Below are 57671 nucleotides of genomic sequence, written 5' to 3'. Positions count from 1 at the left end.
AATCCGAGAATCTTTCCGCCGCTGGTGCTGGTGGTCTTGAACCATGCCTCTGCCGTGAACGTATCCGGCCCGGGGATGGCACCCCGGGTGGCAGCGAATCCGGCGCCGGAGCCGTCGAAAGCCGACGCGGCATCGTTGGGTATGGCGCCGCTGGCGCCACGGGTGACTCCGAATCCGGCGTCGGCATCCGCAAACGAGGCGTTGTCGAAAAGCACGGAACCGCCCGGCTCGTTGAGGGGCCAGTAGTTCACAGCCCCGTCAGCAATAATCCTCTGCGCGTAGGCGCCGGGCGTGGCGGAGGAGATAACGACCGCATCCGACCGGCTGCCCGTGTAGTTGTTTCCCGATGGATCCTTTACCCGAACACGGTAGGTATGGCTCGAGCCGGGGACCATTCCGGTATCCGTGAACCCCAGCTGCGGCAAGGCCCACCATGGCGACTTGGCATCGATACTAAATATCGGCGTCGTGCCGTTGTCCCGCAGGACTTCATAGGTGAGCGTGCCGTCATCGATGTCCGAGGTGCCGGTCCAGGCGACGCGTGCTGTCCCCGAATTCAGTGAGAGAACGCCTGGCTTCATGGGGCTGTAGGCCGGTGCAACCTTGTTGGGAGCCACTGACCGCTTCGCAAACGTCGCCAGCCCCTGCTGTGCCCTTCCGTTGACGGTGGTGAATTCCCCGCCCATCACGAGATAGGTTCCGTTGTTCGCCAGCGCCCATCCGCCCTGGAAGCTGCCCGTGTAATTGCCCGTGTTGACCTCCGGGTACCACGGCAGCTGCGTCGGAACGGGCTGGTAAGCGTAATTCATGTTTGAGCCGGGCGGTCCTTGGTCGGTTCCTGTGGCAAACGTTGTTTCGGCCAGGGCCCGCTTCCAGATTTGCGGATTGTGATCGCCAAAGGTGCCCACCGAGATGCAGTCATGCGCGTGATTCACGGAGTACACCACCTGGTCCATCACGGAGACGCCATATGACGCGCCGTAGCAGTTGGCCAGCCAAACCAGATCTCCGGTGTCAAAATTTGCGGCGAACCGCCCGTCGAACCAGTGTCCGCCTTCGCCGTTGGCACTTGCATATACAACGCCGCCAACGAGGCTTAGATCCGTGACCCATGATCTTTGGGCACCCTGCCTTGTCGGAATGGGCCGGCTTGTCCACGGCTGCAAGGCACCCGAGGCCCCGTCCACCGCTCCTATCCCGACAATAGGCGCGCCGTCGAGCTGTTGGAAGCGACCGCCGATGACGATCCTGCTCCCATCGGGGGCCGCCACCAGGGTCTCGACCATGTCGTCAGTAGTCGGACTCCACGGCAAGATTGCCCCCGTGGCACGGGTGAACGACGCGAGGTTCCGCCGCACCGCTGCTCCGGCATTGCCAAAGGAGCCACCCACGAACACGGCCGAGTTGGTGACAGTAAGGTCGCGCACCGGGCCGTTGACAACCGGCTTGAAATTGGGGTCCAGGGCTCCGCTGGCCACATCGAAGGCAGCAACTTTTGCCCGGGCGGCGCCTGATACGGCAGTGAAATCCCCGCCCAGGTAGAGCTTTGTTGAATCCGGCGAAAGCCGCACGCTCCGCGCCTGGGCGTTGAGGTTTGGATTCCACGGCAGGATGGCCCCGGTGGCAACGTTGAAAGCCATGGCATTGTTGCGGATAACTTCGTTGCTGCCCGCTGCCGAGCCGGAAGGCCGGGCCTTGGTGAAGCTGCCAACCGCATAGGCGGTGTTGCCGACGACGGCCGTCTTCCACACCACGCCATTGATCTGTGGTGTGGGCAGCACATCGCCGCTCACAGTCTGTGGAAGTGGTGTCGGTGGGGGGTCGGCAGCACTTGCCGCCCCTCCGCTGAAGGCGGCGGCAACGACGGCGACGACGGCGGCCGCCGCGACACAGCGGATGGAGCGTCCAAAATTGCCTGCGCGTGCTTTCATGACGGATGCCCCCCTGGACAGATGATGACGTGACGGATTGCTGGTGCTATTCACGATGTGCCAACCTTCGAGACCATGGATCCTAGATGAACTGCAATGGGCTGAACTTCGGACCTCAACAGTGGACGGATTAGCCGCCGCCGTATCAGGGGCCCGCCAAGCAAGGAACCAATCGCCATTAGCACCGGCGCCAGGATGAAGCCCCCTGTGAGAGTGACGAAAGTGCCGACCAGTAAGAGCGAAACAGCAGAATCTGTCAGCCGTATGCCAAGGACGCCGGCCTGTTTTCCCCGCACTGCGGCAAGGGCGCCGTAGGGCGTCACCGCGGCGACTGAAGTGGCATAGACGATCCAGCCAAGAACCGCTATGACGTCGGGTTTCTGTCCCCCCACCAGTTGACCAACCGCGGGCAGCAACACCATCGCGATGATTCCCGAACCCAGAGCGACAAGGGTCAGCGCAGCCACCCCCCGGTCAGCCGCCCGCAGCATTTGTTTGATGGGGACGCCCTTCTCCCGCGCGAAAGCCGCAAAGAGGTACGAGGATGCCCCACTGACGATCAGCATGATGGGTGCGACGTAGATCCGGGCGACTTCCAACTGGCCGGTGGCGGCCAATCCGGCCATGAGTGTGACAGCTACCCGCACGGCTGTGAGCAGGGCGGGCCGAACCGCCTGCTGCAGCGACCTCCAGATCCCAAACCTGGCCACGGCCGGCGACAGTGCCTGTGCCCGCAGAATTAGGAAACGCTCATCTTTGGGGAGGATCAGGATGCCGATGGCAAGTGCCACCAGCTGCCCGCAGATTATTGCCGCGAAGCAGGTGGCCAGGCTCAGCGGTCCGGCAACTGCTGCCAGACCAAGCGCGGCCAGGGCGCCCCCCAGCCCGGCCAGATCCACCACCACAACCTTCCAGAACAGGAGGTCCGCCATCAGCAGCCGTCTTACCGTGTCCTCCAGGGCGAAGAAGGTGATGGCTCCGCCGAAGATCAACGCACCGGGTGGCGCCAGAAACCCGGTTGCAAGGGCCACCGCGGCACCGCACAGCCCTGCTCCCACACTGAGACCGAGGCACCAGAGCTGAAGGGTGAACCGGACTGAGGGATTCCGGCGGTCGAGCACCGTCAGGGTGTCACCCACGAAGCCGCTGACGATTGCTGTCACCAGAAGAATTACCCCGTACAGGATGGCAAACTGTCCCAGTCCGTCGAGGCCCAGTGTCATGGCCGCGACCAGCTGCAGGGCAAAGCTCGCCAGTGCCTGGCTTCCCTGTGCCGCGATACCGCCGAGAGCGCTGCGGCTCACCACTGCGGCAGGTGACTTTTTCCCTTGCGAACGGCTGGACATTAGCTGGGCAGCTTCCCGCTGAGGACGGCCGGAATGTGGGCGCCGTCGATGTCCACAAAGATGGTGCCTCCATCCGTGCCTTCCGGGACCAGGAATGCATACGCCCGCACTTGGCGTTCGCCGGCTTTGATGGTGCCCGCGAAATCGAGCGCAGTGACACCGTCGTACAGCGGGGCCGCCGCGGCCTTGCTCTCCCCGTACCGCAGAGTGACCACGACGTTCGATACTTCCAGGTCCGTGCCGGAGCCATTGTCAATTTCGAGGTTCATGGACACGAATGGAGCGCCGGAAATCGAACCGGCACCCGTGGCAGTGACTACACCGCTGCGCAGATCGCCCACCGAGACGGCGACTCCATCGCTGTACTTGGCCGGTGTGGAGTGGAAATTGCCGGCAACTGCATCGGCTTTGTCCGCAGCGGGTTTCTCATTGTCCCTCGTTACCACCGGCGCCCCGGTGGAATCGTCCACGAACGCCGGGCCGCCCGGGGGTGCGGATTCGGTTCCCTCCGCGGTGGGCTTTGGATCGTCCGGAAGGCCGGTCTCGCTGCCGTAGGAAATGGATTTGGATTGGTCCGTGCCGGCGGCGGATGGTGAGGTGCAGCCCGACAAGAGGGCGATGGTCAAGGCGGCACCGATGACGGAGGCCAGGGCCTTCCGGGTCATCGCGCAGCCCCCCGAAGAGCCAACCCGTGAACTAAGACCAAAGAACTGTTGCTTTTGATGCATTGAGGCCTCCATGAAACCGTGAGAAGAAAACCCGGACTGCGCCAGGCCGATGCTCACGACGCCACGCGGCTTGGGCTGCGGGGGCGCCTTGGCTGCAGTGAAAACAATCGTGGCGGCAGCCCGGCGAGCCAGCGGATGAGCCACCGAGCGTCCGGTGCGGCCCGATGTTTCGAGCGGGCGCCGGCGAAGAGCGGGCAGATGCACGCAGGTTTGAAAACCGCCGAACGGTGCGGGTGCCCCGCGTTTGCCGATCAAGGCAATACGCAAAACGGCACCAGGTATTCTTTCGTTCACTTTTTACCCCCAGGCATATTTACTTCTAAAGAGACCGCATTGAGACCTTGCTTTACCGGAAGGACCGGCAGGACGGGACGATTCACTCAGTGAAGACTTTGAACGGACACCAACTCCCCGGATTCTGAATTCAGCAGCTCCAGGGTCCGGCTCAAAGCGGTGCTGGAGGTATGGACTGTGTAGGGAAAATAAACGACTTTGACGCCCACGGCCGAGAACTCTTGTTCCAGTGCGAGGCCCTTGGGCGTCCCTCTCCGGTCACCACCCTTAAAAAGAATGTCGAAGGGTGCGGCGTGCCAAGCGTCGATCTTGCGGGGAAGAGACTCGGCAATTGCCTCGTCTACGTACCGGACATGCCTGACGATTTCCAGGCGTTCCGGCAGTGGAATGACGGGAGCCCGGCCCCTGGTCGCCACCAGGAGCTCATCCGCAAAAACACCGGCGATCAAGTAATCACATTCTGCTTTGGCGCGCCGGAGCAAATTCAGATGGCCGACGTGAAACAGATCAAAGGCTCCGGCTGCGTAACCGATTCGAGCGGTCATGACATCCAACCCGGAAGCGCCTGTTGACGCGTGCCTCGGCGCCGGAGCCCACCCGTTGGCAACAAAGACGGATGGACCGCCCGCAATTGCTGGACATTCATGGGGGGGAGACCTTCCCTTGACTCAGTCGACTTCGGTCCCCTTAGTAAATTGGATGGCCCCGGCATGGACACGAGTGTGAGCTACCCCTTTTTGCTTTGGTCGACCACTTGCCCAGTCCCGCAGGATTCGATCACTACTTGGGGCGGTTACGCGCATCCGAGACTTGACTACGTATTGAAGTCATGTGCATGTCCCGATATTTGGTCCACTCGGGCGCTCTTGCGCCACTCGACCATCCACTCGAGGATTCAGTCAAAGAACCAGTCGAGGGTCCGGAGTGCGCGCCCGGAAAGGACTCCGTTGTTCCCCGGTGAGGCATCGGCGACGTCCCGGGCCGTACGGGCTGGCGTGACGACGCCGGGCGATCGATCAGCACGCTCCCGCCGGCGTGACTTGTTCAGAGAAGTGCCCCGGCTGGGGTAAGGTAAATCTCGGTGTTTACCGGGCACCGGGTCCAGCAATTTGGACAGTCCCACTGCGGCTGTAGCTCAATGGTAGAGCGCTAGCTTCCCAAGCTTGATACGCGGGTTCGATTCCCGTCAGCCGCTCCAATCCGCCGCGCATACACGGCCTAAAACCCTGGCCACCACGCCCGGGGGCCGTTAGGCCGTTACCTGTATGGTTCGAAGTCAGGAACCTCTTCGGTTCCGCTACAGGAGCGATCATGGCTGACAAATCCCCCCGGCAGGCAGCATCCAAGAAATCCGGCAAGTCCATCAAGGAAAAGCGGGCCGACAAAAAGTCCGTTGCGGCACCGCCCAGCTCCATGGACAAAGCCACCGGCGCCAAGCCGACTAGCCCCAAAAAGAAGTGAGCGGCAGCTTGGGCCATCTCACCCTCGGAGTCCTTGCCAGCACGCGAAAGCCTCACGAGCAGCGCCTGCCGATCCATCCCCTCCATCTGGACCGGATCGCACCCGAACTCCGGCAGCAGCTGATCCTCGAGGAGGGCTACGGCGAGCGTTTCGGGGTTTCGGACACCCATCTTGCACCACTCGTGGGGCGCGTCGTCCCGCGCGCGCAGCTCCTGGCGGAGGCCGACGTCGTCCTCCTGCCCAAGCCGCAGCCCGAAGACCTGGCCGAACTCCGTGACGGGCAGATCCTGTGGGGCTGGCCGCACTGCGTCCAGGACCGGGCCATCACCCAGCTCGCGATCGACAAGAAACTCACACTGATCGCGTTCGAGGCCATGAACCACTGGGCCAGCGACGGCGGCTACGGGCTGCACGTGTTCCACAAGAACAATGAGATGGCCGGCTACTGCTCCGTGCTGCATGCCCTGGCCCTCGCGGGGTGCACCGGGGACTACGGCCGCCGGCTGAGCGCCGTCGTCATTGGTTTCGGGGCAACGGCGCGCGGCGCGGTCACGGCCCTGAACGCCCACGGCGTCCACGACGTCCAGGTGCTGACCAGCCGCGGCGTCGCCGCGGTGGGCTCGCCGATCCACTCGGTGCGGATCGCGCAGTTCGATCACGATGACACGGCGCCATACCTCAGCCAGGTCATCACTGAGCGCGGGCGTGTGCCGCTGGCCCCGTTCCTTGCCGAAAGCGACATTGTGGTCAATTGCACGCTGCAGGACCCCAACGCGCCGCTGACGTACCTGCGCACGGAGGACCTCGACGCGTTCCGGCCCGGCAGTCTGATTGTGGACGTGTCCTGCGACGAGGGTATGGGCTTCAGCTGGGCGACGAGCACCACCTTTGCCGAGCCCATGTTCACGGTAGGCGACCACATCGACTACTACGCGGTGGACCACAGCCCGTCCTACCTCTGGAACTCCGCCAGCTGGGAGATCAGCGAGGCGCTGCTGCCGTTCCTGGAAACCGTAATGTCCGGCCCCGGGGCCTGGACCGGGAACGAGACGATCCGCCGCGCAATCGAAATCCGCGACGGCGTGGTCCTCAACCCGGATGTGCTGCAGTTCCAGCAGCGCGAGCCGGACTACCCCCACCTGCCGCTGGGGGCCTGAGCGCCGGGGGCCCCAATCACATAAGGTGCCCGGGCTCGTGGCGCGCAGGAGCCCGGGCGTTTAGGCCGCGCCCGGGACCTGGGGGATGGCGGCTGTCTGCCCGCCCGGGTGCTGCCCGCGCCCTTGGCCGGCCCGCTTCCGGACGATCGTGACGAGCCGGCGCCGGTCCCTCAGGTCCACCTTGAGCATCAGCTGATCCCGGCGCGCCAGTACGACGGCGACAGCGGCCGCGGCGAGCGCCGGCACCCCGCCGGAGACCAGGATGGCGGTGTGCGGGCTGACGTGCTCGGCCAGCCAGCCGATCATCGGGCCGCCGATCGCCTGGCCGCCGATCAGCACCATGATGTACAGGCTCATCACGCGTCCGCGGATGGCCATGTTGGAGCTGATCTGGACCAGCTGGTTGGCCGCGGTCAGGAACATCAGGCACCAGAACCCGGCCAGGACCATCGCTGCCCCGAACCACAGCATGGACGGCGCCAGCGACGCGAGGCAGAGCATGAGCCCGTACATGCCGGCCCCCAGCATCACCGAACGCAGCCGCAGCTCACGCCGCCGCGCCGAGGTGATCGCCCCGGCCAGCGCTCCCAGTGCCACCAGCGCGTTCAGCAGTCCGTAGCCGCCGGCGCCGACGTCGTACACCTGATCCGCGAACGCGGCCAGCAGCACCGGCAGGCTCATCGCGAACACGGCGATGAACCCTGCCATCAGCCAGGGCCAGTAGATTGTGGGCTTGCTCAGCGCGTAGTTGAGCCCCTCCTTCAGCATGCCTTTGCGCTTGGCCGCCGGGGTGCTGATGAACAGCTGGTCCTTCCGCAGCGTGAGCAACATGGCCACGGTGAAGCAGCAGGCCACGGCGTTACCGGCAAAGGCCCAGCCCGCCCCCACTGCGGTGAGCAGCAACCCGGCGACCGCCGGGCCGATCAGGCCGCCCAGCTGGAAGATCGTGGAGTTCACACTGATGGCATTCCGCAGGTAGGCCGGCCCCACCAGTTCATTGACGAAGACCTGCCGCGCCGGCTGGTCCAGCACCGTGACCAGGCCCAGCGACAGGGCGATGGCGTAGACGTGCCAGACTTCGATCCGTTGGGTCAGGGCCAGCACTGCGAGGATCGCCGCGAGCACCGCGGCCACCGACTGGCAGAGCATCATGATCTTCCGCTTCGCGAAGCGGTCCGCCATCATCCCCGCCCAGGGACCGAGGAACAGTGAGGGCAGGAACTGCAGCGCCACGGTGACGCCGACGGCGGTGACCGAACCGGAGAGCTGAAGCACCAGCCAGTCCTGGGCGATCCGCTGCATCCACAGGGCGATGACAGCGACGAAATGGCCGATTGCGAAGATGCGGAAATTGCGGACCTTCAGCGAGATGAAGGTGTGGCGCCACGGCAGGCGCTCATGAACGACGGCGATCGGGGCGGTGTTGGTATCAGGCAGCGAAGCGACATGTGCCTGTGACGGCGGAGGGGGTGCCACGGAAAGTCCTCAAGCGAGCGGGTGTGCGGGGAGTACTCAACGCTAAGCTGGCCCGGATAGATTATGGAAGCTTATTCTCCGCATAACTAGCATTACAAAACGCAATACGGCACGCGCGTGCCGCCGGTCAGGAGTCCGCATGTTTGAACCCGCCCAGCTCCGCTCTTTCCTGGCCGTCGCCGAAACTCTGAGTTTCACCAAGGCCGCCGAACGGCTGGGCCTCGCGCAGCCCACTGTCAGCCAGCATGTCCGCAAGCTGGAGACGGCCGCGAAGCGGGTCCTGGTTGCCCGCGACACCCGCGATGTGCGCCTGACCGACAACGGTGACGCCATGGCCGGATTCGCCCGCAGCATCCTGTCCGCGCACGATTCCGCCTCCCGCTACTTCTCCGGATCAGCCATGCGCGGACGGCTCCGGTTCGGCACCGCCGACGACCTGGCCATCACGGGACTCCCCCGGATCCTGCGGGAGTTCCGCCAGGTCTACCCCCAGATCAACCTAGAACTGACAGTGGGCCAAAGCGACCAGCTGTACAAGCGCCTCAACGCCGGGCAGTTGGACCTCGTCTTCGTCAAATGGGTGGCCGGGGCCAAGGACGGCACCGTGGTCCAGCAGGACTCCTTCGCCTGGGTGGGCCTGGAGCAGACCGTCCTGGATCCGGCCGAGACCGTGCCCCTGATCGCCTACCCGTCCCCCAGCCTGAGCCGGAAGCTCGCCATCGACGCGCTCGAAGCCACCGGCCGGACCTGGCGCATCACCTGCACCACCCGGCAGATCAGCGGCGTGCTGGCCGCCGTGCGGGCGGGCATCGGTGTTGCGGTGATGCCGTCCTCGCTGGTCCCGGAGGACCTGCTGATCATCACCCGGCGCTTCGATCTCCCGCCGGTGGGCGATGTGGACTTCACACTGATCCGCAATCCGCTGGCCAACACAGAGGTGATCGAGGCCCTCACCCAGGCGATCATGGGCCGCACCCTGAAACGCTCCGGCTGAGCCTGCGGCGCCGCTGCCTGCAACGTGATGAGTACGTGCACGCGTGGTGTACCTACTTGGACGATGTACTTACGCGGCGCCATTGATCGCCGGTGATCCGTGACATATCCTGAAAGTGTTGAAGGTCAAGCAGAGGCTAATGACAACGATTCATAGAAACGAACGCTGTCCTGTGCTTCTGCCTTTGGGGGCGGCACAAAAGCGTTCGGGATAGGCCGACAATGACGCCAGCCACAAACCGACCACAGATTCCCACAGCACCGGCAGTCCATTCGCTGCAGGCGGTGCGCCCGCCGGCTCCCATGGTGAACCGCGGCTCCGCCGCGCAGCACACTGTCCAAGGACGCCGGGATCCGCATCCCGCCACGCTGGTGGCAGCAGGGTTCGTCGGCAGCCCATACTGCGAACGCTGCGGAACCGACGAGTTCGTCTACCTAGAGACTTTCGTACCGGCCACCCATCACAGCGACGGCTCCGTCAACAAACTGGGCGAAGTCACCTACTTCTGCTCCGGCTGCGACGACTTCGCCGCGCACGCCGTCCCCGCGTCCTGGGTGCCGCCCGGCTGGTACTTCGGCTGAGTCCCGAAACCAACCAGTCCCTCGAACCAATTAACCGGATGAGCCGGGCGGCCATCATTGGAGGGCGGCCGCCCGGCTCGTTTGTTGTGCCTCTTCCGGAGCGGAAGCCTGCTAGATGAGGCCGTCCGAGATGTGGTTGGGTGTGCCGAAGCGGTGCGCCGTGATGCTGATGGCCTGCTCGTGCAGGAACGGCAACAACTCGACGCGGCCGGCTTCGGTCACCGGGTGGAAGTACATCGCCAGGTCCGGGCGCCCGCCTGTGGCCGCCGCGAGTGCTTTAGGATCCCCGCCGAGGATCCGGATCCGTCCGCCGGCGAGCGTGCCGGCCGCGGCCAGCCACCCGGCGTCGCTCTCCACCGAGACGGCCACGCCGAGACCGGACAGGACGGCGCGCAGCCGGGCGGGCAGTTCGACGGCGGCGGTCACCGTCAGGGCGGAGCCGGCCAGGACACCGGCCGCCACGGTCCGGACGAGCGCACCGAGGGGTTCGCCGTCGGAGAGTCGGATGGTGACCGGCAGCGGGCGGTAGCGGAAGATGTTGCGTTCGGCGCTCAAGCCGGAGACGTCCTTCGCTGTGCCGAACTCCTCAGCCCAGGCAAGGGCGTCGGAGGCCAGGGCCCGGTGCAGCATCTGCAGTTCCTCGGCGGGCAGGAAGTCCTTGGCGGCAGCCTCGATCCGGCGGACGCCGGGGTGCGCGGGTGCCGCCGCCCCGAGGGTGCCCGCGGCTGCTGCGGTGCTGGCTTTACTGGTCCATCCGCCGAGGCCGACGAGGTAGTTGGGTCCGCCGGCCTTGGTGCCGGCGCCGACGGCGGATTTCTTCCAGCCCCCGAAGGGCTGGCGCTGCACGATGGCCCCGGTGATGCCGCGGTTGACGTAGAGGTTGCCGGCCTGGACGGTGTCCAGCCAGATCCCCAGTTCCTCGGTGTCCAGCGAGTGCAGGCCCGAGGTGAGACCGTAGTCGATCTGGTTCTGGATGGCGATGGCGTCCTCCAGCGTGTCCGCGGTCATAACGCCCAGCACGGGGCCGAAGAATTCGGTGAGGTGGAAGTAGGATCCGCGGCGGACGCCATAGCGGATACCCGGGCTCCACAGCCTGCCGGTACCATCGAGCTGCTGCGGCTCCACGGCCCAGTTTTCGCCTTCGCCGAGGGTGGTGAGGGCGTTGAGCAGCTTGCCGCTGGCGGGCTCGATGATCGGGCCCATCTGGCTGGTCGGATCCTCTGGGTAGCCCACCTTGAGTGAGGTGACGGCATCGATCAGCTGGTTGTGGAAGCGCTTTGACTTGGCCACTGATCCCACGAGGATCACCAGGGAGGCCGCGGAGCATTTCTGCCCGGCGTGGCCGAAGGCGGAGTACGCGACGTCCTTGGCCGCAAGGTCAAGATCGGCACTCGGCGTGACGATGATGGCGTTCTTGCCGCTGGTCTCGGCCAGCAGCGGCAGGTCCTTGCGGAAGGTGCGGAACAGTTCGGCGGTCTCGTAGCCGCCGGTCAGGATGACCCGGTCCACGGCGGGGTGGGAGATCAGCTGCCGGCCAAGCTCACGCTCGCCCAGCTGGACCATCGTGAGTACGTCGCGGGGCACACCGGCGTCCCAGAGGGCCTCGATCATCACGGCACCGCTGCGGCAGGCCTGCCTGGCAGGCTTGATTACGACGGCGGAGCCGGCGGCGAGGGCCGCGAGGGCGGAGCCGGCGGGGATGGCCACCGGGAAGTTCCACGGCGGGGTCACCAGGGTGAGCTTCGCCGGAACGAAAGTGGCGCCGTCGACGTCGTCCAGCCTGCGGGCCGATTCGGCGTAGAAGTGCGCGAAGTCAACGGCCTCGCTGACCTCCGGGTCGCCCTGGTCGAGGGTCTTGCCGGTCTCGCTGGCCATGACCTCGAGCAGTTCGGCGCGCCGGGCTTCGAGGACGTCGCCGGCTCGGTGCAGGATCGCGGCACGCTCGGCGCCGGAGAGGGCACCCCAGGCCTTTCCCTTTTCCACTGCGGTCCCGATCACGGCGTTGAGCGTGCCGGCGTCGTTGATGGTGGCGGCTTCGACGGCGGCGTTGCCCAGGGTGGAAGTCGCCACGCGGCCCAGGATGGCGCGGCCCCAGTCGCGGTTGGCGGGCAGCGACGGATCGGTGTCCGGGGTGGTCTCGAAGCTGCGTTGTGCCTGCTCGGCGTCCGACGGCGGCGCGGCCGGGAGGTTGCGGTTCTGCCGGCGGTTGGGCGGCGGGACCTCGTCGTCGAGCCCGGCGAGGGAGGCGAGGAAGCGCTGCTTCTCACGCTCGAACAGCGCCCTGCTTTCCGGGGAGTTCCCCCCGAGTTCAAAGACGGCGGACATGAAGTTGTCCTGGCTGGCGCCCTCTTCGAGCCGGCGGATCAGGTAGGCGATCGCGACGTCGAACTCGGCCGGGTGGACCACCGGGGTGTAGAGCAGCAGCGAGCCGACATCGTGCCTGACGGCTTCGGCCTGGCCCTGGGCCATGCCGAGCAGCATCTCGAATTCGATACTCTGCTCTGCGGTATCCGCGATGCCGCGCTGCTTGGCCAGCAGCCAGGCGAAGGCGATGTCGAAGAGGTTGTGGCCGGCCACGCCGATCCGGATGTTGCGGATCCGGTCCGGGTGCAGCGAGTAGTTGATGACGCGCTTGTAATTGGTGTCCGAGTCCTGCTTGGTGCCCCAGGTGGCGAGCGGCCAGTCATGCAGGGAGGCTTCGACCTGCTCCATGGGCAGGTTGGCGCCCTTGACGACGCGGACCTTGATCGCGGCACCGCCGTTGGTGCGGCGGGCGGCGGCCCAGTCCTGCAGGCGGATCATCGCGGCGAGGGCGTCCGGGAGGTAGGCCTGGAGAACAATGCCGGCCTCGAGGTTTTTGAATTCCGGTTTGTCCAGGATCCGGGTGAAGACCGCGATGGTCATGTCCAGGTCCTTGTACTCCTCCATGTCCAGGTTGATGAACTTGGCTTTTTTTCCGCCGACGGCAAAGGACGCTGCGCGGGTGAAGAGCGGCGTGAGCTTCTCAACGACGTGCTCCACGGCCTCGTCGAAAGCCCAGGCGGAGTGCGGGGCGACGGTGGAGGAGACCTTGATGGAGACGTAGTCGACGTCGGGGCGGGACAGCAGGGTGTGGGTGCCCTCCAGACGGCGGGACGCCTCGTGCCCGCCGAGCACAGCCTCGCCGAGGAGGTTGACATTGAGGTTGATGCCGTCCCTGCGGATCTTGGCGATGGCCCGGCCCAGCTTGGCGTCGGTCGCGTCGACGATGAGGTGGCCGACCATTTCGCGGAGCACGCGGCGGGCGATCGGGATGACCACCCGCGGCAGGATTGGTGCCATGGTGCCGCCGAGGCGGACGGCGCTGCGCATGTACCAGGGCAGGAACGCCGGGACCTTCGGTGCCAGGGCGGCAAGGTTGCGGGCGGCGACCTGGAAGTCTTCGGGTCGGACGACGCCGTCGACGAACCCCACTGTAAAGTCCAGGCCGTTCGGGTCCTTGAGGACCCCGGCGAGCTGCTGGGCGGAGGCATCGACCGGGATCTGGGCGGCTTCCGTGAGCCAGTGGCGTACCAGCCCGATGGTTTCCTCGGCGAGGGCGGCGGCCTCAAGGACCGGGGAGCCTTCCGAGACGGGTGCGTGCCCGGCCGCATTGCCTGTTTTCACGCCGGACTCCGTTGAAATCTTGGTCATGGCTGGTACTCGTTCTTTCTCAAAATTTGGACCTTTCTAGGCTTCAGTATGAGACCGGATTTTCATAAGATAAAGCGAAGTTTTCCGAGCAGTACTGGTTAGAAAAATCGAACATTCCCAGACCGGGCGCAACCGTCCCCGAACACACGGATGCGCTATCACTTTTGGCTCCCAAAAGGCGTGGATGGGAGCCAAAAGTGATAGCGCAACCGGGATCGTCCCGGGGGTTAGCCGATGTGGCGGTGCATCTCCACGGCTTCTGCGTGGCGCGGGCTGTCCGGGTTCATCAGCGAATGCTTCCTGCCGTAGAAGAAGTAGATTCCCAGGCCGATGACCAGCCAGACCCCGAAGCGTGCCCAGGTCTCCCAGTGCAGCTGGAACATCAGGAACGCCGAGGCCAGGACGCCGAAGGCCGGAATCACCGGCATCAGTGGCAGGCGGAAGGTCCGCGGGGCATCGGGCTTCTTGTAGCGGAAGACGATCACCGAGAAGCAGACGACGACGAAGGCGGCCAGAATTCCGATGTTGGTGAGGTCCGCAACGGCCTTGATCGGGAAGACACCGGCCAGCAGCGCCGATCCGATCCCGGCAATCCAGGTAACGCGCTGCGGGGTCCCGTGGCGGTCCGTCTTGGCGAACCAGCCGGGCAGCAGCCCGTCGCGGCTCATCGAGAACCAGACCCGGGTGACACCAAGGAGGAAGGTGAGCATAACCGTCATGATGGACAGCACGGCGAAGACCGAGATGATGGTGGCGATGACCGGCAGGCCCACGCCGTTGAACGCGGAGGCGAACCCGGCCTTGGGGTCGATGTCCTGGTAGTTCTGCATGCCGGTGAGCACCAGGGTGGCTGCGACGTACAACAGCATGGCGATGATCAGGGAGAGGATGATGGCCTTCGGCATGTGCTTCTTACCGTCGGTGGCTTCCTCCGCGGCGGTGCTCATGGCGTCATAGCCGAAGACCGCGAAGAACACGGTGGCGGACCCCGCCAGCACCGGACCGAAGCCGCTGGGCATAAACGGATTGTAGTTGTTGGTGTCGATATAGAAGACGCCCAGGCCAATGATAAAGAGGATCAGGACCACCTTGATGGCCACCGCCACGAGCTCAAAGCGGCCGAAGGCGCGAGTGCCGCGGGAGAGGATCCAGGTGACCAGCAGGCAGACCAGAATCGCCGGAATGTTGACGATGCCGCCCGTGCCTTCATCCGGCGTCGAGGTCATCCAGACTGGCATGTTGATGCCGATGCCCGAGAGGAACGCGTCAAAGTAGCCGGAAATGCCGATGGCCACCACAGCCACGATCGCGATGTACTCGAGCAGCAGATCCCAGCCGATGAACCAGCCGATCACCTCGCCCAGCGCCACGTACCCGTAAGTGTAGGCAGAACCCGCGCGCGGGATCATGCCGGCGAACTCGGCGTAGGACAGGGCCGCAGCCGCGGACGCCAGACCCGCAATCAGGAAGGAAAAAAGCACTGCCGGGCCGACTCCGGGTTCAGTTTCGCTGCCGTGGGCCACGAGGCCGGCGAGGGAGAAAATGCCGACGCCGATAATGCCGCCGACGCCGATGGCAGTCAGCTGCCACAGCCCGAGGCTCTTGATCAAGCCGCTGTGCTTGTTCTCTTCCTCGATATCGTCAATCGGCTTGCGCCGCATGATCGATCTGGTCTGGTCTTTGGTACTCATCAGGGACTCCTGCTTAGGTGTGGGGCCCATCAATCCGCCCTGTGATGGGGGTTACTCAGTGAGTAACAGTATGCAAGCCCGCTTGCATTAGATAAAGTGACTTCTCCTAATCAATAACCATTAGAATTCACAAAGGAATAGCGATGCTCGACGTTCGGCGTTTGCGCCTGCTCCGCGAACTGAAGATCCGGGGCACCCTGGCGGAAGTCGCCGAGGCACTCCAGTACAGCCCGTCGTCGGTCTCGCAGCAGCTGGCCCTGCTGGAAAAGGAAGCCGGCGTTGAGCTGCTTCGTAAGACCGGGCGCCGGGTGCAGCTCACGCCGCAGGCCGAAGTCCTCGTGGCTCATACGGCCCAGCTGCTGGAAACCCTCGAGCAGGCAGAGGCCGATCTCGCGGCCTCCCTGACCACGGTGACCGGGACGGTGCGGATGGCCGTATTCCAGTCCGCTGCGCTGGCGCTGATGCCCGATGCCCTGACCCGGATGTCCGCCAGCTACCCCGAGGTCAGGGTGGAAATGACGCAGCGGGAACCGGAAACAGCCCTGCATGAGACCTGGGCGCGGGACTTCGACCTGGTGATCGCCGAGCAGTACCCCGGCCACACTGCCCCCCGCTACGCGGAACTGGACAGGGTCCGGCTCACGGGCGATGCGATCCGCCTCGCGGTTCCGCCCGCCTCCCCGGACCGGCCGGCGATCACCTCCCTTGCCGACACCGCGGAGCTGGCGTGGGTGATGGAACCCCGCGGGGCTGCTTCCAGGCACTGGGCCGAGCAAACGTGCCGGAGCGCCGGTTTCGAGCCCGACATCAGATTCGAAACCGCTGACCTGCAGGCGCAGATCCGGCTGATCGAGTCCGGAAACGCCGTGGCCCTGATGCCGGACCTCGTCTGGACCGGACGGGCAACAACAGCCCGGCTGATTAATCTCCCGGGCGATCCGCACCGGACGGTCTTCACTTCGGTGCGGCACTCGAGTGCCAAGCGGCCCGCCATCCTGGCAGCCCGGGAAATCCTAGCCGAGACGGCCGCGTCCATCACCCCCGCCGCCGGGGCGCCGTCGGACTGACCGCCGAGGGGCTGACCGCCGAGGGGACGACGGACGTGCCGGACGCCGTCGACCTCCTGTCTGTAACCTGAAGGCGGTGTCCGCTGCCTCACAGCGCGACGGTTCGCCCGGAGCTAGACTGGTCACGTTATGAATCGCACAATATTTAAGTCCAAGATCCACCGCGCCACGATCACCCACGCGGACCTTCACTACGTGGGTTCCGTCACCGTGGACCTGGATCTGCTCGAGGCCGCCGACATTCTTTCGGGAGAGCTCGTGGCAATCGTCGACGTCACCAACGGCGCCCGGCTGGAGACATACACGATTGCCGGCGAACGCGGCACAGGGGTGATCGGGATCAACGGAGCCGCCGCACATCTCATGCATGAGAATGACATCGTCATCCTCATCACCTACGCCCAGATGACCACGGACGAAGCGAGGGCGTACATCCCCAAGGTGGTCCATGTGGACAAGGACAACAGGATCGTCGGAATCGGCAACGACCCCGCGGAGGGGCATACCCCCGGGATCATGCGCCCGCCGCACGCGCTGAACAACGCCTCGCTGAACTAGCGTCCGCGCACTAAAGCAACGCGGGGTCACTTCGCGCCCATCCCGGGCCTCATCATGGGCGCGATGTGACCCCGCGTTGTCCTTGCCGCCGGTAGGCTTAGCCGGTCGGGATTCGACCCGCACGCACGTACGGGGGAGACACTTGAAGATCGACCGACCACGCAGCGTCCGACCGCCTACGGCACGCCGCACGGGGGCGGTCGACTGGATCGCAGCCGGCCTGACCGGACTGCTGCTCGTCTCCGCCACCGCGTGCGCGAGCCCTGCCACCGCACCCGCCGCAGCCACCGCCACCGGGAGCTCCCCGAGCGCTTCCGCGCCGCCGGCAGCAACGCCGCCATCCACGCCGGCCACCGACGGCACCCCGCTGGACTCTGACGCCGCCCCCGGCGTCACCGCGGCCGGTGTCGGAGCCCCCAACCCGCAGCCCGCCTTCGCCAGCAAGGCCCTCGATGTGCTGGCCACCATCCCGATCAAGGGCCGTGCGCCCAAGACCGGATACTCACGTGACCAATTCGGCCAAGCGTGGGCCGACGTCGACCGCAACGGCTGCGACACGCGAAACGACATGCTCCGCCGGGACCTGACCGCCCCGGCCTTCAAGCCCGGCACCCGCGACTGCGTGGTACTTTCCGGCGTCCTGAACGACCCCTATACGGCAACCCTGATCAACTTCCTCCGCGGCAACGCCACCAGCACCGCGGTGCAGATCGACCATGTGGTGGCGCTCAGCGATGCCTGGCAAAAGGGCGCCCAGCAGCTTACCCCGGCGCAACGGCTCTCCTTCGCCAACGATCCGCTGAACCTGCTGGCGGTGGATGGCCCTGCCAACATGAAAAAGAGCGACGGCGACGCCGCCACGTGGCTGCCGCCGAACAAGTCCTACCGCTGCACGTATGTGGCCCGCCAGATCTCGGTCAAGGCCAGCTACACACTCTGGGTCACCCAGGCCGAACACGATGCGATGGCACGGACCCTCGGTGACTGCCCTGACGCACCGGCACCGACCAACCAGGAAGCCCCGCCTCCCCCGATGCAGGCGCCGGCCCCCGCGCAGCAAGCCGTCCCGGCCCCGGCCCAGCCCTATGTGGCTCCGGCCCCGGCCTACGTGGCTCCGGTTCCTGTCCCGGCTGCCCTGGCCTCTGCTTACTACGCGAACTGCGCGGCCGTCCGCGCCGCTGGCGCAGCTCCCCTCCACGCGGGGCAGCCCGGCTACAGAGACAAGCTGGACGGCGACCGGGACGGTACCGCCTGCGAATAGGACCGGAGCGGCACCAATCGTGCCGGTCCCCAGGCGGGGCTCGTCGGCATTTTCGTTAGTTCTCCGGTGCCCGGGATTGGTGGCGGGGGCGCGGTGGCCGGGCTCAGGGACATGCCCCGCGCCGGGGCCAGCGGATGGACATGGTGCCATTATGCCCAGTCCCGGGTGCGAAGAATGGGCATGTCCCCCGTTACCAGCTGTGCAGCCCGACTCCCCGCCGCCGGACCCACCCGGCGCTTGACCGGACATGCCCCGCTCCGGGGCCAGCGGATGGACATGGTGCCATTATGCCCAGTCCCGGGTGCGAAGAATGGGCATGTCCCCCTGGCGCGAACAGGTCCAGGCTCCGTCCACCCCGTTACCCCGAGGAACCGGCGAAAATGACCACTAGTTCCGGGAAAGTGCGTCCAGCAGCCGCGCGCAGCGGATAAAGCCCAGGTGCGAATACGCCTGCGGATGGTTGCCCAAATGAGTTTCGGTGCCCGGGTCGTACTCCTCGGGCAGCAGGCCGGTGGGCCCGAACAGGTTCACCAGCTGGTCGAACAGGTCCCAGGCCTCCTCGATCCGGCCAACCGCCACATAGGCCTCGATCAGCCACGTCGTGCAGATGTGGAAGCCGCCCTCCAGACCCGGCAGACCGTCGTCGTACCGGTACCGGTACCGGAACACCGTGGGACCCACCCGCAATTCCCGTTCCACCGCCGTGACGGTGTCCAGAAAGCGCTGGTCGCTGACATCCAGCACGCCGGAGAGCCCGATGTGCAGCACCGCGGCGTCGAGGTCCGGGCTGTCGTAGGCGACCGCGTACGACGACGCCCCGGCGTCCCAGCCCTCGCGCAGGACCTCGAGGGCACGGGCTATCGCGGCGCTGGCCAGCGGGAGGGATTCGCTGGAACTGCCTTCAGCGGAGCACAGTGTTCCGCCGTCGTTGCAGGCCACGAGCAGCGCTGGCGTCCGGACCAGGATTTTGAGTTCGGCCAGCAGCTGCGGGGTCAGCCCGTCGTCGGCCGCATTGGTTTGCACGAAAGCGCGGCCAACGGCATAAAATGTTCTTTTTTGCCCTTTACGGTTCTATATTGTTCGTATATGGTTGATTATCATGTGAGTTGACTCACAGCACCCGTTGATTTCAAAGGAGAAACCATGACCATGCATGAAGACGCGCTGCGGAGGGCTTCCAGCCATGGCGGATGGGACCGCCGGACGCTGCTGAAGACCCTGGGTGTGGGCGCCGTCGCGATGGCGGGAGTTCCGCTGCTGGCAGCCTGCACCGGCGGCAGCGCACCGGCCGCCAGCGGCGCCGCCAAGACACTGACCTTCGGTTCCGGTTCCTCGGATGAAGTTCCCAAGAACGCCTACAAGGCCCTCACGGACGCCTTTGAGAAGAAGTCCGGCGTCAAGACCACCACCAATGTTGTGCCGCACAACGACTTCCAGAACAAGATCAACACCTACCTTCAGGGCAGCCCCGACGACACCTTCACCTGGTTCGCCGGGTACCGGATGCAGTACTACGCAGACAAGGGACTGCTCGCCCCGATCGACGATGTCTGGGAGAAGATCGGCGGCAACTACTCCGATGCCCTGAAGAAGGCGTCCAAGGGTTCAGACGGGAAGATGTACCTGGTCCCGAACTACAACTACCCCTGGGGCTTCTTCTACCGCAAGAGCCTCTGGGCCGAGAAGGGCTACCAGGTCCCGAAGACCTTCGATGAGCTCACTACGCTGTCGAAGAAAATGCAGGGCGACGGCCTGATCCCCATCGAATTCGCGGACAAAGACGGCTGGCCCGCCATGGGCACCTTCGACTACCTGAACATGCGGCTCAACGGCTACCAGTTCCACATGGACCTCACCGCCCACAAGGAAAGCTGGGACCAGAAGAAGGTCAGCGACGTCTTCGACACCTGGAAGGAACTGCTGCCGTACCAGAACCCCAATGCGCTCGGCATGACGTGGCAGGACTCGGCCAAAAACCTGGGCGACAAGAAGTCCGGCATGTACCTGCTCGGATCCTTCCTTACCCAGCAGTACACGGACAAGACGGTCGCGGACGACATTGACTTCTTCCCGTTCCCGGAGATCGCGATGGAAGGCCAGGACGCAATCGAAGCCCCCATCGACGGGCTGCTGCTGTCCAAGAAGGGCGGCCAGAACCCGGCCGCCAAGGACTTCCTCGCCTACCTCGGCACCCCGGAGGGACAGGACGTCTACGCATCCGTCGACTCGGCGAATATCGCCACCGCCAAAGGCTCAGACACCTCCAAGTTCTCGCCGTTGAACAAGAAGATGGCTGACGCCATCAGCAACGCCAAGAGCATCAGCCAGTTCTTTGACCGCGACGCACTCCCGGCCATGGCCAACAACGTGATGATTCCGGCCCTGCAGTCCTTCATCAAGGACGGCACCGTGGATGTCAAGAACCTGGAAGCCCAGGCCAAATCGCTCTACGCCGCCCAGTAGCAGCAAGCGATATCGAGCAAGGAATCTCTAGTGAGCACAACAAGTGATACAACCGCTGCCGGGGCACGACGCACCACACGCGCCCCGGCAGGGCGGGTCCGGCGGATGACCCGCCGGGACAAATGGGTACTCAGTTTTATGGTGGGGATTCCCACCCTGATCCAGCTGGTCCTGGTCTGGATCCCCACGCTGCTCTCGGCAGCCTTGTCCTTCACCCGGTGGAACGGGCTCAGCCTGAGCGACATCAAGGGCGCAGGGGTGGACAACTACCAGTTCATCGCCAACGACTACCCGCCGTTCTGGCCCGCCGTCCAGAACAATGTGCTGTGGCTGGTCTTCCTGGCGCTCATCGCTACACCCCTTGGCCTGCTGCTCGCCATCCTGCTCGATCAGAACATCCGCGGCAGCAAGATCTACCAGAGCATCTTCTTTACCCCCGTCATGCTGTCGCTGGCCTTGATCGGCGTCATCTGGCAACTGTTCTACAACCGGGACAGCGGGCTGCTGAACTTCCTGCTTGGCACCGCCGGCACCCCGCAGGCGGTCGACTGGTTCGGTGACTCCAGCGTTAACATCTGGGCGGCGCTCATCGCGGCCACGTGGCGCCATGCCGGCTACGTTATGATCCTGTACCTGGCCGGGCTCAAGGGCGTTGACCCCACCCTGCGGGAGGCGGCCCAGATCGACGGCGCCAACGCGGTCCAGACTTTCTTCCGCGTCATCTTCCCGGCCATGCGGCCCGTCAACGTGATCATCATCGTCATCACGGTGATCGAATCACTGCGCGCGTTCGACATTGTCTACGTCATCAACCGCGGCACCAACGGCCTGGAACTTATCAGCGCCCTCGTCATCCAGAACCTCGTCGGCGAAGGCCAGGTGATCGGCGTCGGCTCCGCCCTCGCCGTTGTCCTACTGATCATTTCGCTGGTCCCCATCACCTTCTACCTGTCCCGGGCCTTCGGAAAGGACAAAGAGGCATGAGCATCATCAAGCCAGCCCCTGCCGCGGCGGCGGGCAAAAACGCCGCCGCCAGGCAGCGGACCGGGACCGGCTCCGGCTCCGGCGGCAAGGCCCGGGGTCCGGCGAAGCGGCACTTCGGCATCCATATCTTCCTGATCGTGATGGCAGCCATGTGGCTGGTGCCGCTGGGCTGGACGATCTTTACGTCGTTGCGGCCCAAGGCCGACACGGACAAGTACGGGTACTTCAGCTTTGGCGGCTCCTTCAACTTCGACAACTTCGTCGGGGCCTGGACCCGGGGCGGGTTCGCACAATATGCCTGGAACTCGGTGCTGATCACCGTCCCTTCGGTCATCCTGATTTTGTTCTTCGCCTCGATGATGGCCTTCGCCGTAAGCCGGGTCGCCTGGAAGTTCAACGTCACCCTGCTGATCATGTTTACCGCCGGCAACCTCCTCCCGCCCCAGGTCCTCGCGGCTCCCCTGTTCCAGATGTTCAAGCAGCTTGAACTCCCGTACAGCATCAGCGATTCCGGAAACCTCCTCAATACCTATATCAGCGTCATCGCCGTGGACACGGCCTTCCAGATCGGTTTCGTCACGTTCGTCCTCTCCAACTACATGAAGGCGCTCTCCTCCGAACTGACGGAGGCCGCACTGGTGGACGGCGCCGGCATCTGGCGGCAGTACTGGGAGATCATTCTCCCGCTCTGCAGGCCCGCACTGGCCGCAATGGGCACGCTCGAGGTCATTTTCATCTACAACGATTTCTTCTGGCCGCTGCTCTTCATCCAGAGCGGTGACCGGCTCCCGCTCACCACCGCGGTGAACAACCTTCAGGGCCAGTTCCTCTCGGATTACAACTTGATCGCCGCAGGCGCCATGATCACGGCCATCCCTGCCCTCATCATTTACCTGCTCCTGCAGCGGCACTTCGTGGCCGGCCTGACGCTCGGCTCCAGCAAAGGATAAACGTGGACTTCAACTCCAACCAGAACCACAACTTCATGGACTACATCACCGCCCGCCTGGGATCCGAGGGCTCCCCCATGCTGGCGTTCGGCGGGGATTACAACCCGGAGCAGTGGCCGGAAGAAACCTGGGATGAGGACGTCCGGCTCATGCGCGAGGCCGGCGTCAACCTGGTCAGCGTCGGCATCTTCAGCTGGTCCCTGCTGGAACCATCCGAGGGCGTCTACGAGTTCGGCTGGCTGGACCGCGTGCTGGACCTGCTGCACGCCAACGGGATCCGGGTTGACCTGGCCAACGCCACTGCCTCGCCGCCGCCGTGGTTCAGCCACAAGTACCCCGGGTCCCTCCCGGTGACGGCCGACGGCGTGCGCCACAGCTATGGCTCACGGCAGGCCTTTGCCGCCTCCAGCCCGGACTACCGCCGGGCTGCGGCCGCCCTGACAGAGCAGATTGCGATGCGGTACAAGGACCACCCCGCCGTGGTCATGTGGCATGTGCACAACGAGTACGGCTGCCACAACCAGCCGGACTTTTCCGACGGCGCCGCAGCCGGCTTCCGGACGTGGCTGGAAAACCGCTACGGGACGATCGAGGCCCTGAACGACGCCTGGGGCACCGCGTTCTGGTCCCAGCGCTACTATGCGTGGGAGGAGATCCTGCCGCCGCGGACCTCGGGCACCTGGGTCAATCCCACCCAGCAGCTGGATTTCGCCCGGTACTCCTCGGACGAACTGCTGGAGTGCTACAAGGCCGAGGCTGCAATCATCCGCGCCCACTCCGGGCATCCGGTCACCACAAACTTCATGGGCTTCAACATGGGCCTGCACCAGCCCGTGGACTACTGGCGCTGGGCCGAACAGATGGACGTGGTGTCCAACGACCACTATCTGATCGCGGAAGACCCCCGGAACTTCCAGGAGCTCGCAGCAACGGCGGACCTCACCCGCGGCTGGGCGCAGGGCCGGCCCTGGCTGCTGATGGAGCACTCCACGTCTGCGGTTAACTGGCAGCCTCGCAACATCGCCAAGGCACCCGGGGAAATGCTGCGCAATTCGATGCAGCATGTTGCCCGCGGCGCGGACGGCGCACTCTTTTTCCAGTGGCGGGCCTCCCGGGCCGGCGCGGAGAAGTTCCACTCCGGGATGCTGCCGCACGGTGGCACCGATACCAAGGTGTGGCGGGAAGTCGTCCAGCTGGGTCAGGCGCTGCGCAGCCTGGCCGGGGTAGCCGGCTCCGTAGTGACCGGCGCGTCCGGCAGCGTCGACGTCGCCATCGTCCATGACACCGACGCCCGCTGGGCGTCGGAACTGGATTCACACCCGAGCGTGGACGCGTCAAACATCGCCGAAACCCGGCGCTGGCACGATGCATTTTACCGTGCCGGCATCCCGACGGACTTCCGCCAGAGCACGGACAACCTCTCCGGCTACCGTCTTGTGGTGGTTCCGATGCAATACCTCCTCACAGATGCCGGGGTAGCGAACCTGGACGCCTATGTCAGATCCGGCGGCCACCTCGTCGTGACGTACTACTCGGGCATCGTGGACGAAAACGACCACATCCGCCTCGGCAGCTATCCCGGGGCTTTCAGTGAACTGCTGGGCGTGCGGATGGAAGAGTTCTTCCCGCTGCGGGCAGGAGAATCGGTCCCGCTCAGCGCTTTCGGCGCCGGTTCCTGTTGGAGCGAACTCGGCCGGGTGACCACCGCCGAGGTGCTCGCCCAGGTGCAGGAAGGCCCGGTCGCCGGTTCCCCGGCGGTGACCCGCAACCACGCCGGCAAGGGCCGCGCCTACTACGTGGCCACGTCCTTGTCAGCGGAAGGACTTGCCGGGTTCCTCCCCGAAGTGTGCGCCGATGCGGCGGTGGAGCCTCTGGTGCCCGATCTTCCGGCCAACGTGGAGGTGGTCCGGCGCAGCCGGGATGGGACGGACTGGACGTTCTGCATCAACCACGGCATGGACGACGTCCGGCTGCCCCTTTCGGGTGTAGAACTTATCAGCGGCGGGGACGTCGACGGCGGCCTCCGCCTGGCAGCCGGCGCCGTCGCGGTGGTCCGCTCCCGCGGTCCGCTTTCCACCCGCCAGTCAATTCAGTAAGGACGAAAAATGCTAGCCGCAGCCCGCCACTCAGCCATCGTCGCGGAGGTCCAGCGTGAACGGATCGTCCGCGTCACCGACCTCGCGAAGCTGCTCGGCGTGTCCCTCATGACCGTCCGGCGGGACATCGAGGCGCTGGACGCCGCGGGAACCCTCGAGAAGATCCACGGCGGGGCCAAGCTCCCGGGCGGGGCCGGCACCCACGAACCCGGCTTCGAGCTGAAGGTGACCCAGCTGCCGGAGGAAAAGATGGCGATCGCGCACGAGGCGGCCACCCAGGTGCGCGAGGGCATGGCGGTAGGCCTCAGCGCCGGCACCACCACCTGGGCGCTGGCGCAGCTGCTGTCCGTCGGGCCCCGGATCACCGTGGTGACCAACTCGGTGCGGATCGCCGATGTGTTCTATCAGGGGGCATCGCCGTCCACCGTCATCCTCACCGGCGGCCAGCGCACCCCCTCGGACGCCCTCGTGGGTCCGCTGGCGACCTCCGCCCTGAAGCAGCTGCACCTCGATGTGCTGTTCCTGGGCGTCCACGGCGTCGATTCTGCTGCCGGGTTCACCACCCCGAACGTGCTGGAGGCGGAAACGGACCGCGCCTTCGTGGCGGCAGCCCGCCGGGTGGTGGTGCTGGCCGACCACACCAAGTGGGGGACGCTGGGCATCAGCACCATTGCCAATCTGGAGGACGCGGATGAGCTCATCAGCGACGACGGGCTGGGCAGCGAAGCCCGGCGCATTCTCGGCGAGCGCGTGGGCCGGCTGCGGCTGGCCAGCACCGGGACTGCCAGAGCCACCAGCAGTGCCGCCGCCAGAGCCGCCACCGGCTGACCGGCCGCGCACCATATGAACCCGCTGCCAACCGCAAGCCTGGAGCTGCCGTGAACCACCCAAACCCGACCACCGTGTCCGAGCACGCCCCTCCTGAGGAGCTACCGCACGGACCGCTGTATTTGCGGCGCTCCGGCACCTCCGTACTGATCGACTTCAGCACCGGCGAGCCTGCTGTGCTGCACTTCGGCGCCGACCTTGGCCCGGATCTTCCGGACCTTTCGCTGCTGGCCGATCCTGTCGCCCCCTCGTCCTTGGACATTCCCGTGACGCTGGGCCTGATCCCGCAGGCTTCCTCCGGCTGGCGGGGACGTCCCGGCCTCCGCGGCCACCGGGGCGGCCAGGCGTTCTCCGCCCGGCTCCGGGTGGTGTCCGTGACGGCGGAGAACGGCACGATGCCGCCGGGAACCGTGCAGGACGGGACGGCGGAATGTTCGGCCGTGATCACGCAGTGGGACCCCGTGGCCCGGATCAGCGTCAGCACCGATATCAGGATCAACGACGGCGGGCTGCTGCAGCTCCGGCACAGCCTGCGCAACGAGGGTCCGGACAGCTACCGGGTCGAAGACCTGGCGGCGGTGCTGCCCGTGGGGCGTGCCGCAAAGGAAATCCTGGACCTGACGGGCCGCTGGTGCCGCGAGGCCCACCCGCAGCGGCTGCCGATGCGGCAGGGCACCTGGGTTCGCTCCGGCCGGCACGGACGCACGGGCCACGATTCCCCGCTGCTTCTCGCCGCGGGAACGCCGGGTTTCGGTAACCGGCACGGCCAGGTCTGGGCCGTGCACCTGGGCTGGAGCGGCAACCACGAGAATTTCGTCGAGACGATCGGCGACGGCCGCTCGATCATCGGGGCCTCGGAACTGCTGGGCTCCGCCGAGGTCACTCTGGACGCCGGTGCCCGCTACGAGACGCCGTGGCTTTTCGCTGCCTACTCGGACTCCGGGCTGGACGGCATCAGCGACGCGTTCTATGCGTGGTTCCGCGGACGCCCGCACCACCCCGGCCGCCGCTCGGGCAAGCCCCGCCCCGTGGTGCTGAATGTCTGGGAGGCGGTGTACTTCGACCACCGGCTGGACACCCTGCTGGAGCTGGCGGAATCCGCCGCCGGTCTCGGCGTCGAGCGTTTTGTCCTCGACGACGGCTGGTTCCGGGGCCGCCGCGACGACCGCGCCGGGCTCGGCGACTGGTACGTCGACGAACAGCTCTGGCCGGCGGGGCTCACCCCCCTGATCGACGCCGTCACCGCGCACGGCCTGGAATTCGGCCTGTGGGTCGAGCCGGAAATGGTCAACGAGGACTCTGACCTGGCCCGTGCGCACCCGGACTGGATCTCAGGCCCGGGACCGCGCACCCCGGGGCCTGCCATCCCCGGCGGGCTGCCGTGCCGGCTGCCGGAGCGCTGGCGGCACCAGCAGGTGCTGGACCTGGCCAACCCGGAGGCCTGGCAATACATTTTCGACCGGCTGGACTCGCTCCTGAGCGAGTACCGGATCAGCTACCTCAAATGGGACCAGAACCGGGACCTGGCAGAAATGGGCCACGAGGGAAGCCCGTCGGTCCATGCGCAGACGCTGGCAGTGTACCGGCTGCTGGATGAGCTGAGGAAGGCCCATCCGGGGGTCGAGATCGAGAGCTGCTCCTCCGGGGGCGGCCGCGTGGATCTGGGCATCCTGGAACGCACGGACCGGGTCTGGGCCTCGGACTGCAACGATGCGCTGGAACGCCAGACCATCCAGCGGTGGACCCAAGTGGTGGTGCCGCCGGAGCTCGTGGGATCCCACATCGGGCCCACCACCTCGCACACCACGGCACGCACCCACGAGCTGTCCTTCCGCGCCATCACGGCGATGTTCGGCCACTTCGGGCTGGAATGGGACCTCCGCCAGGTGCAGGGCGCCGAACGCGGCGAGCTGGCGGCCGCGATAGCGGCCTACAAGGAACACCGGGCGCTGCTGCACAGCGGCCGGATGGTGCGGGCCGATGAGCCGGATCCCGCCCTGATGCTGCACGGCGTCGTCTCCCACGACGGCTCCGAAGCGCTGTTCGCGCTGGTGTCGGTGGCGACGTCGTTCGCCGAAGTCCCGGGACGGGTGGCGCTGCCTGGGCTCTCGCCGGGGCGAAAATACCGGGTGCGGCTTGCTTACCCGGGAGCCGGGACCGGGCATACCTTCACCCAGATCGTCCCGCCCGCGTGGCTGGCGTCGGGTATTGAGGCGACCGGCCGTTTCCTGGCCGAATCCGGCCTGCCCATGCCGGTCCTGAACCCGGAACACGGCGTGTTGCTGCACGTCCGGGAAGTTTCTGCAGAAAGCGCTGCGGGCCGTTATGCGGATGCCGATCCCCCTGCCGACGCAGCCAGCGGTTCAGTTATCAACGCAGGGAAAGGCCACTAGCATGGCCAAAATCACCAAGCGGTCCTTTCAGCTCTCCGACGGCCGCGACATCATCTACTACGACGATGCGGATACGGCGCTGCCGCCGGAACGGTCCCCGGACCTGCGCGCGCCGGCGACCCGGCCGGCCACGGCAACCATGCGCCAGGACGTCCTGACCGGCGAATGGATTTCGGTGGCGTCGGCCCGGCAGAACCGCGTGGTCCTGCCCCCGGCTCATCTGGACCCGCTGGCGCCGGCCTCCGCGGAGAACCCCTCCGAAGTCCCCAGCCTTTACGATGTTGCGGTTTTCGAGAACAAATCACCATCATTCGGGCCGGACCTGGAGGGTCCGGACGCACCCGGGGGGCTCGATGATCTGTCCCGGATCGGGCTCGGCCGCCGGCTGCAGTCGGTGGGCCGGTGCGAGGTCGTGTGCTTCTCCCCCGAACACACCGGATCGCTCGCCGGAGTGTCGGTGTCCCGGATGCGGACCGTTGTGGAGGCCTGGGCGGACCGGACGGCGGCCCTTTCCGCCATGCCCGGCGTCCAGCAGGTGTTCCCCTTCGAGAACCGCGGAGAGGAGATCGGGGTGACGCTGCACCACCCGCACGGGCAGATCTACGCCTACCCCTTCATCACACCGCGTACCCAGCAACTCATCCGCTCGCTGGAGAGCTACGGCAGTTCACTCTTCGAGGACGTCCTCACCTTCGAGCAGAAGTCCGGGCGGGTGTTGCTCCAGGGCGAACACTGGACGGCCTTCGTCCCCTTCGCGGCGCGCTGGCCGCTGGAAGTCCATATCCTGCCGCACCGCCAGGTTCCCGATCTGGCAGCCACCAGCTCCGCGGAACGCGATGAGTTCGCCATGCTCTACGGCCGCCTGCTGCGCGGCGTGGATGCGCTGTATGCGACGCCCACGCCCTATATCGCCGCCTGGCACCAGGCCCCGGTCCGCGCCCACCGGGACGATATCCGGCTGATGCTCCAGCTGACCTCGCCCCGGCGCGAAGAAAACAAACTCAAGTACCTTGCCGGTTCGGAGGCGGCGATGGGCGCGTTCATCGCCGATATCCCGCCGGAAACCGCGGCCGCCCGACTCAAGGAAGCCATTCAGCCATGACCGGATCGTCACACCAGGATCTTCTGCAGCAGGGGACCGATTTCTTTGCCAGCGAGTTTGGTATCCAGCCGGCCGGCCTGTGGTCCGCGCCGGGCCGGGTCAACATCATCGGCGAGCACACGGACTATAACGACGGCTTCGCCTTTCCCATCGCCATCGACAAACGCACGGTCGTAGCGGCGCGCTGCCGCACGGACCGGACTCTCCGGGTCGCCAGCAGCGCCTACCCCGGAGTGGTGGAGACGAGCCTCGACGGGCTGGATCCCGGCTCCTTGACCGGCTGGTCCGCATACCCGCTGGGTGTGGTCTGGGCTCTCGCCCAGGCGGCCCCCGCAGCGGCCTTCACCGGCGTCGATCTGGCCCTCAGCTCGGACGTCCCGGCCGGGGCGGGACTGTCATCCTCGGCCGCCGTCGAATGCTCCGTGGCCCTGGCCTTGAACGAGCTGTGGAACCTCGGGCTGGGACGGCCGGAACTGGCCCGGATCGGCCAGCTGGCCGAGAACGTCGTCGTCGGGGCCCCAACCGGAATTATGGACCAGTCCGCCTCGCTGCTGGGCAAGCCGGACCACGGCATCCTGCTGGACTGCCGCACGCTGCAAACGGAAAGCGTCGCGCTCGGCTTCCGCGACGCCGGGCTCGGCCTGCTCGTCATCGATACCCGCACCAGCCACTCCCACGCCGACGGCGGGTACGCCAGCCGCCGCCGCTCGTGCGAGCAAGGAGCCCGCGTCCTGGGCGTCAAAGCGCTGCGGGACCTCGACGGGATAGACCTCCCCCGCGCAGCCAAGCTGCTGGACCAGCAGACCTTCCGCAGGGTCCGCCATATCGTGACCGAAAACCAACGGGTGCTGGACACCGTTGCCGCGTTGCGGACCGCCGGGCCGTCCGCAACCGGACCTTTCCTCAGCGCATCGCATGTGTCCATGCGTGACGACTTCGAAATCTCCACCCCGGAACTGGACCTTGCCGTCTCGTCCGCTCAGGATCTGGGGGCGCTCGGGGCACGCATGACCGGCGGCGGCTTCGGCGGAGCCGCCATCGCCCTGGTCCGGGACGGCGACGCCGATACGGTCGCGGCGGGAATTGCCCGGGAATTCTTCCGCGCCGGTTTCACCGCCCCTCACATCTTTCCGGTCAGCGCCTCGGCCGGTGCGCGCCGGGAACAGTGGCCTTCCTCCTGACTGTTCAAAGGACTCCGGCGCTGCCGGCGCCTGGAGCCGCGTCGGCGGCGGAATCCGGCCTCCATGAGTCGCCGCGTCGCAGTCAGACAGATCGTGCGAGGTCTCCATGGGCGGCGTCGACGTGCTGCTGCAGTGACACCCCGTCCTTGCCGGAGGCGAGCCAGAGGTCGTAGCCGATGCGCAAACAAAGCAGGGCGCCCGGGACGGCGACCCGCAAGATGCGGTTGTAGTCGTCGGCGCCGCGGGCAAACGCGCCGACTGCCGCCCGTTCCCAGCGGGCGTACTTGCAGAAAGACCGGTCCTGCAGGGCCGGGACCGTGTTGAGGATGGCCTGCCGCACGCGCAGCTCTTCACGGCGCGGCTCAAGGGTGGTCACGACGGCCCGGACGCCGGCGCGGGCCGCCGCCAGCGCTGACGCGGTGTCCTCCGCGCCGCGCATGCCGCCAAGGAACGCTGCGAGGAGCGCGTCATCCTCCGCAAAGAGCACGTCTTCCTTGACCCCGAAGTAGCGAAAGAACGTGCGGCGGGACGCTTGGGCATGTGCGGCGATATCGTCGACCGATACCGCGTCGAACCCGTGGTCCACGAATAGCCGTTGCGCTGTTTCGATCAGCGCGGTCCGCAATTGCTGTGCTCGCAGTTCCCGCAAACCACGGGGCGCCTTCGGGTCATTCATGTCCGCATAGTAGCACCGCAACACCATTCCATGGCATCACGGGCCTTCGGGCACCAACTGCCTATAGGCACTACTTAACTTGAGGCACTCAGTGCCTTTACCGTTGAATGGTAGCCGACCGTGAGTGGAACACTTTGACGAGCCGGATACTGTCCGGCGCTATTCCCGCCGGCGGTACACGCGGAGGACGGCTCCCGGCCCGGTCGGCTTCCCTGTCGAGCGCTCCCGTATCCCGGCAGCCACCCGGCCGCCGTCGTCGACAGCACATGGAATTACCCCAAAAGAAAGGCACTCCCATGACCTCGCCTATCACCACTCCGGTGGACAACCACCGCCCTGAGCCGCTCACCATCGCCGCCCGCCGGCTGGAGGATAAGGTCATCCTGATCACCGGCGCCAGCGCCGGAATCGGAGCGGCGTCCGCGCGCCGCTTTGCCGCCGAGGGCGCCACCGTCGTCGTTGGCGCACGCCGCACCCATAGGCTCGATGAACTGGTTGCCGAACTCACGGAGCAGGGCCACGACGCGCTGGCCGTTTCCCTGGATGTCACCGACGAAGCTTCCGTTGCCGAGGCGGTTCGCACCGCCGTCGACCGCTACGGCCGTCTCGACGGCGCCCTGAACAACGCCGGTCTCCCCGGCAGCGGCAGAGCGATCCCTGACATCGACGCCGCAGACTTCGATCGGGTCATGGCCGTCAACCTGCGCGGGGTATTTCTCAGCCTCAAGCACCAGATCCCTGCCCTCCTCGCGGTGGGCGGAGGCTCCATCGTCAATGTCAGTTCAGTTGGTGGCCTCGTCGGCGTCCCAAACATCGCCGAGTATGTCGCCAGCAAATGGGGTGTCATCGGCCTGACGAAGAGCGCTGCACTCGAAGTCGCCGGAGCAAACGTCCGCGTGAACGCAATCGCGCCCGGCTCCACCCGCACGGAGATGTTCGGCCAGTGGCTGCCCTCCGCGGAGGCCCAGGCCGAGGTCGCGGCCTGGGCGCCAATGAACCAGATCGCCCTGCCGAACGACATGGCCCGTGTCGCCCTGTTTCTGCTCAGTGACGAATCCCGATGGACCACCGGGACCGTGCTCGCCGCCGACGGCGGACAGCACGTCGGCTAACCTGCACCAGCAGGAGCCCCCAACCCCTCCGTCGGCGGCGAATCCGACCCGACAGACCGACTGGTCGGTTTGTCGGGTAGGGTGGAGGGATGGATACCCGGCTCAGAATTCTGCAGGCAGCACGTGAACTCGCTTTCGAGCGCGGGGTAATCCCGTCCCTTGATGCGGTAGCGGCGGCGGCCCGGGTCTCCAAAGGCGGCCTGATGCATCACTTCCGCTCCAGGGCAGCCCTTGTGGATGGCCTGGCACGTCAGGCTCTCGACGAGGTTGATGCTCTGATGGAGGCCGCGGCGGCGGAAGGCCGGGCCGCCGAGACCTGGCTGCGTCTATCGGTCCCCGGTCCGGATGAGGCAGCGCTGTACCGGGCGATGATGGTGGCATTCCGGGCAGTCGAGGCGGGAAACCAGGGAGTGATCGAGCTGGCCGGCGCCGCAACGTCCCGGTGGCAGGACCTTCTGGGCGCTGAGGTGGGCGATCCGACACAGGCCCTGATCATCCGGCTGGTTGGGGACGGTTTGCTGATGAACGCGGTGGTGGGCACGCCGGCCGGGAACGGCGATGCCCTGGTGGATGCCCTGTGCCGGTCCGCCACGGAGGGTACGTCATGAGTTTGGCGTTGATTGGCGGCATCGCGGCACTGGCCCTCCTTGATTCCTTCAACCCGGCAACGATTCTTGCGATCACCCTGATCCTCCTCAGCGTCCCGAAGAAACCGGTCCTGTCGGCGCTGGCTTTCGTGTCGGGTGCGATGATCACGGTCTTCGTCCTGGGAGCGGTGATCTTCCTCAGTGCGGGCGTGGCAGCCGAGGCCGTCGCCGGCGGCATCGGCTGGCTCCGGCGTATCGTTTTCCTGATCGCGGCCATCACGCTGGTCATTGTCGCATTCAGGCGGCTGAAAACGAGGGATCGCGCGGGCGCCGTGCTGCCGGACTGGTTCTCGGTAGGAACGGCGTTTCCGCTCGGTGTGATGATGACCGGGGCCGATCTCCCGAATGCGTTCCCTTACTTCATTGCCATCGAACGGATGATCAACGCCGGCGTCTCCTCCGGCAGCGGCCTGGTGGTTGTCATCGGGTACGCACTCGTGTACTGCCTGCCCTGCCTGCTGCTGTTACTGCTCGGAGTACTACATGGAGAAAGAATGCGCGGCTGGCTCCAGAAGGTATATGACCGGTTCTCCACCGGGACGGTGAAAAGGTCGGTTCCGACGGCGTTGCTGCTGCTGACGGCTGCCATCCCAGTTGCAGCCATCGCACTGTGGCCCTGAGCCGGCCGTGGACCTGCAGGGGCGGAGTGCTGGCGACGGCCAGGGAGAGGTACTACTCGGCGACCGCCGGGGGCGGGGGCCGGGCGCCGCCGTCGACGTTTACAGCGCCCCCCCCCCTCATGCCCGGCGGCGTCTGGACCAACCTCCAGCGGCACTGGGACCCTGCCGTTCTCGCCGCAACCAAAGTGCAGGTCCTGCCGGCGGGACTGCCCGTAAAAATCATGGAGCATGGGGCCGCCACCTCCGTACTCCTCGCCACCTCGGACGAAGTCGAGGGAATCGGCGGCCGGTATTTCGAAGACTGCAACGAGGCCCGGACAGTCCCCCAGATCACCGACGGCCTGCACGGGGTCCTGGACTATGCTTTGGACCCGGACGCCGCCCGGCGGCTGTGGGATGTCTCGGTGGAGTTACTGGACACAGCCCGGTCCGCGCGCTGAACTCAGCGAAACCGTCGCGGTCACAGCCAGCGCTCCGTCCGCATGGTGAGGGGCGAAAGGTTGAAGTATACGTATGCATGCCCAATAATTGCTGGATGAATGAAACCACTACGGGACCCCGCATGGAGTTCGCTTCGGCACATCAGATCATCGACGACGACGGCAATCTGGCCATGGAAGAGGTACGCCGTGCCCTGCGCATACCGTCGTTCAGTGATACCGGTGAGGGCATCGAAGCTGCCGCAGACTACTTTTTCACCTTGTTGGAGCGAGTTTGTCCGGACGCTGCGATCGTTCCCACGGCAGGGTACCCGGTGGTTTTGGGGACAGTCCGGTCCGCCCGCGTGTCGGCTCCCACACTAATCGTGTACGGCCTTTACGACGTGACCCCGACGATGGCACCTGAGTGGACGGTGGACCCTTTGGCGGCCGAGATCGTGGATGCCCGCGACCTTGGACTGCTGCCCCATCTGGGACCCGTGGTGGCGGGTAGGGGTGCGAACAACCACAAGGGCCCCGTTATCGCCGCCATTCTCGCGATCGAGGCCATGCAGCGGGCCGGAGTGGAATTACCGGTCAATCTGATCTTCGTGATCGAAGGCGAAGAGGAAATCGGCAGCCCGAGCCTGCCGGGGTTCGTAGAGAATCACCGGGAGCTGCTGCTCACCGCTGACGGGATCTGGCTGCCGTGCATGCAGCAGAATTCCGCGGGTCTCATGACAGTCCGCCGGGGGTTCAAGGGGTGCGTCTTTGCGCAGATCACGTGCCGCGGCGGGCAGTGGGGCGGACCAGCGGACGGGCGGCACATCTGGGCGGGGAATTCGGCGTGGATTGACGCGCCGATGATGCAGCTGGTGCGAGCCCTGGCCACCATGTACGACGACGAACAACGCGTCACCATTGACGGTGTCGGCTCTGTCGCGGAGGCGGCCTCGCTGCAGTTCGCCGACGACGTCGCCCGGGTATCGTCCGGTTTCCGCGAGAATCCCAGCTGGGCGGCAAACATGCTGGGCAACCTGCATGTTGAAAGGGCCCTGGCCGGGAAGGACATCGCGGATCATGTTGAAAATTACATGACCGGCGTCAACATGAACATCCAGGGCATCGCTGGCGGCTACCAGGGTCCGACGTTCTATACCTCGCTCCCCGGGGAAGCCAGCGCCCGCGTCGATTTCCGGTTTCCTCCCGGGTTGACTCCGGAGGAGTTCGTCCTGGCCCTGCGGGGGCATCTGGACCGGCGAGGTTTCGGGCACGTTGCGATTGAGATTCCGCGCGGTTATGCCGGGGCGCCGTCCATGCCGGACGACCGTGATGTCCTGCTGGATGCGGGGATCGTCACGGCCGCACGTTACGGGGTGGAGACGGCGGTGTGGCCGATCGCTAACAACTGCTGCCCTGCCTCGCTCTTCACGGCTTTGGGCAAGCAGATCCCGTTCAGTGTGGCTGGGCTCGGCCATGGCGACCGGGCCCATGCTGCGGATGAGTATTTCACGGTCGGGTCGGTGGAAAAGTTGATGCATTTCACGGTCGACTATCTTGGCGACTTTGCGGATTCCATGGCGCGGGCGGCCACGGCCGGCTAGAACTGGTCACAATATACGGAAGAGGGGTGACCCGGTAGAAACCGGGCCACCCCTGCGGCCGTAGTCAGGACTGGGCGGCCCAGCCAGCCAGGCAGTCATCGATGGCGGACTGAGCGTTCAGCACCACCATCGACGCTCCCTGCTGCCAGGCCCTGGACGCCTGGGCAGCGGTGGAGACGATCGCCATCACGGGGCATCCGGCTGCGGCCGAGGCCGCCCAGACCTGCAGCCGGGCGTCGTCCGCGAGGGCCGCGTCGTAGCCCAAGGCTGCGGCCAGGTCCGAAGGCCCCACAAAGATGACGTCGACGCCGGGGCGCTGCGCGATTACGCCGGCGTTTGATACCCCCTCGGCGTCCTCAATCATGGCCACGACGATTGTGTTGGCGGCTGCCTGCGCCGCGTGGTTTGCGGGGGATGTCTTACCCCATCGGCCGGCTGCGGTGTAGGTCGCGAAGCCGCGGTCCCCCGCCGGCGGGTAGTGGGCCATCCGCACCGCGGCCGACGCTTCCTCGGCTGTCCGGACGTGCGGCACGATGACACCTTCGGCGCCGGCATCGAGGACGCGCAGGGCAAGTGCCGCCTCGTCCTCCCCGATGCGCACCAGCGTGGGCAGCCCGGCTGCCCGCGCGGCGGTGATGTGTTCTGCGAGGTCCCTCTGATCCGCAGTCCCGTGTTCGGCGTCGAGGAAGATGAAATCGAACCCGTTGGTCCCGGCCATGTCTATCAGCATCGGTGCCGGCACGCGGACCAGCAGGCCGCGCAGACGGTCGCCCGCGGCGAGGCGTGTTTTGAGCGGATCCGGTGAGAGCGGGGAGCTCATCGGGCCACCATGCCCGCCGAGAGATCGATGTCGGCTGCGGTCATTCCCCGCATCTGCAGTATCGCTACCAGCGCCTGGCCGACCTCCTCTTCCTCGACCATGCGGCCCAAGGCCGCCCGGGAGACGAAGTCTGCCTCGGCCTGACCACAGGAGGTTCCTGTGCGCTCAGCCTCCAGCCGGAAGTTGCGTTCCATCCGTGGGCCCCGGACCGGGCCAGGTGAGAGGCTGTTGACCCGGATGTTATACGGGCCGGCCTCGGCAGCCAGGGTTGTGGTCAGTCCAATCACTGCCATCTTGGATGCGCAGTAGGGAGTCCGCCCAACCAGGGGCCGTTTCCCGCTCACCGATGCGATATTGATGATGTCGCCGCTGCGGGCTTTCATCATGGCGGGAAGAAAGGCCCGGCAGATCAGGTACACGCCGCGCACGTTGGTGGCGAACACCTCGTCCCAGTCGCCCGGATCAATGTCGACCAGATCCGACACGGGCCCGGGCACGCCCGCGTTGTTAACCAGAAGGGAAACGCATTCGTCCCTGAGCCTCAGTGCAAGCTGGTCGACCGACGACGGATCGGCCACGTCGCAGCTTTCCAGCCTGCAGTGGCCCTCGGTCAGTCCGAGTTCATCGCGGGACTGTGCGAGTTTGTGCAGGTTCCGGCCGACCATGATGACCCGGGCTCCGGCTTCGACCAGGTGCCCGGTCATGGCCCTGCCCAGGCCATTGCCGGCGCCGGTCACCAGGGCCGTGCGTCCTGCCAGCGGGAGGGTCATTGCTGCGCCGCCGCGGCAGGCCGGGAGGACCAGGGCAGGTCTGCGCCGGTGTACTTGCTCGCGCGGACGTCGCCCGAGCGGGCGTGGCCTTCGAAGGATTCGACCCGGCTGGCCCGGCCGCAGATCTCGCCCAGACGCGCCGACGTCGCTGCGTCTGTCACTTCCTGGTGTGTGACCGTCTTGAGGTATTTTCCGACCCAGAGGCCACCGGTGTAGCGGGCTGAGCCTTTGGTGGGAAGGACGTGGTTAGTGCCGATGACTTTGTCTCCGTAGGAAACGCAGGTGCCCTCGCCGAGGAACAGCGCGCCGTAATCGCGCATTTTGTCCAGGGCTTCGCGAGGTTCGCGGGTGAGGACTTCGACGTGTTCGGAAGCGAAAGTGTCGGCCAGGGCATAGGCCTCGTCGAGTGAGTCCACGACATGGATCTGGCCGTGGTCTCGCCAGGCCGGCTCGGCATAGTCCTTGGTAGGCATGCCCGGCAGGATCTGCCCGATATGCTCCAGGACCTGGGTGCCGAGCTCGGTGCTGGTGGTAATCAGCACGGCAGGGGAATCGGGGCCATGCTCCGCCTGGCTGAGCAGGTCCACGGCGACAATGAACGGGTCCGCGTATTCATCGGCGATGACCAGGATCTCGGTGGGACCGGCGAAAAGGTCGATGCCTACCTCGCCGAACAACTGGCGCTTGGCTTCTGCCACGAAGGCGTTGCCCGGGCCGGCAATGAGATTCACTTTGGGAATTTCTCCGGTACCAACGGCGAGCGCCGTCACGGCCTGCACTCCGCCAAGCAGGTATATCTCATCTGCGCCGGCCATGTGTGCGGCAGCAATGGTTGCTGCGGGGATCTTGCCGCGGATGGGAGGGGTGCACGCGGCCACCCGGGGCACGCCGGCGACTTTCGCGGTGATGATGGTCATGTGCGCTGAAGCGGTCAGGGGGTAGCGGCCACCGGGGATGTAGGCCCCTGCGGAGGCGACGGGGAGGTGCCGGTGGCCCAGCCGGACGCCGGGAAGCGTTTCGATCTCAATGTCCGTCATGGAGTCGCGCTGGGCCTGCGCGAAGCGGCGGACCTGCTCCTGGACGAACGTGATGTCATCGATCACCTGCCGGGGCAGGGTGGCAATGATCTCCTCGATCTGCTCATGAGTGAGCCGGAAGGATTCCGGGCTCCAGCCATCAAATTTCTCCGAGTATTCGCGGACGGCGGCGTCCCCGCGGGTACGGATATCGTCAATGATGGCCTCGACGGTGGTGCGGACTTCCGGTTTGCTGCTGCCGGTATGGCCGGCCGGGAGGGCTGATTTGAGTATTTGCGACATAGTATTCTCCGGGAAGGTTGGTGATCAGGCGGCGGTTGCTGGCTGGGGGAAGGCGACGCCCTGGTGGGCGAGGGCGAGTTCGTCATAGGCCAGCCACTGTGCCGTGACGCGGCCTCCAACGAGATGGTGGTGGCTGATGAGGCTGAACTCGACAGGGCCCCTGGGCCCGGTGCCGGCGATCCGCCACTGAGTGGCGACGCGCAGCGGCAGTTTGCCCGAAGCCGGCAGCGAGTACTGGTCGTCGACCTCCACGGAAAGGGGTCCGAGTGCGGCCCGCAGACCCAGGGCCCATTCCAGGACGGCACCGGCGCCGTCGCGCTGAACGTCCGGGGCGAAGGCGGTGACGCAATCGGCGGCGTAAAGCCCGGATTCGAGCCGGCCTTCCAAGACGCTGGTGAATGCCTGCCGGACCAGGTCTCCCTCCGCGGTGCGGGTGAACTCGAAGGACGGGCGCGTCACCCGGCGCGCCCCGGGATATTGGGTAGCCCGCACGGCGTCCTCGAGGGAGTAGCCCAGTTGACGGGCCTGGGCGAGCGGGTTGGCGCCCAGCCATTCCTCAACGATGACCTCGCCCCGGACGATGCAGTTGGCAATGGCCATGAATGTCACCGCTCCTCCGGTGGCGGGGCCGTACGCGGTGCCGCCAGTGTCGGTCCCGGTCCAGGTCCACCGCATGGAGGTCCGGTAGCCCGCCTCCTCGGAACCGGTCCAGATCGTGTCGTCGATGACGCCGTGGAAGTCCGGGTAGGTGCGCAGCCGCGCATGGGTGTTGGCGATGACGGTCTCGTCGCCCACCAGGTCGCCGGCGTCGAGGTGAATTGCCGTACTGGGCGAATAGTACCTACGAATGAGCTCCAGATCACGGTGCGGGAGGTTCCAGATGTCATAGGTGATGCGTTCGATGTAGTCGACGGGGCCGTCGAACCCGAATGCTCGGAGGCCGGGCGGAGAGGGCGTCATAAAGTTTTCCTTTGATACCAGAGATTGATGATGTTGGCCGTTGCTGCCGGATCCTCAAGGGTCATGAGATGACCGGCGCCGGTCATGACTTCAAGTTCGGCATGAGGCATGGCCGCGGCGATGTCCTGATGCATGTCCGGGCTGCACAGCCGGTCTGCGGATCCGGCGAGGACCAGTGTGCGTGCGCCGATCCTCGGCAGCTCCGGACGAAGGTCCCGCCTGCTTCCTTGGATGCCCAGCTGGTCTGCGAAGGCCCGCTGTCCGAGGCGCTCGGCCATGGTCTTTCCCGAGCGGAGCAGCGGACCCGTGCCGCGGTCCGGGGCGAACAGGGCGGGCGCGAGTTCACCTGCGATGTCAGTGAACGCGCCGGCCGAGTTGCGCCGGGCCATCACTTCCCAGGCCCGGATCTGTTCTGTCCTGGGACCCCGGGGGTTGGTCGAGATCAGGACCGCGGCATGGAAGGCTGCCGGGTCCTCCACGGCGGCAGCCATCACCACTATTGCACCCAGCGAAAGCCCGATGATCCCCACCGGCCCCTCCCGCGTCCGGGCAAGCTCGAGGAGAAACTCAGCCGCACCACCCAAGGTGGTGCCCTGGATTCGGGCGTCCACCGTGGTGCCGCCCAGGTCGAGAAATGGATCCATGGCGGTGAAGACTTCCGCGGTGCACAACATGCCCGGCACCCGGATCCACGTGCGGATCTGTTGTTCCGCAGGGCGCGGCGCCATAATTTGCCCGCTCAGTCGTCGATTGTGGAGTAGCGGACGACGTTCCATGCGGCGACGTAGCCGGCGGCGTCGGCGGCGTGGCCCTTGTCTTCGGCGTGCCGGATGGTTTCGGACGGCCATTCCAGGCGGACACGCCCGTCGCCGCTGTTCACCACCAGCATCTGCGCCTCGTCATCCAGGGCGGTGAAAGTCCGCCAGGCACCCGCCGGCACGGAAATCGTGTCGTAGGGATTGAGAACGGTCGCCACCTTGTGGTCCCCCTCGTTGAGGGTCACCAGCCAGGTGCCGCGGTAGCCCATCAGTACCTGACTATGGTCGTGGCGGTGCTGGAGGATGCCCTCGTCCTTGATCGCACGCAGCCACGCGAGGTTGAAATTGTGCGGGTAATGGATTGGCGGTACCTGGTCTCTGTCCTCGGTCATTCCGTATCCGATGACCGTCGCGAGCTCCGCCCCGCCGCCGGGCAGCTCATTGCACAGGAAGGGCTGGCTGCTCCACTTCAGATCGCGCTGGCGGACCACACGCTGCTGCATCTGCTCGGCTGTCCAGGTGCGCAACCGGTCGATCTCGGCCTGGGGCAGGGGCGGGACGACCTCCACGTTTTCCGGGACCGTGTCGCCGGCCACGGTATCAATCAGGTCGTTGTCCAGGGTGAGGAACAGGCCATGCTTTTCGGCCTCCTTCAGCACCGAGGGTCCCCAGATGATGCCTCCCGTGTTGTCGAAGCCCAGGGCCGTGAAGAGCCACCCGTGCGAACCGCCCACATTGGTGAATCCACGGAAGATCCAGGTAGGAACGCTGACGATATCGCCCTCTTCACAGATGAATTCGCCGTCGCTGCCGTCTGCGCCCCAACGCATCTTCCAGGTTCCGCTCCAGTTCAGGAAAACTTCGGCGGTGAAATGAAGGTGGAGGTTGTTCACCACTCCATCAGGCATGGCGGCAGCACCGATGTTGAAGCCGTGCGGTTCACGAAGGTTCACCACCTGTTGGGCGCTCTGGGTCACACCAGGTCCGATGATCGAGTAGTTCTCCTTGGCATCGCTGCCGGGCGTGCGGCAGTCGATGAAGGCCTGGTTGCAGCTGACGTAGTCACTGCGACGGATGGTCCGGCGCCTGAGCTCGTTCTCATCGACGACCTGGGTTGCGGTTTTCTGGTTAACGTTAACTTCCATGGGTCATGTATACGTATGTATCATATGCATGTCAAGGGTTGCGGGTGGCCCTGCGTGGTCTTATGTTCGCCCTTCGAGGGCGTGGGTGCCCCGCGGTACGGCGTGCACCGGGTGGACGCGATGTACGGGCCCGCCGGATACGACCCCCGTCAGCCTGTCCACCAGAAGGTTTGCTGCGTCCTGCGCCATTTGGGGCAGCGGGATGGAGACGGTGCTGAGATCGCAGATCGGCCAACCGGATGTCGGAACATCATCGATGCCGACCATGGCCACGTCCTCGGGGACCCGAAGGCCAAGGTCCCGGGCCGCGTTCAGGGCGCCGATGGCGACCGAGTCGCTGACGCAGACGACGGCCTTGGGCGGATCCTCCAGGGCCATCAGCCTGCGCATCCCCGCGTCGCCGGAATCATGGCCGAACCATCCGCGCACGACGTGGGATGAGCGCAGGGCGATGCCCGCATCCGCCAGCGCCTCACGGATCCCCGTTTCACGGTCGGTGCTGGTGGAGGCTTCGCCGGGACCGGCAATCAGCCCAATCTCGCGGTGGCCCGCCAACACGAGCATCCGGGCTGCCACCCGCCCAGCGCCTAGGTTGTCCGCCACCACACTGTCAGTGTCGACCATCCCACCGATGCGGTTCAGCATGACCGTCGGGATACCCCGTTGATTCAGTTCAAACGGCAGAGTCGACTCACGCCGCGTTGTCGTGAGGAGCACACCGTCCACGGAGCGGTCCAGCAGGGGCGAGTACCCGGCGCTGTCATCCTCGCGCTCGGCAAGTAGTACCATCCGGTAGCCGCGGGCGGCCAGCGCGTCGTGAATCGGCGGAACGATCAGCGGGTAGAGGGGGTTGCTGAGGTCGGCGACCATGGCCACCCGATGTGTGGCCTGCGTCGAAAGTGAGCGGCCCATCTGACTGGGGACGTAACTGAGGGCCTGGGCGGCTTCCGCAATGCGACGGCGGGTTTCGGCGGTGACCCTCGGGTCGCCCCGCAGTGCACGTGACACGGTCGGCTGCGACACTCCGGCTAGGCGGGCAACATCACGACTGGTGGCAACCATCGGGGTGCCTCACTTTCCGGTTCGGGCGGGTTGAGCGGATGCGCCGGCGTCAGGTCATCTCACGGTCCACCTATTGACAAGATGTTAGCTGTGCCACAGTGTATTACATACGTATTCATGCCCGCTAGGGGCACCAAACATGAGGTGACGCTTTGAACTTATCGCAAATCCTGGGTCAACGGCCCGTCATGCTCGCCGTCGCCGCCGTGACGGTGGCCTCACTCGCTGCCTGCGGTGCCGGCAGTCAGCTTCCCGGCGCGTCCGGGGCGAAAGGAACCTGCCTGGCCCCGGAGCCGGCCAGCCCCGCCACCGTCAACATCCTGGCCTACGGCGCCCCCGGAATGGATCCTTTCTCGAAGGCCATGACGAGCTCCTGCAACGGAGTCAAGAACCTCAAGGTCAACCATTCACCGGTGGACTTCTCGGCACAGCTGGAAAAGGCGCCACTCTCACTCTCCCAACCGGCGGACGGTGCCTCCTACGACATCGTCGAGGTCTACAACACCACCCTGGTCGAATATGCGGCCAAGGGCTGGCTGGCACCCCTGGACGATTGGGTCGCCAAGAATGGTGAGGCGTCCGGTGTCAACGATATCGACCCTGCACTGCTGGAGAAGATGAAGTACGACGGCCGCCTCTACGCGCTGCCCAACCAGCAGAACGTCCATATCCTGATGTACCGCAAGGACATTCTGGACGGGCTAGGCATCCAGGCGCCCAAGACCTACGGCGAACTGTATGAAGCGGCCGACAAGATCAAGGCCGCGGGCAAGTCCCAGACGCCCTTCGTCGCGTCGTTTAATGCGGACAGCGACATCTCCACCGCTTTCAACAACGCACTGACCAGCCAGGGCGGAGCGTGGGTCAATGGCGACGGACGGCCGACGCTGGCCAGCCCCGAGGGAGCAGCCGCGATCAATGACCTGCGGAAACTCAAGTCCTACATGTCCAGCGACGCCTTGACACTGAACAATGCAAAAGCCGTCGCTGCGCTGCAGAACGGGCAGGCCGCCATGGGCATCGTCTATGCCGGGAGGGGCGCGACCCTCATCGATCCGGCCTTGTCGAAGTTCGCCAAGGAATTCGCCTTCGCACCCGCCCCCGCGGCGAAGGCAGGAGGCAGGCCCGCCGCCCAGTGGACGCAGGACGGGTTTGCCATCGCCAAGAATTCCAAAGTTGGCTTCGAGACGCTCGCCGGAGTCATGGCGACCTCCGTCGGTGACGCAGCAATGACCAACGGGGCCCCGTTCGCCGTCATTTCCCGCACCAGCAAGCTCAACGATTCCGCACTGCAGGCCAAGGCCCCTTACTGGCAGGCCGCACTCGACACCCTGAAGGCCGGAGCCGAAACCCTGCCGCTGAAACCGTTCATGCCCACAATCCAGCAGAGCACCCGCACCTTCATCGTCGAGGCAGTCAACGGCACAGGGGATCCGATCGATGCACTCGGCAAAGCTGATGCAGCAGCCAATGCCGCTCTGAAGACCGCCGGGTACCTGAAGTAGCTTTCCGCGGCGAATCCGCCACAACAGATCTTAGGAGGTGGGTCCACTGAGACGACGCGAATTCTTCATCTTCGTCGGCCCCAGTATTTTGGTCATGACCTTGCTCATGGCCGGGCCCTTATTCATCACGGCGTTCGACAGCTTCAGGAAGGTCAGCTACGGCGACCCAGGACTGTTTGTCGGGTTCGGCAACTATGCGGCGACATTGGGCGACCAGCGGTTCTGGGCCGCAGCCGGATTCACGACCGTCTACACCGCAGCGATGACGGCGGGAAAGATCGTGGGAGGGTACGTTGTCGGCCTCATGCTCAACGCCGTCCGCGCCAAGGCACGGGCGTTCTTCCTCGGTCTGCTTCTTGTGCCCTATGTCGTGCCGACAGTGATCGGCGCCTTAGTCTTCTCCTGGTTGTTCAACAGCACGTTCGGCGGCTTCGTCAACGTCCTGCTGGCCCCCTTGGGTATCGCACCGGACTGGTTCACCGATCCGACCGCGGCGAAGTTCCTCCTCATTTTCCATAGCATCTGGCACGAGTCCGCGTTCGGTATCCTCGTCCTCGTCGCGGCCCTGCAGTCCGTTCCCCGCGAACGGATCGAGGCAGCCGCCATCGACGGTGCCGGCTGGTGGCAGACCCAGTGGCGCATCGTGATGCCCTCCATCAGGGGCTTCATAGGCTTCATCGCACTGATCTCGATCATGGACGGCTTCCGGGTCTTCGACAGCGTTCGGATGATCACCCCTGCCGCCTCGACCGTGGGCACGGAGTCCCTCATGACCTACGTCTACAACGTAGCGCTCGGCGAAACCCAGCAACTCGGACTTGCCAGCGCCATCAACGTCATCACGATCATCATCATCCTGATCTTCCTTGTCCCTTTCATACGCCAGACCTGGCGGGAGATGAAATCCGCGTGAGCACACCCAATAACGTCAGCGTCCTTAGCCCTGTTCCCCCTCGGGCACCCGTTCCCGGTGTCCAGAAACGGACGCCCCGGCGGAAGCTAGGGGTCACGAGCAACACCACCATTGGACGCCGGCCCCGGTGGCGGACAATCCTCGCGTACACCGGGCTGTCCCTGGCCTCGTTCGTGGCGGTGTTTCCCTTCTTTTGGGCCCTCCTGACCTCCATCAAGCCCTACACGGACGCGTTCGTTTCGCCGCCGGTCTGGACATTCACCCCCCAGATCACGGCTTATGAACAGTTGTGGTACGCCACTGAATTTGCGTCCTTCGGGGTGAACACCATCGTGGTAGCAGTGGTGACAGTCATCATTTCATTGGCCGTGGGCGCACCGGCGGCCTATGCACTCTCACGCTTTGACTCGCGGATCTCATTGTGGTTGCTGGTGCTCGCCCTTGTCTTCCGCTCACTGCCGCGCTTCGTGGTCGTCCTGCCCTTCTATTCCATCGCACAGGCCCTCAACATCTACGACACCCAGCTGATGCTGATCATCGCCCTGGTTGCGGTGAATCAGCCGTTCACGATTTGGCTGCTGCGGAACTTCTTTGCCGAGCTGCCACGGGAACTCGACGAGGCGGCCCAGATCGACGGCTGCAGCCGACTCGGGGCGTTCCGTCGCGTCATCATGCCCCTCGCCGGCCCTGGGCTGGTCACCGCAGGTATTTTCACCTTTCTGCTGGCCATCCAGGAATATCTGATTCCCGTCGTACTGACGCAACAGTATGCGACCACCCTGTCCGTCTTCATCGCATCTTTCGGGATCGCGGAAGACACCGCCCTGTACCAGTTAATCGCCGCAGCCAGCATCCTGCTGGCCCTCCCGATCATCGCCCTGGCCTTCTTTGCCCAGCGGTTCCTCGTCACTGGGCTCACCGGCGGTGCAATCAAGGGATAGGCATCCAGAGTGGTCCATCGCCTGGGACCGGCGCCCACCCGAGCGGGGACTCCTACGCTGTCGGCTGTACGCCCACCAAAGGAGAGCACGAATGAACAGGGAACCGTTCCGCCCGGCACTGGGAAGCACAAGACCGGGCACCCCGGTCGCTCACTGACAAGGAACGCCTACTTCAGCGGTGAAGCGAACCTGATGAGATACCCATCGGGGTCCTGGACCAGAAATTGGGAAACTCCGGCCTCTGTGTCGCCCGTTTGGTACCACTTGGTTTCCGGGGCCATGAAAAGCAGCCAGCCGGCCGCCGCCAGACGTTCCACCACGGGTGCTATCGTCGGCACGCCGACCTGGAAATTAACCCCGCGGCCCAGCGGACTCTCAAGGGAGCCAGGGATCCAGTTTCGTCCGACCCCGATCTGCTCCAGCATGACGTGCGCCGTTCTCGAGTGAAGATACGCAAACCCCTCCTCCGGCCGGTCGTAGAGAATCTCAAAACCGCAGAGTGTGACCCAAAAGTGCAGGCTCGTGACGAGATCGGTGACCAGGAGTTCCGGCACCAGGCCCGGAGCTAAGGGGGCTACTTTACCCGATGGGGATGTCATGTCACCATTATGGTGCCGTCCCATCCCGCGGACCGACCGTAGGCCATGCTTCAGGCTCCAGTTCGCTGCCGCCACGCTGAAAACAACAATTGCAGGGCCCGGGCACCCACAGAATCCCCCACGTCAGGCTAGAACAGTCCCCAGCCGTGCCCACGCCGACGGCGGCCACACCCCGGCGCCCCTTACTCCGGGAACCTAGTGGTCATTGTCGTTAGTTTGTGGGGGTCAGACGGAGCCCGGACCATTTCGCGCCGGGGGACATGCCCATTCTTCGCACCCGGGACTGGGCATAATGACACTATGTCCACCCGCTGGCTCCGGCGCGGGGCATGTCCCTTCGGGCCGGTTTCCAGTCCAGCGGGGCATGCCCATTCTTCGCACCCGGGACTGGGCATAATGGCACTATGTCCACCCGCTGGCCCCGGCGCGGGGCATGTCCCCGAGTTCGGCCACCGCGCCCATACCCCCGCGCCCAGACCCCCTACGAACTGACGAAATAGCCCGGAACTCGCGCTAGACCCGCGCCAGTCCGGCGACCTGGGCCAGCAATTCCACGGATCCCAGCCGCGCCCCGGTGCCGGTGCTCTGGTGCGCCACGATCAGCTCATCGGCGTCGGCGTGGGCGGTGAACGCGTCCAGGTACTCGAGGACAACGTCCGGGGTTCCGACAGCGGAATACTTCATCATCTGTGCCAGGTGCTGGCCCTGCGGCGAGTCCAGGATCATGTCCGCCTCGTCGTCGCTGAACACCGTGCCGTTTCCGAAGAACAGCGAGACGCGGGCCCGCTTGGTGGCCTGGAGCATCTCCTGCGCCTCGGACGCGGAGTCCGCCGCGATCACGTTGACGCCGGCGATCACATGTGGGGCGCCCAGCTGCGCGGAGGGCTTGAACTCCCGGCGGTAGATGGCGACGGCGTCCTGCAGCGCGTTCGGCGCGAAGTGCGAGGCGAAGGCGTAGGGCAGCCCCAGCTGCGCGGCCAGCCTGGCCCCGAACAGGGAGGAGCCCAGGATGTACAGCGGCACGTCCGTGCCCTTGCCCGGGGTGGCTTCGACGCCCTGGATGCGGGTGGGACCGGTCAGGTAGCCCTGGAGTTCCAGCACATCCTGCGGGAAGCTGTCCGAGGACATCGGATCGCGGCGCAGGGCCCGCAGGGTGTTCTGGTCACTGCCCGGCGCGCGTCCCAGGCCCAGGTCGATCCGTCCCGGGTGCAGGGTCTCGAGCGTACCGAACTGCTCGGCTATGGTCAGCGGTGAGTGGTTGGGCAGCATCACGCCGCCGGCACCGAGGCGGATGCTCTCCGTGTGGGCGGCGATGTGGGCAATCAGCACGCTAGTGGCTGAGGAAGCGATCGAGGACATGTTGTGGTGCTCGGCGTACCAGATCCGCCGGTAGCCCAGCTCCTCGGCGAGCTGGGCGATGGCCACGCTCCCCGCGAAACTCTCTGCCGCCGTCTGGCCCTTGCCGATGGTTGCCAGATCAAGGATGGAAAGCGGAACAGTCACGGAAAAAGCCGGCCTTTCGTTGCGGGGCAATGTCTCAGGGTCTAATGCAGTCCCAAGGTCCTAAGCAGTCTTAAGATCTTCAGGCGCACCGGTTTCCGGCACGCGCACACTGGGAACAACGACGGCGGTGCCCGGGATATTTCTGCGGAGCCGTTCTTGCGGAACTATTGCCGCGGGTGCCGCGTCACGTGCACGGGGAGTCGTAGTCCAGCCCGCCGGACACCCCGGTCCGGCAGGGGACCCGCCGGACCGGGCGCACCGGCTGGAATACTCAGCATGCTTGGGGAGTTGCCGCCCTTATGAGCCACGACAACCCACAACATCAGGAACCACCCGCCACCATCGGTCTCAAGAACCTGGGCACTGTGCAGCGGCTGGGCTTCGGCGCCATGCGCATTGTCGGAGACGGCATCTGGGGCGAGCCGGCGGACCGCAAGGCCGCGGTCGCCGTCGTGCGCCGCGCCGTCGAACTCGGCGTCGACTTCATTGACACCGCCGATTCCTACGGGCCGAACATCAGCGAGGAGATCCTCGCCGAGGCTCTGCACCCGTACAGGGAGGGCCTGCGGATCGCCACCAAGGTGGGCTTCGCCCGCACCGGGCCCGACGTCTGGGTCCCGCTGGGGCGCGCGGAATACCTCCGCCAGCAGACCGAGCTGAGCCTGCGCAAGCTCAAGGTGGACTCGCTGGACCTGCTGCAGCTGCACCGGATCGATCCCAAAGTGGATCCCGAGGAGCAATTCACCGTGCTCCGCGACCTGCAGAAGGAGGGCAAGGTCAAGGCTTTGGGACTGTCCCAGGTCAGCGTCGCCGAACTCGAGGAAGCCGGAAAGTACTTCACCGTATCCACGGTGCAGAACCGCTACAACCTCACCGACCGCAGCTCCGAGGACGTCCTTAGCTACGCCGAAGAAAACGGGATCGGCTTTATCCCCTGGGCCCCCATCTCCGCGGGAGAGCTGGCAGAGCCCGGCGGCCTGCTGGACGAGGCGGCCACGCGCCTCGGCGCCACCACCTCCCAGGTGGCCCTCGCCTGGCTGCTGCGCCGCTCCCCCGTCATGATGCCGATTCCCGGCACCGGCTCGGTCAAGCACCTCGAAGAAAACCTGGCTGCGGCCGGCGTCGTCCTCGATGACGCTACCTACGCCGACCTCGAAGCTGCACACTAAACCCTTTCCACCCACCCGCCGGCGCACGTGCGCCGGCAGAACAGGAGCACCCCATGGCTAACATTCTGATGGTCGTCTCGGCCGCCGATTCGCTTACCATGCGCGACGGCAGCGAACACCCCACCGGCTACTGGGCGGAGGAACTGGTGGTCTCCCACCAGACACTGCTCCACGCCGGGCACACCGTCCACCTCGCCACCCCGGGCGGCACGAAGCCCACGGTCGACCAGGTCAGCCTGGCCGCCGGATCCGCCGGCGGCCAGGACCGCGCCGATGGATTCCGGAAGTACCTCTCCGAGATCGACGCCGAACTGTCCGCACCCCTGGTGCTGGCCGACGTCGACCCCGCCGGCTACGATGCCGTCGTCCTGCCCGGCGGCCACGGCCCCATGTCCGACCTCTTCCAGGATGCCGATCTCGGCAAGCTCCTGAGCGCGGCGAACACAGCCGGCAAGATCATCGCCCCGTTCTGTCACGGCCCCGCAGCCCTGCTCAGTGCCACGGACGACGCCGGCGCGTTCGCGTTCGCGGGACGCCGCCTCACCGTCTTCACCGACGAGGAAGAACTCAACGGCGGCACCGGGCCCAACACACCGTGGTTCGTGGAGGACGTGCTAAAGGAGAAGGGTGCCATCGTGGAAAACAGCGCCGCCTGGAGCTCCCATATAGTGCGCGACGGCAACCTCATCAGCGGCCAGAACCCGCAGTCCAGCGAGGACGTCGCGAAGGAAGTCCTCAAGGCTCTCGCGGAATAACGACGGCGAGCCAACGCCGGCGGTGATCGCAGCCGGCGAATCGCGGTCAACTTAGCCGGGTCCGGCCTTGCCGGACCCGGCTAAGCTATCCGCATGGCAAGCAAATCCACAGCAGATAAAGTCGCCACCATCCAGAAGGGGTACACCCTCGAGGGCCCCACGATCGAACTGGGCGCCGCGATCATCGACGGCGAAATCCACAAGGACGCCCCCGTCAGGCTCCCGCTGGCGATGATGAACCGGCACGGCCTGGTGGCCGGCGCCACCGGCACCGGCAAAACCGTCACCCTGCACATGATGGCGGAGCAACTCTCCGCCGCCGGGGTGCCCGTATTCCTTGCGGACATCAAGGGCGACCTCTCCGGTCTGGCCACCGCCGCCACCGGCACCGAAAAACTCCTGGCCCGCACGGAAGGCATCGGCCAGGCCTGGGCGCCCAAGACGTTCCCAGTGGAGTTCCTGGCCCTCGGCGGCGACGGCAACGGCATTCCTGTCCGCGCCACCATCACCTCCTTTGGCCCCATCCTGCTGTCCCGCGTTATGGAGCTTAATGACACGCAGGAATCGAGCCTGCAGCTGGTCTTCCACTTCGCGGACAAAAACAGCCTCGAACTCATCGATCTGAAGGACCTCCGGGCTGTCATCCAGTTCCTCACCTCGGACGAGGGCAAGGACGAGCTCGAAGACCTGGGCGGGCTCTCCAAGGCCACCGCCGGCGTTATCCTCCGCGAACTGGTCACGCTCGAGGCGCAGGGCATGGAGAAGTTCTTCGGCGAACCCGAGTTCGACACCGCCGAGCTGCTGTGCACCGCCCCGGACGGCCGCGGCGTCATCAGCTGCCTGGAACTTCCGACGCTGCAGACCAAGCCAATGCTGTTCTCGACTTTCCTGATGTGGCTGCTCGCCGATCTGTTCGAAGAGCTCCCCGAGGCGGGCGACCTCGACAAGCCCAAGCTCGTGTTCTTCCTCGACGAGGCGCACCTGCTGTTCAACGGCGCCTCGAAGGCCTTCCTGGACGCGATCACCACCACCGTGCGGCTGATCCGGTCCAAGGGCGTCGGCATCTTTTTCGTCACCCAGACGCCCAGGGATGTTCCGGCCGAGGTCCTGGGGCAGCTCGCCAACCGGGTGCAGCACGCCCTGAGGGCCTACACGCCCGAGGACGCCAAGGCCCTTAAGGCGACCGTTTCCACCTTCCCGATCAACGATTACGACCTCGAGGAGACACTCACCTCCGCGGGTATCGGCGAGGCAGTCATCACGGTCATGAACGAAAAGGGCGCCCCGACCCCCGTCGCGTTGACCCGACTCCGCGCGCCGGAATCCGTGATGGGCCCGAGCAGCGACGCCCTGATTTCCAGCACCGTGGCCGGCTCCGCCCTGCTCGCCAAGTACGGCACAGCGGTAGACAATGTCTCCGCCTACGAGAAGATCAGCGGCAAGGCTGCAGCCGGCACCGGTGCGGCTGCTGCCCCGACCGCTCCGGGCAGCGCCGGGAACCACGACGACGTCGACGCCGAAGCCCGGCGGATCGAGGAGGAGATCCTGGGCCGCCCGAGCAGCCGGCCGGCGCCCGCGCCGGAGCGGGGACAGGAACGCGCTACCGAACGTCCGGCGCGGGGGCAGGACGCCGGTGGCGGAACAGACGGCGGCCTTGCCGGTGCCGTGGGCGGGGCTCTCGGCGGCGGACTCAGGAGCATGGCGCGTTCGCTCGGCACCCAGCTCGGCCGGGAACTGCTCCGCGGCGTCTTCGGCACTGCCCCCAGGCGACGCCGCCGCTAGCACGTCAGTGCGCGCCCGCTGTGCGCGTCACACGGGGCTGGCATGACACGGTGAGGTTCACCCCGCTCCTGAGCTACTGTCCCTGGCCCCGCGGGGGCCGGACCACGGGGGCCGGACCGGGCGTCACGGACCGGGCGTCACGGACCGGGCGTCACGCCAGGCAGGCTCTTGGCTCCGGCAGCTTCGCCGCAGCCCGTCAATCCGCGGATCGCGGCTCCGTGCGGTCCCAAAATACCGCCTACCGTGACGCGGGCCCGGATCCGCCAAGGCCGGCGAGGACAGCCAGAACCTCCGCCACCATCTGATCCGGCCTATGCACGACGTCGTCGTAGTAGTACCGGAGGACGGTAAAGCCCTGGGTTACGGACGCATTGTTTCGGCGCTGGTCCTTCTTCATTTGGGACCACTCACCATGATGACGTCCGTCCAGCTCTACGATGAGCCTGCCCTCCAACAGCAGATCCACGTATCCCACGCCGTCGATGTAAATCTGCGTCTCCACCCGGATTCCGGCCTGCCGGAAATAGGTCCTGGCGAGAGTCTCCAGCATGGATTCGGCTCCGCGGTCCACCCATTCGAGAACCTGACGGGCCCGGCCATTGCGCTTACCTGGGAGTCTCTGCCGCAGGAAATCTAGGGTTATATCGCCCCTGCCGACGGCGCAGTCCACCATGACCAGGGACTCCCGCCATGGCAGGCACCTCAGCGCATGAAGGAGCACGTCGCCGAGGGCTGCAACCGGCCGGTGCGGATGCGGTTCCAGGAGCAGGCCGCCGTGTCCTATCTCTCCGCCGGCGCCCTCGCCACGCCGGTGGTGGACATGACGGGGTCCTGCAGAGTCAACGGTCCAGAGCCGGTAGAAGGGCGCGGCGCTGAGACATGTGAGCAACTGCCGCCGCTGCAGCAGCGCCACATAGTTTGGGTCCGCCGTCGTAAGCGCATAAAGTCCACGGCCCGGCTGCAGGACTCCCGCTCTGACTGCCCGCCGGAGGGCGGCGTCGTCGATCCCCAGGCAGGCCAGCGCGGGCCTTCGGGCCGCGCCCCCGCAGATCTTCAAAGCCCTGAAGATATCCATGCGGCCATGGTCCCCCGGAATGGTGAATTCCGGCACCCGCGGACGGTTGGGTGTGGACAACTCGATGTCACGGAGCGCAGCTTTTTGAGTCCGCTCAGGCGGCTGAGCCGAACAGTTCCGCGGCGGCCGGGCCCGGTCCAAACCAAAAGGCTGCTGTCCGTGACGCGTGGTCACGGACAGCAGCCTCAACCAGCCAAAGGTGGCCGTTTAGTCCATTCCGCGCAGATCCAGTACCAGTTCGGTGTCGCCGTCGGCCTGCAGCAACACCGGGATGCCCCAGTCCTGCTGGTACAGGTGGCAGGCGGCGTGGTCCGGGATCTCGTCGTCCGTATCCTCAGGGCCGTCGCAGGCCGCGGCACGGGCGCTAATGTGCAGCACCCCCGCGGGGATGTCGGACGCCAGTTCCAGCGTGCGGACCAGGCCCACGGAGGTCCCGCCCCCGGAGACCAGCAGCTCCGCCGGAGTCGAGGAGATCTTCAGCTGGGTGGGATCCCCCCAGCGGTGGTCCAGTTTCTGCCCGGTCGGCGCGGTGAAGCGGACCTTCAGCTCCAGCAGCCCGGGGGCTACGGGGCTCTTGGGCCGGTGGGTCTGGGCCGCGCCCTCGTCCACTTGCTGGGCTTCCTTCGGGATGGGCACGTAGACCAGCTGGTGCTTGTTGGCCTCGACCACCACCAGCAGCGGCTCCGCGCCGGCAACGTGGGTGTGGTCCACAATCACGTCGGAGGGCTCGGACAGCCCGCGCGCGAGCGTGGAGACTGTATCAGAGACGGGGTCGTAGCGGCGGACGGCACCGTTGTAGGTGTCCGCGATCGCCACCGAACCGTCAGGAAGCACCGTCACACCGAGCGGGTGCTGCAGCCGGGCCTCGGCGGCGGGACCGTCGCGGAAACCAAAATCGAACAGGCCCTGGCCGACGGCCGACTCGACCGTGATGGCGCCGTCGTCCTCGATCACGAGCTTGCGCAGGGCCGAGGTCTCGGAGTCCGCCACCCAGATGTTGCCCTCCGCGTCCTCGGCGAGGCCGGAGGACTGGGCGAACCAGGCTTCCGCGGCCGGGCCGTCCAGCAGGCCCTCAAGGCCGTTGCCGGCAATGATGGACACCGCGCCGGACAGCGGGGCGAAGCTGAAGATCTGGTGCACGCCGGCCATCGCCACCACCACGGCGTTGAGCCGGGCGGACCAGACGACGTCCCACGGCGAGCTCAGCGAGACCTGCAGGGGGTCCGCTTCCAGCCGGGCACCGTAGGCGGCGCCCTCCTCGTCGACCCGTGCCGGGCCGGTCTCGAGGAGCCGCTGCACCCCGTTGCCAGCCAGGGTGCGGACGGATCCGTCGGCGAGGGAGAGCCCGCGGAGGCGGTGGTTCACGGTGTCGGCGATCACGACGTCGTAGCCGGCCTCGGCAGCGACATCTTCCGGGAGCAGTACCAGGCCCTGTGGTTCATTGAACCGCGCCGTCGCGGCGTTGCCGTCGGCATGGCCCTTGTCGCCCGAACCGTAGCTGGCCAGCACGGTCTGGAAATCGGTGGAGAGTTCCACGAGGCGGTGGTGGCCGGTGTCGGTGACCAGCCAGGATCCCGCCTCCGTGGCTTTTCCGGTCCCGCGGCCGGCCGGGAGGTACAGGGCCTTGCCCGGGAACCGCAGGGTGCCCGACGTCGGCTCCGGCGCCACATAGGGGCCGTCGCCGCGGTGCAGGGTGCCCTTCGCCTCGTGCTCGGCGATCAGTTCGGGGATCAGCACGGCGAGGCCGTCAGCGTGGCCTTCGCCGGAGAGGTGCGCCACGATGTAGCCCTCGGGATCGATGACCACCAGAGTGGGCCAGGCGCGTGCGGCATAGGCCTTCCAGGTGTCCAGTTCGGGATCGTCCAGGACCGGGTGGCGGATCTCGTAGCGTTCCACGGCTGCGGCCAGGGCCACCGGATCGGCCTCGTGCTCGAACTTGGGCGAGTGCACGCCGACCGTCACCAGGACGTCGGAGTATTGCTGCTCGAGCGGCCGGAGTTCGTCCAGGACGTGCAGGCAGTTGATGCAGCAGAAGGTCCAGAAGTCGAGCATCACGATCTTGCCGCGCAGGGATTCGAGGTCCAGGGACTTGCCGCCGGTGTTCAGCCAGTTGCGGCCCACGAGTTCGGAGGCCCGGACCCGGTGGTGGGTACGTACGGTTTCTGTCATCAGCGTCCTTCCAGCTTTGAATTGCGTTCGGCAAGCTTGGAGTCGCGCTCGGCCAGCTTGGCAAACATATCGTTGTAAGCAGTGAGATCGGCGTCGTTATTCCTGTCCGCCGCCCGGTCGGTGCGCTTGGACTCGCGCGCATCGGAGCGGGACCACATAACAGCGACGCCGATTGCCACCAGCAGGGTGGGCACCTCCCCGATGCCCCACGCCACCGCGCCGCCCAGCTGTTGGTCCAGCAGGGCGGAGGGACCCCAGGTCCGGCCGAGGTTGCCGAAGTAGTCCGCGGCCAGCAGTCCGGTGCCGCCCATGATCGCGACGCCGAAGAAGGCGTGGAAGCCCATCGTGGCCAGCAGGAGCAGCAGGCGCATAGGGTAGGGCGCGCGCCGGGGCAAGGGGTCGGTGCCGATCATGGTCAGCACGAAGATGTACCCGGTGAGGGCGAAGTGCAGGTTCATCAGCTCGTGGCCCACATGCTCGCGCATGGCGTAGCCGAAAGCGTCCGAGTAGTAGAACAGGACGATCGAGCCGGCAAAGTTGGCGGCGGCGAACAGCGGATGCGTCACGAGCTGGGAAAACTTCGAGTGGACGAAGATCAGCAGCCACTCGCGCGGCCCGCGGGAGCTGTCCCTTCGCGGCGTCAGCGCCCGCAAAGCCAGCGTCACAGGCGCACCGAGGACGAGGAAGATGGGGGCCACCATGGTCAGCGCCATGTGGTCCACCATGTGCGCCGAGAACAGCACCCGGCCGTAGACCGACGGCGGTCCTGAGGTTACGTACGTCAGGACAGCCAGTCCGATCACCCAGTTGACGGCACGGAACCACGACCAGGAGTCGCCGCGCTTGAGCACCTTCCGGAGGCCGAGGACGTACGTCACCAGTCCGAAGACCGCGACGGCGACCCAGAGCCAGTCGAGGCGCCACTCGGTGAGCCAGCGCTCCGGGGTGAGTTCCGGCGGAAGATCGTAGCCGGAGAGGATGAAGGCCGGCGTCGCGTCGGGAGCGAAGGTGGTGGGTTCCGGGGGCGCCGAACGGCCCAGCGCAACGGCGATTCCCGACGTCGCCCCCATCACCAGCAGTTCGACGACGACGAGCTGCCAGAGCACGCGCCGGGCGGACAGGCCGCCGCCTTGGCTCCCGAGCTGCGGGATGACCCAGCGGCGATGCATGAGCCCGATACCGCCCAGCACGAGGGTGGCGGTGGCCTTGGCCAGGATGAGCTGACCGTAGGCGGAGCCGAAGAGGTCGTCCCAGCCAGTGATGCGGATGGCGGAATTGATCACGCCGGAGGAGAAGACGAGGACGAAGGCGAATCCTGCCAGTGAAGAGAAGCGGCGGAGCGCAGGCTCGGTGATGTCCGCTTTGCCGACGGCCATGGTTCCGGTCAGGGCTCCGGAGAGCAGCGCCAGCATGATGATGCCGCCCACCCAGGCCGAGACGCCCACGAGGTGGAGGCCGAGTGAGTTGATGGCGCCTTCGTGATCATTGGAACTGGCGGAGTGGCCAATCAGTGCGGCCGGCACCAGCCCGATCAGGGACAGCACCAGGGTTGCCGCCAGGGCACCCCGGGAGCGGACGCCGAAGAGCGCGGTGGTAACGACGGCGGCGATGATAACCACCGCCAACCAGGCCCGGCCGGTCGCAATATCGGTCATGAAGTAGACCAGGGACCGGGTGAACTCGGGATCCCCCGAGACTCCCTGGCCCGCGATGTCCGAGTAGCTCAACACCAGCACGGCGATCGAGGAGAGGGTCCAGATGGCCCCGGCCGCTGCGGCCACGGCCAGGGCGCGGGTGAAGGCGGGATGCTCTGCTGCGTCCCTGTCTTTGTCCTTGGACCGCGAGCTTGCGAGGCTCCGTGGCAGGATGCCGACGGCGAAGAGCAGCCCCCCGATCACGGTGGCCAGGGAGACGTTGTGGACGGCTTTGCTGATGGGAAGCCCCCAGCGAACCAGGGCGCCGGGGTCTGAGACCTGGCGGGCCGCCGCGGCCCCGGAGAACAGCAGCGCCGCTGTGAGGCCCACAAACAGTGCTACGACGCCGGCCAGCTGCCAGGTCCGCGAGATCCCGGCGGCAGCAGGGCCTCGCGCTCCCCCGGCGGGGGCTGGCGGGGCGGCTGTGGCACGGGGATTTGCTGCGGAAGGCACATGTCCATTGTCCGCTACGTCTGCGTTCGCACCGAATCGGCGAAGTCAACCGCACACTGCGTTGGATACACGCACACTGCGGTAAATGCAAAAGGAGCGGCAACCCTAGGGTTGCCGCTCCTTTGACGCGTTGGAAGAAGACTACTTCTTCTTAGCGACTGCAGCCTTCAGCTTGGAGCCGGCGGTCAGCTTGACGCTGTGGCCGGCGGCGATCTGGATGGTCTCGCCCGTCTGCGGGTTGCGGCCGGTGCGGGCTGCACGGTCGGTGCGCTCAACTGCGAGCCAGCCCGGGATGGTGATCTTTTCGCCCGCGGCGACAGAGGTCTCGAAAACCTCGAACAGTGCATCCAGCACGGAGTTGACGGCTGCCTGGCTGGTGCCGGCCTTGCCTGCTACCTCTGCAACAAGTTCACTACGGTTCTTAGCCATTTATGTCCTCCTGGACGCTCATGATTTCTGGAGCCTGCACACGGCATGCGCACAAGCCACTGTTCGAAAACTTACCAGCTTGGCGCCGTGGAGGTGGCAAATTCCGCGTGTTTTCGGCCTTTTCCGGGGAAAATCACGGGAATCGGGGCCTTTAGAGGCGATATTTCGCCGACAGCGGACGGCACCGAAGCGCCGCTGGCGGCCGTCTGCCCTGCTTCCCGGGCCCCCTGCCACAACCCTCCCTGAGGTTCCGCGGCGTGCTGGGCGATCCTCCCCCACCTCCCGCTGGGTTCAAGGTGACGTTCCTTCAGGTTCCGCCCCCTCCAGGACAGCCCTCCCTCAGCTCCCGCTGGGTTCAAGGTGACGCTCTTCACGTCCTACACGTACTTTTGGCGGCGTCCGGTGGTGGTGGGGGCCGACGGCGGGTGGTGCGGGGTGGCGGGGGTGGGTTCCGGTGTGCGGGTTGGGGGTTAAATGACTCAGGCCCCGACTGTCGTTGTCGGGGCCTGAGGTGTAAATAGTGTCCGGCGGTGACCTACTCTCCCACACCCTCCCGGG

General features: G+C 65.9%; 47 protein-coding genes, 1 tRNA gene and 1 pseudogene (1 of these 49 running past the window's edge). 27 read left to right on the top strand and 22 right to left on the bottom strand.

Annotated elements, in window-relative coordinates; translation table 11 throughout:
- The 4 genes from RCH07_RS09720 to RCH07_RS09705 form a co-directional block, all read right to left on the bottom strand.
- Positions 1 to 1931: the start of a PKD domain-containing protein gene (locus RCH07_RS09720; RefSeq protein ID WP_326967263.1), read on the bottom strand. Its footprint begins 3529 nt before the window's first position; the window shows 1931 of its 5460 coding nt (coding positions 1-1931); the start codon lies at positions 1929 to 1931; its stop codon lies beyond the left edge, outside the window.
- A 50-nt stretch (positions 1932 to 1981) separates the two neighbouring features.
- Entirely contained in the window at positions 1982 to 3238 is a 1257-nt protein-coding gene (locus RCH07_RS09715) for a hypothetical protein (RefSeq protein WP_326967262.1), read from the bottom strand.
- Positions 3239 to 3276: 38 nt separating this feature from the next.
- Positions 3277 to 3942: a hypothetical protein gene (locus tag RCH07_RS09710; protein WP_326967261.1), complete on the bottom strand. Its 666-nt coding sequence runs from the start codon at positions 3940 to 3942 to the stop codon at positions 3277 to 3279.
- Between the two features lie 443 nt (positions 3943 to 4385).
- Positions 4386 to 4844 (bottom strand): adenylyltransferase/cytidyltransferase family protein, encoded by a 459-nt coding sequence (locus RCH07_RS09705; RefSeq protein WP_326967260.1) that lies wholly within the window; start codon positions 4842 to 4844, stop codon positions 4386 to 4388.
- 579 nt (positions 4845 to 5423) lie between these two features.
- Between RCH07_RS09705 and RCH07_RS09700 the strand changes: the two genes are divergently transcribed.
- The 3 genes from RCH07_RS09700 (at position 5424) to RCH07_RS09690 (ending at position 6917) form a co-directional block, all read left to right on the top strand.
- A tRNA-Gly gene (locus RCH07_RS09700) sits at positions 5424 to 5497 on the top strand.
- 113 nt (positions 5498 to 5610) lie between these two features.
- Entirely contained in the window at positions 5611 to 5760 is a 150-nt protein-coding gene (locus RCH07_RS09695; RefSeq protein WP_326967259.1) for a hypothetical protein, read from the top strand.
- Between the two features lie 8 nt (positions 5761 to 5768).
- Positions 5769 to 6917: a N(5)-(carboxyethyl)ornithine synthase gene (locus RCH07_RS09690; protein WP_442784800.1), complete on the top strand. Its 1149-nt coding sequence runs from the start codon at positions 5769 to 5771 to the stop codon at positions 6915 to 6917.
- A 60-nt stretch (positions 6918 to 6977) separates the two neighbouring features.
- Here RCH07_RS09690 and RCH07_RS09685 read toward each other — a convergent pair whose 3' ends face one another.
- A complete protein-coding gene (locus tag RCH07_RS09685) occupies positions 6978 to 8393 on the bottom strand; it encodes an MFS transporter (protein WP_326967257.1) in 1416 nt (471 codons plus the stop codon).
- 139 nt (positions 8394 to 8532) lie between these two features.
- On the opposite strand from RCH07_RS09685, the gene RCH07_RS09680 reads away from it, so the two are divergent.
- Positions 8533 to 9387 (top strand): LysR substrate-binding domain-containing protein, encoded by an 855-nt coding sequence (locus tag RCH07_RS09680; protein WP_326967256.1) that lies wholly within the window; start codon positions 8533 to 8535, stop codon positions 9385 to 9387.
- Positions 9388 to 9608: 221 nt separating this feature from the next.
- Entirely contained in the window at positions 9609 to 9968 is a 360-nt protein-coding gene (locus RCH07_RS09675; protein WP_326967255.1) for a hypothetical protein, read from the top strand.
- A 111-nt stretch (positions 9969 to 10079) separates the two neighbouring features.
- Here RCH07_RS09675 and RCH07_RS09670 read toward each other — a convergent pair whose 3' ends face one another.
- On the bottom strand, positions 10080 to 13640 hold the full coding sequence (locus RCH07_RS09670) for a proline dehydrogenase family protein (RefSeq protein ID WP_326967254.1): 3561 nt from the start codon (positions 13638 to 13640) through the stop codon (positions 10080 to 10082).
- 227 nt (positions 13641 to 13867) lie between these two features.
- Positions 13868 to 15331 (bottom strand): amino acid permease, encoded by a 1464-nt coding sequence (locus RCH07_RS09665; RefSeq protein WP_326967253.1) that lies wholly within the window; start codon positions 15329 to 15331, stop codon positions 13868 to 13870.
- A 143-nt stretch (positions 15332 to 15474) separates the two neighbouring features.
- Between RCH07_RS09665 and RCH07_RS09660 the strand changes: the two genes are divergently transcribed.
- The 3 genes from RCH07_RS09660 (at position 15475) to RCH07_RS09650 (ending at position 18217) form a co-directional block, all read left to right on the top strand.
- Complete coding sequence (locus tag RCH07_RS09660) at positions 15475 to 16398, top strand: LysR family transcriptional regulator (protein WP_326967252.1); 924 nt, start codon at positions 15475 to 15477, stop codon at positions 16396 to 16398.
- A gap of 129 nt (positions 16399 to 16527) precedes the next feature.
- Positions 16528 to 16956 carry an aspartate 1-decarboxylase gene (panD, locus tag RCH07_RS09655; protein ID WP_326967251.1) on the top strand — a complete coding sequence of 143 codons (429 nt, stop codon included), beginning with the start codon at positions 16528 to 16530 and terminating at the stop codon, positions 16954 to 16956.
- Between the two features lie 148 nt (positions 16957 to 17104).
- Positions 17105 to 18217 carry a GmrSD restriction endonuclease domain-containing protein gene (locus tag RCH07_RS09650; RefSeq protein WP_442784802.1) on the top strand — a complete coding sequence of 371 codons (1113 nt, stop codon included), beginning with the start codon at positions 17105 to 17107 and terminating at the stop codon, positions 18215 to 18217.
- A 387-nt stretch (positions 18218 to 18604) separates the two neighbouring features.
- On the opposite strand, the pseudogene RCH07_RS09645 reads toward RCH07_RS09650, so the two are convergent.
- Positions 18605 to 19066, bottom strand: a pseudogene (locus RCH07_RS09645) (glycoside hydrolase family 15 protein); the annotation flags it as partial.
- A gap of 294 nt (positions 19067 to 19360) precedes the next feature.
- Between RCH07_RS09645 and RCH07_RS09640 the strand changes: the two are divergent.
- The 8 genes from RCH07_RS09640 (at position 19361) to galK (ending at position 30214) form a co-directional block, all read left to right on the top strand.
- The gene (locus RCH07_RS09640) at positions 19361 to 20680 is read left to right on the top strand and encodes an ABC transporter substrate-binding protein (protein WP_326967249.1); all 1320 of its coding nucleotides are present in this window, start codon (positions 19361 to 19363) and stop codon (positions 20678 to 20680) included.
- Between the two features lie 105 nt (positions 20681 to 20785).
- On the top strand, positions 20786 to 21664 hold the full coding sequence (locus RCH07_RS09635) for a carbohydrate ABC transporter permease (RefSeq protein ID WP_442784801.1): 879 nt from the start codon (positions 20786 to 20788) through the stop codon (positions 21662 to 21664).
- On the top strand, positions 21661 to 22614 hold the full coding sequence (locus RCH07_RS09630) for a carbohydrate ABC transporter permease (protein WP_326967247.1): 954 nt from the start codon (positions 21661 to 21663) through the stop codon (positions 22612 to 22614). The genes RCH07_RS09635 and RCH07_RS09630 overlap by 4 nt, the downstream gene beginning before the upstream one ends.
- A gap of 2 nt (positions 22615 to 22616) precedes the next feature.
- Complete coding sequence (locus RCH07_RS09625) at positions 22617 to 24710, top strand: beta-galactosidase (RefSeq protein WP_326967246.1); 2094 nt, start codon at positions 22617 to 22619, stop codon at positions 24708 to 24710.
- Between the two features lie 9 nt (positions 24711 to 24719).
- Positions 24720 to 25538, top strand: a complete 819-nt coding sequence (locus tag RCH07_RS09620; protein WP_326967245.1) for a DeoR/GlpR family DNA-binding transcription regulator — start codon at positions 24720 to 24722, stop codon at positions 25536 to 25538.
- 74 nt (positions 25539 to 25612) lie between these two features.
- Positions 25613 to 27931, top strand: a complete 2319-nt coding sequence (locus tag RCH07_RS09615; protein ID WP_326967283.1) for an alpha-galactosidase — start codon at positions 25613 to 25615, stop codon at positions 27929 to 27931.
- A gap of 1 nt (position 27932) precedes the next feature.
- A complete protein-coding gene (gene galT, locus RCH07_RS09610) occupies positions 27933 to 29033 on the top strand; it encodes a galactose-1-phosphate uridylyltransferase (protein ID WP_326967244.1) in 1101 nt (366 codons plus the stop codon).
- Positions 29030 to 30214: a galactokinase gene (gene galK / locus RCH07_RS09605; protein ID WP_326967243.1), complete on the top strand. Its 1185-nt coding sequence runs from the start codon at positions 29030 to 29032 to the stop codon at positions 30212 to 30214. The genes galT and galK overlap by 4 nt, the downstream gene beginning before the upstream one ends.
- 82 nt (positions 30215 to 30296) lie before the next feature.
- On the opposite strand, the gene RCH07_RS09600 is transcribed toward galK, so the two are convergent.
- Positions 30297 to 30890 carry a TetR family transcriptional regulator gene (locus RCH07_RS09600; RefSeq protein WP_326967242.1) on the bottom strand — a complete coding sequence of 198 codons (594 nt, stop codon included), beginning with the start codon at positions 30888 to 30890 and terminating at the stop codon, positions 30297 to 30299.
- Between the two features lie 296 nt (positions 30891 to 31186).
- Here RCH07_RS09600 and RCH07_RS09595 point away from each other — a divergent pair, with 296 nt between their 5' ends.
- From RCH07_RS09595 to RCH07_RS09575, 5 genes are all read left to right on the top strand, one after another.
- A complete protein-coding gene (locus RCH07_RS09595; protein ID WP_326967241.1) occupies positions 31187 to 32002 on the top strand; it encodes an SDR family NAD(P)-dependent oxidoreductase in 816 nt (271 codons plus the stop codon).
- 89 nt (positions 32003 to 32091) lie between these two features.
- Positions 32092 to 32610 carry a TetR/AcrR family transcriptional regulator gene (locus RCH07_RS09590; protein WP_326967240.1) on the top strand — a complete coding sequence of 173 codons (519 nt, stop codon included), beginning with the start codon at positions 32092 to 32094 and terminating at the stop codon, positions 32608 to 32610.
- Positions 32607 to 33269: a GAP family protein gene (locus RCH07_RS09585; protein ID WP_326967239.1), complete on the top strand. Its 663-nt coding sequence runs from the start codon at positions 32607 to 32609 to the stop codon at positions 33267 to 33269. Before RCH07_RS09590 ends, RCH07_RS09585 begins: the two co-directional genes overlap by 4 nt.
- A gap of 119 nt (positions 33270 to 33388) precedes the next feature.
- Positions 33389 to 33709: a hypothetical protein gene (locus RCH07_RS09580; RefSeq protein ID WP_326967238.1), complete on the top strand. Its 321-nt coding sequence runs from the start codon at positions 33389 to 33391 to the stop codon at positions 33707 to 33709.
- Positions 33710 to 33804: 95 nt separating this feature from the next.
- The gene (locus tag RCH07_RS09575) at positions 33805 to 35292 is read left to right on the top strand and encodes a M20/M25/M40 family metallo-hydrolase (protein WP_326967237.1); all 1488 of its coding nucleotides are present in this window, start codon (positions 33805 to 33807) and stop codon (positions 35290 to 35292) included.
- A 64-nt stretch (positions 35293 to 35356) separates the two neighbouring features.
- On the opposite strand, the gene RCH07_RS09570 is transcribed toward RCH07_RS09575, so the two are convergent.
- Genes RCH07_RS09570 through RCH07_RS09540 form a run of 7 tightly spaced genes read right to left on the bottom strand, consistent with a single transcriptional unit; the run spans position 35357 to position 42126 of the window.
- A complete protein-coding gene (locus tag RCH07_RS09570; RefSeq protein ID WP_326967236.1) occupies positions 35357 to 36112 on the bottom strand; it encodes an HpcH/HpaI aldolase family protein in 756 nt (251 codons plus the stop codon).
- On the bottom strand, positions 36109 to 36882 hold the full coding sequence (locus tag RCH07_RS09565; RefSeq protein ID WP_326967235.1) for an SDR family NAD(P)-dependent oxidoreductase: 774 nt from the start codon (positions 36880 to 36882) through the stop codon (positions 36109 to 36111). Before RCH07_RS09565 ends, RCH07_RS09570 begins: the two co-directional genes overlap by 4 nt.
- On the bottom strand, positions 36879 to 38201 hold the full coding sequence (gene hisD / locus RCH07_RS09560) for a histidinol dehydrogenase (protein ID WP_326967234.1): 1323 nt from the start codon (positions 38199 to 38201) through the stop codon (positions 36879 to 36881). Before hisD ends, RCH07_RS09565 begins: the two co-directional genes overlap by 4 nt.
- A 24-nt stretch (positions 38202 to 38225) precedes the next feature.
- Positions 38226 to 39161: an ester cyclase gene (locus tag RCH07_RS09555; RefSeq protein ID WP_326967233.1), complete on the bottom strand. Its 936-nt coding sequence runs from the start codon at positions 39159 to 39161 to the stop codon at positions 38226 to 38228.
- Positions 39158 to 39889, bottom strand: a complete 732-nt coding sequence (locus RCH07_RS09550) for an alpha/beta fold hydrolase (RefSeq protein ID WP_326967232.1) — start codon at positions 39887 to 39889, stop codon at positions 39158 to 39160. The genes RCH07_RS09555 and RCH07_RS09550 overlap by 4 nt, the downstream gene beginning before the upstream one ends.
- 11 nt (positions 39890 to 39900) lie before the next feature.
- Positions 39901 to 41064, bottom strand: a complete 1164-nt coding sequence (locus tag RCH07_RS09545) for a hypothetical protein (RefSeq protein WP_326967231.1) — start codon at positions 41062 to 41064, stop codon at positions 39901 to 39903.
- Between the two features lie 60 nt (positions 41065 to 41124).
- Positions 41125 to 42126 carry a LacI family DNA-binding transcriptional regulator gene (locus RCH07_RS09540; RefSeq protein ID WP_326967230.1) on the bottom strand — a complete coding sequence of 334 codons (1002 nt, stop codon included), beginning with the start codon at positions 42124 to 42126 and terminating at the stop codon, positions 41125 to 41127.
- A 152-nt stretch (positions 42127 to 42278) separates the two neighbouring features.
- Here RCH07_RS09540 and RCH07_RS09535 point away from each other — a divergent pair, with 152 nt between their 5' ends.
- The 3 genes from RCH07_RS09535 (at position 42279) to RCH07_RS09525 (ending at position 45485) form a co-directional block, all read left to right on the top strand.
- Positions 42279 to 43631: an ABC transporter substrate-binding protein gene (locus tag RCH07_RS09535; RefSeq protein ID WP_326967229.1), complete on the top strand. Its 1353-nt coding sequence runs from the start codon at positions 42279 to 42281 to the stop codon at positions 43629 to 43631.
- Positions 43632 to 43725: 94 nt separating this feature from the next.
- On the top strand, positions 43726 to 44544 hold the full coding sequence (locus tag RCH07_RS09530; RefSeq protein ID WP_326967228.1) for a carbohydrate ABC transporter permease: 819 nt from the start codon (positions 43726 to 43728) through the stop codon (positions 44542 to 44544).
- A complete protein-coding gene (locus tag RCH07_RS09525) occupies positions 44541 to 45485 on the top strand; it encodes a carbohydrate ABC transporter permease (RefSeq protein ID WP_326967227.1) in 945 nt (314 codons plus the stop codon). The genes RCH07_RS09530 and RCH07_RS09525 overlap by 4 nt, the downstream gene beginning before the upstream one ends.
- A 167-nt stretch (positions 45486 to 45652) precedes the next feature.
- Here RCH07_RS09525 and RCH07_RS09520 read toward each other — a convergent pair whose 3' ends face one another.
- Together RCH07_RS09520 and RCH07_RS09515 are read right to left on the bottom strand one after the other, a co-directional pair.
- Positions 45653 to 46084, bottom strand: coding sequence for a bleomycin resistance protein (locus RCH07_RS09520; protein ID WP_326967226.1), 432 nt, complete (start codon positions 46082 to 46084; stop codon positions 45653 to 45655).
- A gap of 513 nt (positions 46085 to 46597) precedes the next feature.
- Positions 46598 to 47587, bottom strand: coding sequence for an LLM class flavin-dependent oxidoreductase (locus tag RCH07_RS09515; protein WP_326967225.1), 990 nt, complete (start codon positions 47585 to 47587; stop codon positions 46598 to 46600).
- Between the two features lie 299 nt (positions 47588 to 47886).
- Between RCH07_RS09515 and RCH07_RS09510 the strand changes: the two genes are divergently transcribed.
- The 3 genes from RCH07_RS09510 (at position 47887) to RCH07_RS09500 (ending at position 51293) form a co-directional block, all read left to right on the top strand.
- On the top strand, positions 47887 to 48756 hold the full coding sequence (locus tag RCH07_RS09510) for an aldo/keto reductase (RefSeq protein ID WP_326967224.1): 870 nt from the start codon (positions 47887 to 47889) through the stop codon (positions 48754 to 48756).
- A gap of 53 nt (positions 48757 to 48809) precedes the next feature.
- Positions 48810 to 49511, top strand: coding sequence for a type 1 glutamine amidotransferase domain-containing protein (locus RCH07_RS09505; RefSeq protein WP_326967223.1), 702 nt, complete (start codon positions 48810 to 48812; stop codon positions 49509 to 49511).
- A 93-nt stretch (positions 49512 to 49604) separates the two neighbouring features.
- Positions 49605 to 51293 carry a helicase HerA-like domain-containing protein gene (locus RCH07_RS09500; RefSeq protein ID WP_326967222.1) on the top strand — a complete coding sequence of 563 codons (1689 nt, stop codon included), beginning with the start codon at positions 49605 to 49607 and terminating at the stop codon, positions 51291 to 51293.
- Between the two features lie 238 nt (positions 51294 to 51531).
- On the opposite strand, the gene RCH07_RS09495 is transcribed toward RCH07_RS09500, so the two are convergent.
- From RCH07_RS09495 to RCH07_RS09480, 4 genes are all read right to left on the bottom strand, one after another.
- Positions 51532 to 52368 carry an endonuclease domain-containing protein gene (locus RCH07_RS09495; RefSeq protein ID WP_326967221.1) on the bottom strand — a complete coding sequence of 279 codons (837 nt, stop codon included), beginning with the start codon at positions 52366 to 52368 and terminating at the stop codon, positions 51532 to 51534.
- Between the two features lie 207 nt (positions 52369 to 52575).
- Complete coding sequence (locus tag RCH07_RS09490) at positions 52576 to 54537, bottom strand: NHL domain-containing thioredoxin family protein (RefSeq protein ID WP_326967220.1); 1962 nt, start codon at positions 54535 to 54537, stop codon at positions 52576 to 52578.
- A complete protein-coding gene (locus RCH07_RS09485) occupies positions 54537 to 56684 on the bottom strand; it encodes a cytochrome c oxidase assembly protein (RefSeq protein ID WP_442784799.1) in 2148 nt (715 codons plus the stop codon). Before RCH07_RS09485 ends, RCH07_RS09490 begins: the two co-directional genes overlap by 1 nt.
- Positions 56685 to 56825: 141 nt before the next feature.
- Positions 56826 to 57113 carry an HU family DNA-binding protein gene (locus tag RCH07_RS09480; protein ID WP_011776355.1) on the bottom strand — a complete coding sequence of 96 codons (288 nt, stop codon included), beginning with the start codon at positions 57111 to 57113 and terminating at the stop codon, positions 56826 to 56828.
- Positions 57114 to 57671 lie beyond the last annotated feature (558 nt).

Origin of the sequence: Arthrobacter sp. CG_A4 (assembly GCF_035985125.1) — a bacterium.
Taxonomy (GTDB): Bacteria; Actinomycetota; Actinomycetes; order Actinomycetales; family Micrococcaceae; genus Arthrobacter.
This window is presented reverse-complemented; position numbering and strand designations above follow the sequence as displayed.

Bases quoted from the DNA above. Each gene is read 5' to 3' on its own strand.
- RCH07_RS09575 (WP_326967237.1), top strand. From the start codon at position 33,805: ATGAATGAAACCACTACGGGACCCCGCATGGAGTTCGCTTCGGCACAT.
- RCH07_RS09640 (WP_326967249.1), top strand. From the start codon at position 19,361: ATGACCATGCATGAAGACGCGCTGCGGAGGGCTTCCAGCCATGGCGGA.
- RCH07_RS09555 (WP_326967233.1), bottom strand. From the start codon at position 39,161: ATGACGCCCTCTCCGCCCGGCCTCCGAGCATTCGGGTTCGACGGCCCC.
- RCH07_RS09710 (WP_326967261.1), bottom strand. From the start codon at position 3,942: ATGACCCGGAAGGCCCTGGCCTCCGTCATCGGTGCCGCCTTGACCATC.
- RCH07_RS09670 (WP_326967254.1), bottom strand. From the start codon at position 13,640: ATGACCAAGATTTCAACGGAGTCCGGCGTGAAAACAGGCAATGCGGCC.
- RCH07_RS09565 (WP_326967235.1), bottom strand. From the start codon at position 36,882: ATGACCCTCCCGCTGGCAGGACGCACGGCCCTGGTGACCGGCGCCGGC.
- RCH07_RS09660 (WP_326967252.1), top strand. From the start codon at position 15,475: ATGCTCGACGTTCGGCGTTTGCGCCTGCTCCGCGAACTGAAGATCCGG.
- RCH07_RS09495 (WP_326967221.1), bottom strand. From the start codon at position 52,368: ATGGATATCTTCAGGGCTTTGAAGATCTGCGGGGGCGCGGCCCGAAGG.
- hisD (WP_326967234.1), bottom strand. From the start codon at position 38,201: ATGTCGCAAATACTCAAATCAGCCCTCCCGGCCGGCCATACCGGCAGC.
- RCH07_RS09540 (WP_326967230.1), bottom strand. From the start codon at position 42,126: ATGGTTGCCACCAGTCGTGATGTTGCCCGCCTAGCCGGAGTGTCGCAG.
- RCH07_RS09585 (WP_326967239.1), top strand. From the start codon at position 32,607: ATGAGTTTGGCGTTGATTGGCGGCATCGCGGCACTGGCCCTCCTTGAT.
- panD (WP_326967251.1), top strand. From the start codon at position 16,528: ATGAATCGCACAATATTTAAGTCCAAGATCCACCGCGCCACGATCACC.
- RCH07_RS09630 (WP_326967247.1), top strand. From the start codon at position 21,661: ATGAGCATCATCAAGCCAGCCCCTGCCGCGGCGGCGGGCAAAAACGCC.
- RCH07_RS09635 (WP_442784801.1), top strand. From the start codon at position 20,786: ATGACCCGCCGGGACAAATGGGTACTCAGTTTTATGGTGGGGATTCCC.
- galK (WP_326967243.1), top strand. From the start codon at position 29,030: ATGACCGGATCGTCACACCAGGATCTTCTGCAGCAGGGGACCGATTTC.
- RCH07_RS09595 (WP_326967241.1), top strand. From the start codon at position 31,187: ATGACCTCGCCTATCACCACTCCGGTGGACAACCACCGCCCTGAGCCG.
- RCH07_RS09620 (WP_326967245.1), top strand. From the start codon at position 24,720: ATGCTAGCCGCAGCCCGCCACTCAGCCATCGTCGCGGAGGTCCAGCGT.
- RCH07_RS09675 (WP_326967255.1), top strand. From the start codon at position 9,609: ATGACGCCAGCCACAAACCGACCACAGATTCCCACAGCACCGGCAGTC.
- RCH07_RS09590 (WP_326967240.1), top strand. From the start codon at position 32,092: ATGGATACCCGGCTCAGAATTCTGCAGGCAGCACGTGAACTCGCTTTC.
- RCH07_RS09500 (WP_326967222.1), top strand. From the start codon at position 49,605: ATGGCAAGCAAATCCACAGCAGATAAAGTCGCCACCATCCAGAAGGGG.
- RCH07_RS09505 (WP_326967223.1), top strand. From the start codon at position 48,810: ATGGCTAACATTCTGATGGTCGTCTCGGCCGCCGATTCGCTTACCATG.
- RCH07_RS09705 (WP_326967260.1), bottom strand. From the start codon at position 4,844: ATGACCGCTCGAATCGGTTACGCAGCCGGAGCCTTTGATCTGTTTCAC.
- RCH07_RS09490 (WP_326967220.1), bottom strand. From the start codon at position 54,537: ATGACAGAAACCGTACGTACCCACCACCGGGTCCGGGCCTCCGAACTC.
- RCH07_RS09545 (WP_326967231.1), bottom strand. From the start codon at position 41,064: ATGGAAGTTAACGTTAACCAGAAAACCGCAACCCAGGTCGTCGATGAG.
- RCH07_RS09520 (WP_326967226.1), bottom strand. From the start codon at position 46,084: ATGACATCCCCATCGGGTAAAGTAGCCCCCTTAGCTCCGGGCCTGGTG.
- RCH07_RS09695 (WP_326967259.1), top strand. From the start codon at position 5,611: ATGGCTGACAAATCCCCCCGGCAGGCAGCATCCAAGAAATCCGGCAAG.
- RCH07_RS09600 (WP_326967242.1), bottom strand. From the start codon at position 30,890: ATGAATGACCCGAAGGCGCCCCGTGGTTTGCGGGAACTGCGAGCACAG.
- RCH07_RS09530 (WP_326967228.1), top strand. From the start codon at position 43,726: ATGACCTTGCTCATGGCCGGGCCCTTATTCATCACGGCGTTCGACAGC.
- RCH07_RS09510 (WP_326967224.1), top strand. From the start codon at position 47,887: ATGAGCCACGACAACCCACAACATCAGGAACCACCCGCCACCATCGGT.
- RCH07_RS09570 (WP_326967236.1), bottom strand. From the start codon at position 36,112: ATGAGCTCCCCGCTCTCACCGGATCCGCTCAAAACACGCCTCGCCGCG.
- RCH07_RS09680 (WP_326967256.1), top strand. From the start codon at position 8,533: ATGTTTGAACCCGCCCAGCTCCGCTCTTTCCTGGCCGTCGCCGAAACT.
- galT (WP_326967244.1), top strand. From the start codon at position 27,933: ATGGCCAAAATCACCAAGCGGTCCTTTCAGCTCTCCGACGGCCGCGAC.
- RCH07_RS09550 (WP_326967232.1), bottom strand. From the start codon at position 39,889: ATGGCGCCGCGCCCTGCGGAACAACAGATCCGCACGTGGATCCGGGTG.
- RCH07_RS09665 (WP_326967253.1), bottom strand. From the start codon at position 15,331: ATGAGTACCAAAGACCAGACCAGATCGATCATGCGGCGCAAGCCGATT.
- RCH07_RS09480 (WP_011776355.1), bottom strand. From the start codon at position 57,113: ATGGCTAAGAACCGTAGTGAACTTGTTGCAGAGGTAGCAGGCAAGGCC.
- RCH07_RS09580 (WP_326967238.1), top strand. From the start codon at position 33,389: ATGCCCGGCGGCGTCTGGACCAACCTCCAGCGGCACTGGGACCCTGCC.